This window comes from Paraburkholderia sp. CI2, assembly GCF_014201055.1.
Taxonomy (GTDB): domain Bacteria; phylum Pseudomonadota; class Gammaproteobacteria; order Burkholderiales; family Burkholderiaceae; genus Paraburkholderia; species Paraburkholderia tuberum.
The window spans coordinates 1-45,020 of record NZ_JACHDL010000042.1 but is presented as its reverse complement, the minus strand read 5'-3'; the positions used below and the strand labels follow the sequence as shown (position 1 = coordinate 45,020).

The following is a 45,020-nucleotide window of genomic DNA, read 5'->3' as shown; positions in this document are numbered from 1 at the left end:
GTGGATAACCTCTCGCGCTCTCGAATGGGAGATAACTGACGGGAAAATGGATCGCGAAAGGGCTTGACTTCCAATGCCCCATAGAAGCCTCCGTTAAGCGTTGAGTCGCGGGTTGCCCACGGGCGGGCGGCGGGTCGCCTCTCACGACCATGACGCTGCCCGCCGGTGGGCAACCCGCAAGGCGACACGGTTTGCCCTTTAACGTTGATGTTCTCGAATTCAAGCGGCGAACGATAGCCAATGCTGCTGTGCAGGCGGCGTACGTTGTACCAGCCCTCCAGGAACCAGAAGATGCGCTGCCGGGCCTGTTCATGGGTAGCAAAGGGTTCGCGCGAAAGCAGTTCCGCTTCGAGCGTGCCGAAGAACGACTCGCACATCGCGTTGTCGTACGCGTCGCCGGCCGTCCCCATCGACGGTTGTACGCCGGCTTCGCGGCAGCGCCGCCCGAATGCAATGGATGTGTATTGACATCCTTGGTCCGAATGTAGAATGACGCCCTCGTGGCGTCGCTGAAGCAACGCCATATCCAGTGCGCGCAGCATCAGTTCGGCATACAGATGAATTGACATCGCCCAGCCCACAATGCGGCGACTGAACACGTCGAGGACAACGGCCAGGTAGAGAAACCCCTCGCCGGTCGGGATGTAGGTGGCGTCCGCCACCCACAGCACGTTCGCCTCCTCGGCACGGAAGTGCCGACGCACCAGATCCGGAGCGCGGCGTGCTCCCACGCGTTGCCGCGTAGTGTGCGGCCAGCGCCGCCGGCTCGCACCACGCAAACCGGCCATGCGCATCAGACGTGCGACCCGCTTGCGTCCGACGTGTACGCCTTCACGCGCGAGCTGCGCATGGATACGTGGTGCCCCATACGTACCGCGCGAACTCGCATGCAGCGTGCGGATGCGCGCGAGCAGTTGCGCATCGCCACACGAGCGTTTCGATGGCTCACGCACCAGCCATGCGTAGTAGCCGCTCGTGGAGACCCTGAGCAGCCGCGTCATCCTCGCAATGGGCCAGCGGGCCCGGTTCGCTCTCACGAATCCGTACCGCCCTTCGGTGGAACGGCTCCCGTCTCCCTCGCGAACCAGGCCGCCGCCTGCGAGAGAATGTCTCGCTCCATCTTCAGTTGCCGGTTCTCACGACGTAGCCGCGTGAGTTCCTGCCGCTCGGCCGTCGTCAGTCCGTCATGACGCACACCCGCATCACGATCGGCCTGCGCGACCCAGTTGTTGATGGTCTGTTCGGTCGGCTCGAACTCGCGCGCCAGCTCCTCAGGCGTTCTTCCGGCCTTCACCAACTCGACCATGTGGGCCCGGAATTCCACAGGGTATGGGGTACGATGCCTGCCCATTTCGACACCTCCTGATCAAAAGGATAGGTGTCCGTTTTTGCGGGTCAATCTCATGCACCGACCGAAAGCCTGTGGGGTTCGTTGAAAGTTGCACGCCTGCATGGCCGGCACTTTGCGACCCGGCGTGCGGCAATGGATGAAATCGTCGACTGGCTTGGCTTTTATAATTCGCGCCGGCTACACTCGACGCTCGACTACGTCAGCCCCATGACGTTCGAGAAAAACTGGTTCGCCGCTCAACACGGGCGAGCCGCATAAATCTCTCAGCTATGGGATTCGCGAAACAGGGGCAAGGTCATACGTGCAACGTCGCAGCCATGAGGGTATGTCGAAGAAGGAAATTCACCGCTGCCTGAAGCGGTACTTAGTGCGAGAACTTTACCCTCTCATTCTCGCCGATCTAGCGGACTCTACAGCCTTCGCTTGACATAGGAGCGTCAGGAAATTGTGCTTACCTTGTTCGCCCCCCGGTAACGGGCGCCGGATGAGGTGCGAACTCACATCCGGTTCTGCGAGAGCCCCGGAGCGAAATTCTCCGGGGCTACTCACCACTAGGTAGACCCCGATATGGGGAAGTCACCACAACTTTCCCATCACCCGGCGGGAAAGGCAGACACTCAGGCTCCGAGGCCACAATGCGACAGCCGTGCCAGATGGTTACTCGTTGAAGTCCTTGGTGATCGTCGCCGGATTTCGAACCCAAGCTTCGCCCGTGATGTTCATCAGCGATTGCCAGTCGACGATGCCGATGGAGCCCCAAGTGAACATCGCATAGCATAATCCCGTAGGCATGTCCGGTGGCAAAGTGACATCGACCCCGTGCCGCTCGAAGAGCTCGACCAACGTCACCAAGGCCCCGTAGCCGCAAAGGCTCGCACAGTGATCTTCAGGCTCGCCCGTCGGGAGACCATAGATTGCCCAACCGCTCTTCCCAGGTGTGACTCGGCCGTGCGGGCCGGAGGCGAGATTCGCCGAGGCTACGCCGATTTTCACCGGCCCGACATTGGCGATGGCGCCATTTAAAGCCGGCGCGTTCGTCCACTCGACTGAATTGAACCGCCCATCCAAATAGCTTTTACGTTCGATTTGAAACCCGTGCATTTGCATGAACGCGGCGAAATTCGACGAACCGCATTCCCGCGAAGTGAACAGCACCACGTCGTCCGGGATGAACACCTTGGGTTCGGCGCAGGCCTTGGCAAAAGCTTCCTCTGCCCAACTCGAATTCCCTACCTTATCGTTCCCCCAAAAGCCGATTCCGATTGGCCAAGCGATGAAGCTTTCGGGCGCGGCGCCGCCCGCTCTATAGGGTTGGGCAGCAGCAAGTTCATGATTGGGCGTCGGAAACTCGCCGCTTGGAACGAAGATTTCCCCGCCGGACTCAGGCCGATAGGGCTCTGACGCGGCGAGTTCACTTCGGGGTGTCGGTAACGCCCCGCGCGGCATTTTGGTAGTCATCTCCGTCTCCCTCAAAAACGTGAATACAAACGGTTGGGTACCTTAATCACGTTTCCGTTCATGCCGACTAGGATGATCTCGATTTTGCTGAAGCGCCAGCACTGATAACAGGAAATCTCTTAGGGTCAAGCTATTTCGTGACCCCACGTGCAAGCATGACCGAGCCGAGCCTGGGTGGCTTACTTGATGATCGTCACTGGCTTACGAATCCACGCCTCGTAGGTCATGTTCAGCATCGACTGGTGATCGACGATCCCGATGGAATTCCAGGTGAACATCGCATAGCTGAGGCCCACGGGCATTCCCGTCGGCGCTTGGACGGTGACATTATGCTGCCGGAATAAACCGACCAATTCCGCCAAGGTCCCGTAACCGCAAAGGCTCACGCAGTGATCCTCCGGTTGGTGCTTCGGGTAGTTGTACATGGTCCAGCCGCTTGTTCCCGGCGTAACCTTGCCATCGGCATTCGTTTGGAAGTCCTCAGCCCCGACGCCGATTTTCACAGGTCCGTGGCTGTATATGGCGCTCTGCAGAATCGCGGCGTTGTTCCAGTTAACCGAGTTGTAAGGGCCGTCGTCGTATGTCTTGCCGTTGAGTTCGAACCCATTCGTTTGCATCGTCGTCATGACGGCCGTTAGAGTAGCGCCGTTTAAATAGCCATGTCCCTCTGCCCAATTAACCACCGTCGCCTCGGGAATGAATGTCCCCGATACGGCGGTGGCCTTGGCGAAGGCTTCCTCGGCGGAAACGCAGTCACCATAGACGTAGTTATTCCAGGACGACATTTGAACCGGCCACATCAGAAAGCTAGGGGGGACCAATATTTTCGAATCCGGAACATGCGGCATAGCTGCGGCGAGTTCGTGCCGAGGCGAAGGCAGCGCGCCGCGCGGTAGTCGTTTTGTCAAATCTACTGTGGTTGGCATTTGCGTCTCCTGATCATCGTGGGTTGTCGACGTTACGCAAATCGTAGAAGCCTGCCGGGATTCAGCAGAACAAGGCTTAAGGAAATGCCGTCGCGAAAGGCGGGCCGTCGCGAGGATTTCCGACGGATTTCTGCCACCGTCCGGTCGCAGCAAGCGGTGCGAGATTCGCTCACGCGAACTCCGTCCAGCCGCCGCGCGACCGCCGCCCACCTCTCGGCCGAAAGGCGGGCGACTCCCCGCGCAGGCCTATGCGGACCCGGCCGTTATGGTTCCGGCGGACACGTCTTGCGAGCCCGCCCTGCTCGCCGCAGTTGCGTCCGGTGTCGCACTCGCGATCGCGACGCCCGCCGTTGGAGCGGCGCCCGCAGTTGGTAAGTCAGCGACCAAAGCCCGCACGGAGGCCTCCTCCGACAAGCGCAAGAGCAAGTCGCTCGCATTGAGATCTGCCAACTCCGGCGAAACTTCGATCTCCGCGATCGACTGCCCGCGATCGGCAGCCTGCCCCGCCGTCACCTCTGGCTGCTCCCCTTTCGCGGGACGATAGTCTTTCGGTTTGGACGCTCCTACGATTCGTCCGCTCGAATCCAGTACGATCGACATTTTGATCGTCTTTGACGTGGTGGAATCTGGCATCAGATGAACCCTCCTCCTTGAAAAGCAAAATTCGTCGCGACGCCGCTGATGTTTTGAAGCGTCACAAAATAGGTGATTGTGCCATCCGTGTTCCGGCATTTTGCCTGATTACTTGCCTGGATACAGGCACCGGGATTTTCAACTTGCGCGGCGATGCTTTGGGCTCCATGGTCGCCGCCGCCGAATGAGACCCAATAACGACCGCTCGCTCCAGGGGCCAGGAAGGCGGAACCGACATTGTTGAAACCGTTCGTATAGCCGCCTCCCTGAAGAGCGAAGTTGGTCCCAACGTTCCCAATGTTCTGGATCGTCGCCCAATACGTGATCGTGCCGTTCGCGTTCATGCATTTGGTTTGATTTGTGGCCTGCAAACTGCCCCCAGGATTTTCGACTTGACCGCCGATCGCCTGGGCGCCGTGATCGGAGCCACCGTAGGAGATATTGTATCGACCCGTCGCGCCAGCCGGCAGGTAAAAGGAACCCACGCCGTTATATCCCCCAGCGTAGCCTCCTCCTTGGAGGCTAAAGTTCGTCCCAACGTTCCCGATGTTCTGGATTGTCACCCAGTACGTAATCGTGCCGCCGGTATTCATCGTCTTGGTCTGATAGTTCGTCTGGAGGCAGCCTCCCGGATTCGCCGGATCGCCTCCGATGAATTGTGCCCCATGATCGGCGCCCCCAAACGATATCGAATATCGGCCATTCGCGCCCGCGGCGAGATAAAAGGAACCCACATTGTTAAACGCCATTTGCAGTTCTCCACTGGTTCTGCCCGAAGCCTCAGCTCCTATGGGCGCTCAAAAATTGTCGGCAAACACCTCCAAAACAGTCTGTTTTTTGGGCGCTGCGCTCGAAAACCAAATTTAGTGAGCGAAATTGTTTGACTTCTCCTTAAAAAAAGACGCAGCAAAACAGCGACGAAACGCGCCAACATTAAGCTAGCGCGATTATTAAATAAACGTCCAAACCATCACTTGCTAAGCATAACTAAGCAAGAAAATACAATTTGACGTCGATGTCAACTACAAGTCTGACAACAAATCGGTCTTCCAACCACTCATGACCTAATAGTACTGTCGCAGCACTTGCTATTTAGACGCGTCGGCTGAATTCGCAAAATATGAAGATCGTTCGTTACATATGATATGGCTGCCGGAAAAGCGCCCCGCTCTTAGCAAGGAAGAATCGAAATGGACGCATTACGGTGGTATGAAAGAAAAATAGACGATGAATTGTTTTTTGCAAGGCCACGCCAACATGAAATTGGTGCGAAGCCAGGAAATCGTGAGCGATCGTCGCGGTTAGGTGAGCCGGGTAACCTGCCCTGGTTTTAATCCGCAACTTGCCAACGAACTCCGGGCCGGTGTCGACGGCAAGGTATTTGGAATCGGAGCAATCGATGCATTTCGCATAGCCGCAGAAACCTTTTCGAATAGCTCTATATTAAGGATGCTTTCCGCGAATATTTTTTGGGCGTTTCAATTCTACGAATTGGCGTAATTTTTCTCAAATTTCACTCGTTCGACAGTGCGATGAAGACAGCCTTGATTTGGACTTGTCACTGATCTATACCCAATCAACTAGATACGTCTTCTCACGACTATCCAGACGACGAATCGAGTCCGACGAGGCAGCGACATCGAGGATGGACAGAAGCCCTCATTCCGACGTACAACCTGAAGCAAATTGCACGAGGTGACTTATGCCAGACATTTCGGTTATCAACGAATCTACAACTTATCCCAGCGCAGACGTCCAAAGCATGTTGGCGGCGTTTACCCAACAATGGAACCAGGATCTCAGGCCGGTATGGGGCGTGGACACTGCAACGTTCACCATGGTTCCGACGGGCAATGCGCCGCCCACTGGAACTTGGTGGCTAGTGTTTCTCGACGACAGCGATCAAGCGGGTGCACTTGCTTATCACGATTTGACCGACGACGGATTGCCGATCTCGAAAGTGTTTGTCAAAACTATACTGGCCGCTAGATCGAGTGTTAGCGTGGGCGCTACACACGAGCTTTGTGAAATGGCGGTCGACCCGTGGCTGAACAGTGCGTATCAAGACCCGAATGGTACATTCTGGGCGGGCGAAGTCTGCGACCCCGTAGAAGACGACGAGTATGGCTATTCGATCGGCACCATCCTGGTGACTGATTTCGTCACCCCGAACTGGTTTGCGCACCAACATGCGCAGACCGCCATGGACCTGAAAGGTCACGCGCGAAGCGCCTTCGAAGTACTGAGCGGTGGTTACGCGCAAAAATTCGATCCTTCCCACGGTTGGCAACAGGTCACCGGATCAAAGGCGGCTAAAAGCGAGTACAGCAAGGCTGAACCCGGTTCACGCCGTGAAAGACGTAGTCGCAAAACTCAGAGATGGGAGCGCAGCGTCGTAAAATGGAACAGAACAAGCTAGGCAGGAAGCCTGGCAAAAGCGATTGCAACTTGGAAAAGAAACGTTAGCCCGCCAAACACTGGGAATGTAACTGAGCGGTTTGGCACACGATGTGGAGATCAAGGACTCCTGACGGGCGGTGGGCGCTACCGGTAGCAGTTGGGCTAGAGTCGGTTGACCAAGATGGCCGACTGGATACAGTTCCTGATGGCTGCGGCCCTCTCGCGGCTACCGTCTCACGGAGTCCGATTCGGTATCGCTGAACAGGTCCAATTCACCATTTTCGTGCGCGCCTGGCGTTTTAGGCGGGTTGATATCTTTTCGACCATCAATGCAGGGGCTCAGAGAAACAAACCGCATTTTCAAAAACGTTCGGCCCAGGTCGTTTTCGAAGGCAGGTTGTGAATTGCACCCATCAGGCCTCCTGCGGAGTTGCTGCCGACACGGCAGCGCGGTCGATTCGCGCCTTGCGGCGACGCGTATATCGACCAAGTTTCGCCTCGGAACGCCGCATTGTCGATCTTTGCAATAGCGTCTTAGGTCAATTCAATTGGAGATGCAGGCCATGTCATCACCGAAGTTACCAGCAGGCAACGCGCGCGTGTCCTTGGGACAAAAGACAAAAGAGGCCGAAGGTGTTCTGCTTCACAAGTCGGGAACTGAAAGCGTCGCTGAATACGACGCGCTCCAGGCGGCGCCAAGCAAGAAGCAGGCGTACAAACCTGTCGTACGCGACCATTCGAAGGGAGGCTCCCATGCTTAGTTTCGTCAATGCGACGACTCAGGATCTCTGGGTGTCATACATGTTTTATTCACCGGACGTGTGCTCCGGGGAAGGTGGCAATTGGCAAGCTATCGGCTGGTACCACATGGCGCCTGGCGGCAGCACTGTCCCATACGCGAATGATCTCGATGACGTGAACAATCGATACTGGTGCTACTACGCGGAGAATGCGGATCGAAGCGTTGTCTGGGCTGGACCCTACCCGGTGTACGCGCCGGAAAATGCGGCTCCCTTCAACCGCTGCTATCAGATTGGAGACACGGCATCGCGCATCATCGGCATGCGAATGTTCGATGTTGGAGATAGCGACAATTTCACCATGACACTCACAAGTTGAATCGGATTTCAAGCAGTTTGACGGATCACCCGATGCTGCGGCGTGAACACAGCCGCAGCGAACAGAATGGGAAAAAGCACTGTCAGGGGTTGTGTCGCGATAAAGGCGGAAGGATAAGCAAGTCCGATATGGTCAGGACTTCTTACATGACGAGCGAATGGAATTGCTCGGCAGCGGTCCGCTCTGCGCCAGCATCTTTCATCTGGCCCTTCCGGATCATATGCATCAGTTCGATGCCCGACAGGATGATGCGGGCGCAACGAAAATCCTTGAAACCCATCATGGGTTTGACGATACGTTTGATCGCGCGATGGTCCTGTTCGACAACGTTGTTCAGATATTTGACCTGGCGCACCTTGATGGGCGTTTTCCGTTCGGCGTTGATGGCTTGCAGTGCGGCCAGATTGGCACCGCTTTTGTCTACGGTGATGGTCTCCGGTTCGCCGTTCTGATCGATGGATTTCTCGAAGTAGCGACGCGCGGCAGCCCTGTCACGATGGGCTCGCAGCAGGAAATCGACGGTCTTTCCGGCCTTATCCACCGCACGATACAAGTACTTCCACTGGCCGCGCACCTTGATGTACGTTTTGTCCATCCTCCAGCTCTTGCCGACCGGCCGCTTATGTTGGCGAAACGCTTTTTCGAACAAGGGCACGAGTTTGATCACCCAGCGGTGTACCGTCGAATGGTCGTATGCGGTCCACGAACGACGCCACTCACGGGTGCTCTGAGGCGTAAATTGTGTGGTAGGGAGAAGGGTCAGCGGAGATTGGCGGGCATCTTCCACGGCAACAGCGCGTCGTAGTCGTCGACGGTCTTCGCCAGTGGCAGACGTTGGAACAGCCAGGTGAGGTAGCAGTACGGGTCGATGCCGTTGGCTTTTGCTGACTCGACCAGCGAATAAAGATTCGCACTCGCATGTGCGCCAGCAACTGTATCGGCAAACAGGAAGCTTTTGCGTGCGACGACAAACGGGCGAATGGAATTTTCGCAGGGATTGTTCGATATGGGCCAGTTGCCGTTCTCGACGTAACGGATCAGCTTGGGCCACTGCCCATGCAGATAGGTCAGCGCCTTGCCGAGTAAACTTTGCGGCACGACGCCGGGCGACTGTTCGAGCATCAGTTTTTCGATGGCATCGAGTACGTGCGCACTGTATCGTCGTCGCAATCGCTGTCGTCGTTCAGCCGGCCACGTTTCACTGCGCGCCTCCGCCGCGAACAGCTTGCCGATCAGTTTGATGAAGCGTGTGGCGAGCAGATCGGGGGAGCGGGCCGCCTTGGGCACGTTATCTTCGGCCTTGACCAGATACCGTCTCGCATGAGCCCAGCATCCGAGATGCACGAGCTGATACTGTTGCGCGCTGCCGTTGTAGGGCTCGTATCCGTCGGTCATCAGAACCGCGCCCTTGCGAATGCCGGCGAACAGTTTGTCGGCCAGCTTCGCGCCGCGACCAGCCGTATAGGCGAAACAGCGGATGGGCGTTCCCGATCCGGTCATTTGCGCCCAGAGATAGCTTTTCGTTTGCGGCTTGCGCCCTTCTTCCTTCAGGACCTGGAACGTCGTCTCGTCGCAGTAGATCACGTCAGCATCGAGCAACGCGTCGCGCATCAGGTTAATAACGGGCTGCGTCGCGAGACCGACGCGGACCATGCTCGCGGCGAGCGTGTTCGACGAGATGTCGCCACCGAAGCGTCGCAGCAGGCCAGCCTGTCGATAGATCGGCATGCCGAACTGATACTTGCCGGTGGCGACCCACGCGAGTGCCGATTCCGTCAGCAGCCCACGCGGGATGATGCGCGCCGGCGCCGGCGTAACCTTGATGCCGAGGTCGCAGCACGGACAGGCATATTTGACGCGCTGGTGCTGGATGACGCGAATCTGCTCGGGGATCACGTCGAGCTGCTCGCTGATTTCGACGCCGATCTCGACGAGCGCGTGTCCGTCGTGGTTGCAGAAGCGTTCGGCCTCGGGAAGTTCGTGCCGAACGACCTCGCGTGGCAGATTGGGATCGAGCGGTTTGCGATGACCGCGCTTCTTGCGCGTGTGCGCTGCGATCGTGGTTTCGGGAGTATCTTCCTGCGCGGGTGTTGCGTTCGTGCCGAGCACTTCGGCTTCATTGAACAGACCGGGCTGGTCCGATGCGCGAGCTTCGCTCTTCGCGCCGAACAGCTCGCGCCGGTAAGCGCGCAGTCGTTCCTCGGCCAGGTCGCGCTCCGCAGTCACGAGACGCAGTGCGCTGCGTAACCCGTCACACTCTGACTGAAGGGCGTCATGTTCCTCACGTATCGCGAGAAGCGCCCTGAGTTCGTCAGCGTCGATGGTCACGTTGATCGGCATGCCACTTAGACCGGCATGCCGATGCCGTGTTCAACTCACGCGAGCATAATGGCGTTTCGGATGCCGCTGAAGAGCAGCAATGTCGGCACCTTCGAGAAGCCAGTGCAGCAGATCGACGGTCAACGTCACGACTTCGGTTTTGCTGTCAGGCCAGACGAAGCGATCATTGGCCTCAAGTCTCTTGAGCATCAGCCAGAAACCATTGTGCTGCCAGCCCAGGATCTTGACGCGATCGCATCGCCGATTGGTAAAAACGTAGAGCGAGGAATCCATCGGATTCAGGCGCATCGCCTGTTCGACGAGAATCGACAGACTGTTCATTCCGTACCGGAAGTCGACGGGATCGCGGTGCAGGTATACCGTCAGCTTTTCGTCGAACCGGAACACGGCATCCTCCCGAACATCTGGACCACAGTGCTCAGTTCGTCGATGCTCGCTGCACTGAGATCGAGCTCCACGCCGTTCGACAGACATACATGCAGTGAGAGTGTCATCGGCGGTGCCGGAGATACGGATGGTGGCGACAGTGCCGGTGGTAGTGACACGACAGGAACAAATGCAGAGGAGGATTCTGCCGGCGCGGGCCGCTTACGTGAATCCGGCATATCGATGGCGTTGCCATCCATCAATTCGACTGCGGGTGGTGATGGGGCGCGTTCGTCGGCGTCGTCCTTCAGCGTTGCCAATGAGATGCCTTTCTCACGCTCCATCAGGTACTTCGTGGTCCATTTGCGCAGCAGGTTGGCGTTGATCCCATGCTCCTGTGCCAGACGGGCTACCGACACGCCCGGGCGCAATGCAGCCTCGACCAGCGCGCGCTTACCGTCTTCGTCATAGCGACGGCGCCCGTCGCGACTTAGACGAACTACTCTTAACTCTGAGTCATTGCCAGCCATAGGTGTCCACCTCCACGTAGGTGGACACCTATGCTCCTCGCTCATGCCGCCAGCCGATAGACGTCGAAGATGGACCGCTTACGAATGGTCTACCTCGAAACCGCGTTCCGCCATCATCTCTTCCAGATTGCGCAGACTCAGCGAGTACGCCACGTACCACCGCACGCACAGCAAAATTACCTCCAGTGGGTAGTGCAGTCGCTTCAGCACCTTGGCGATCCCAGGCGGCAATGTCTCACGCGGTGTCTTTGTCGTCCTGGTCATCTTGAGCGTCTGCAATTTCCGTTCGCTGAATTTTACCCCAGCGCATTAGCGCGACAGAACCCCGCTAGAACCATCGTTGCGCGTACAGGCCTTCCCTCACAGACCATAAGCTGAGTATCTCGTGTCCAACTAGCGTAAAGCCGGGGCTGCCACGTAGTTGACAGATGGCAGGACGAATCGCTGGATTTACTGGCTCGCTCGGCCGCGACGCTTACATGATCGGAACATTGAGGGTTATCTTGACGCGCTCCATCGCAACGAAGGTACGAAAGCTCTTGACGTTTCCTTCAGCGAAGAACAACGAGCGAGTCAAAGCCGTGTACTCAGCCATATCTCGACAGCAAAGAATCAAGATGAAGTCGACGTCGCCGGTGACGTAGTAGCACTGTTGGACCTGTTCGCACGCTTCGAATCGGGCTCGCATCTCATCTAACAACTCGATGGCTTCATTCTCGGCGGACACGTGCGCAATGACCGTGATCCGTGTGCCCAAAGCGTCGGGGTTTAAGACACTGCGATCCGACGCAATCACCCCCGTACCCCGCAAGCGTTGCAGGCGCCGCGCGACGGACGGCACTGAAAGATTGATCTGCTGGCCTATTTCTCGGTGCGGAGTCTGGTTGTTGCGCTGCACGATCTCCAGGATCTTCAGATCGAAGTCGTCCAGTTCCAAGCTAGGTCGGCGAGTAGGCATGAGAAATTTTCTCGTTTTACGGGCAAAAATAGATAACTTTTAAATTGGCTGGCGAAATAAACTTTCTTCATCAGGCGTTATATCACACCGGTTGGCTGAAGACGAATCCTCGCTCCAGTTCAACGTGTACGGCAGCGCTTGCTCTTCCACGGGACACACATGGAGTTCAGCATGAAGAATCGTTCGTCCGCAGGCTTTCTGAAACTGGCTGCCTTTGCCGCAGCGTCTGCCCTGGCATGCGGCGCCGCGAACGCCGCGCCTACGCTGACTCCCGGCGTGCTGTCGGTCGGCAGCGACATGACGCTACCGCCTCACACCTATCTCGATCACGGCAAACCGGCCGGCTTTGATCCGGAGTTTGTTGGCAAGGTCGCCTCTTACATGAACGACACGACGAAGTTTGTCGACACGCGATTTGCGAATCTGATTTTGGGCGTCACGGGCGGGCGTTACGACATCGTTGCATCGGCCTTGTACGTCACGCCGGAGCGCACCAAGGTCGTCGACTTCGTGCCGTACTTCATGACCGGCGGTTCCCTCATGGTTAGCTCAACGGGTGGGTTGAACCCCAAGACCGTTGGCGATCTGTGCGGAAAGCGAATCGGCTCGATCAAGGGCGCAGCATGGATCAAATACATCAATGCCGCGTCGGATAAGGCTTGCGTTGCTCAAGGCAAACCGGCCGTTCAGGTGCGCGAGTACGATACATCCGCTGAGACGGCTCAAGCCATCCTCTCGCAAGGCATCGACGCACAGTACGAAGACGTGTCGATCGCGGGCCTCATCGTCGACAAGTCCGGCGGCCGTTTGAAGCTCACGTCGAACAGTCCGCTCGATCCCGTCGTATGTGGGCTCGCGATGAAGAAAGGCAACAAAGAACTCAAGTCTCAAATCGAGTCTGCAATCGCTCAGATGAAGGCAAAGGGCGAATATCAGGCGCTTCTGAAGAAATACAACGTTGTTGCACCGACCGAGGCCGAAATCGCCAAGGCGATGGGAACCGCACAGTAACAAGGTTCCTCAACAGCAATCGGCTGACATTGTTGGAGACACCCCATGATTTTCGACTGGCACTACGCTCTCTCGCTGCTAACTTTCGCGGACTTTTGGAGTGCCGTGTGGTTAGTCATCAAACTGAGTCTGGCCTCATGGCTCATCAGCATCGTCGCAGGCTTTCTGCTCGCTCTCGGGAAGCAGTCCACGTGGCGACCAGTCTCATGGGCGTGTCGCAGCTACGTCTGGTTTTTCCGCAGCCTGCCTTTGCTCGTGCTGCTGATTTTTGTCTACAACCTTCCGCAGATTTTTCCGTGGACCGGCTCCTTCCTTTCTAATGCGTTTTGGGCTGGGCTGATAGCCATGTCACTCAGCGAAACCGCATACGTAGCGGAGATCCACCGGGGCGGCCTTGCGGGCGTTCATAAGGGTCAGCTTGAGGCCGGAAAAGCACTTGGCATTGGCTATCTCGGTCTCCAGCGGCTCGTCGTTCTGCCGCAGGCGTTCCGTGTAGCCCTTCCGGCCCTCATCAACGAGTACATCAGCATGGTCAAGCTGACGTCGTTGGTGTCTGTTATCTCGCTTGAGGAAATCTTGCTCGTCGGCGAGCGCTTGTATACCCAGAACTTCAAAGTTCTGGAAACGATGCTCGCTGTGGCGGTCTATTACGTACTCATCGTAACGGTCTTCGGGTATCTCCTCAGTTATGTCGAGAAACACCTCGATTTCACGCGCCGAAGCGGAGACGTTCGTACCAGCGATGCAGCCGTGGCCGAAAAGGTCGTTCCAATTGTCGTGCCCGACCGCAAGCCAACGCCCGCTATCGAGGCAGTGAATATCCATAAACACTACGGCAGCCACCATGTACTGAAAGGCATCAATCTGAAGGTGATGACGGGCGAAGTGATCTCTGTCATCGGGCCGTCCGGATCGGGCAAAACGTCGCTGATTCGAACGCTCAACGGACTCGAATTGATCGACGACGGTGACGTAAGACTCAACACCAAGCCTTTCCTCTCAAATCACCAAATCTCCCATCAGTCGCGTGCCGCTTATCACAAAGGCATTCTGCACATCGGCATGGTGTTCCAGAGCTTTAATCTCTTTCCTCACCGCACCGCCCTGGAGAACGTCACCCTGGCCCCGCAATATCATTCCCGACTCAAGGGTGAGATGCTGGAGCGCCACGGTCTGAAGTTGCTCAACAAGGTGGGCATGGGGGCGCATGCGTACAAGTATCCGCACCAACTCTCCGGAGGCCAACAGCAACGAGTTGCCATTGCGCGGGCGTTGGCGATGGAGCCGTCGATCGTGCTGTTCGACGAGCCGACGTCGGCGCTTGATCCTGAATTGGTTGGTGAAGTCTTGCGTGTCATCGAAGACCTTGCTCGAGAAGGCATGACAATGATCGTCGTCACGCACGAAATCGACTTCGCAATGAAAGTGTCCGATCGCATTCTCTTCATGGAGGGTGGCGTCGTCGCCCACGACATGACGCCCGCGCAGTACCAAGCCATGCCGCGTGATTCCCGCGTGGCCCGCTTCTTGAAGGGATGCCGGGAAGAGCACGAGCACGTCACGGCAACGGCTTGATAACGGACCCCTCAGCTTCGATAGGAACAAAAATGATGACCTCTTTGCCGTTCCCGGTAAGCGAGTTCGATGCTCGCCTGGAACGAACGCAGACGTCTATGCGTAAAGCGGAACTGGATGCGCTGGTGCTAACGACGCCTGCGAATTTTCGTTACTTCACAGGTCTGGACAGTCAGTTCTGGGAAAGCCCCACCCGTCCCTGGTTTCTCGTTATTCCAGCCAGCGGCCCGACCATCGCGATTGTCCCGTCCATTGCTGAAGTTGTCGTGAAGCAGTGCGTAGCGGGTAGCGTGGAGACGTGGCCCTCGCCTCGGCCCGAAGACGAGGGCGTGTCGCTTCTCGCGTCCGTCGTGAACGATCTGCCCCGCCGCTTCGGAACGGTTGGATTCGAGCTGGGTCGTGAGTTCGCCTTGCGTATGCCGGTACTCGACTTTCTGCGGCTGCGCGACTTGTTGACGTCTGAGGCGGTTGACGGGTCGCCTTGCATTTGGGAAGTGCGCAACATTAAGTCACCTGCCGAAATCGAGAAAATCCGTCAAGCCTGTCAGATCGTCAGCCGCTCCTTCGCATCAGTCCCGGAAATCGCGAAGCTGGGGGTGACTGAGGCGCAGGTATCTCGGGATCTGACGGTGGACATTCTCCTGGAAGGCGCTCACACAGTTCCGTACGTAGCGTGTGCATCGGGGCCCGGGGGATACGATCAGATCATCGCACGCGGAAGCCGGCGTGAGTTGAGGGACGGCGATGTGCTGATTATCGACGTCGGCGCGACCATCGATGGATATTTTTGCGATTTCGATCGCAACTACGCCGTCGGAAAAATCTCGGACGATGCTCGTCGAGTTCACGATGCAGTCTGGGTCGCAACTGAAGTTGGGATCAACACCGCGAGAGCCGGCACAAAGGTCCGGGATCTTTGGAAGGCGATGATGGAAGTCCTCGAAGGGGCTGGTATGCGCGGCAACAACGTCGGACGGCTCGGTCACGGACTTGGCCTTCAGGTCACCGAGCCTCCGTCAAACAGTGCGGCGGACGAGGCAGTGTTGGAGCCTGGCATGGTCATCACCATCGAGCCTGGTATGGAGTACGAGCCAGGCAAGATGATCGTCCACGAGGAGAACATCACCATTACAGAGGACGGTTTTGCCGACGTCCTGACCGTTCGGGCCCCGCGAGAGATGTGGGCCATCAATTAAGCATTTAGACGTAGGACGAACCATGACGGACCTTGCTTTCACTATCGACGAATACCGCAACCGACTTGAATTAGTTCAACGAGAACTTAGCGCGCGGCAGATCGACGTCGCAATTCTGGACGAGCCGGAGATGATGGGCTGGCTTTCCGGCTACTGGACGACCGAAAACCTTTGGCGCGCGTGTGCAGTTCCGGCTGTCGGCGAGCCGGTTTTGCTCGTGAGAAAATTGGACATGGCACCCGCGAAGGAGCGGAGCTGGTTCAAACACATTGTTGGCTTTCTTGATTGGGAAGATCCACTGCCGCTTTTGGTTGGAACTGCCCGAACGCTGAATTTCGCACTTGAGCGTGTGGCGGTTGATTTTCAATCGCACTCATTTACCGTTGCGCGGATGAGGGATCTGCGCGAGCTTCTTCCGCGCGCAGATATCTGCGATCTGAACCGCTCACTGTGGGATCTGCGCCGTTGCAAGTCCGAAGAAGAAATCGCACTGATGCGGCGAGCTTCCGCGCTTGTCGACGAGGCGCTGAAACACACGGTTTCTTCGATCGGTGAGGGTGTACTTCCTCGCATTGTTGCTGCCGAAACGGCAGCGCAAGTCTATAAGCTCGGTTTCGACGACGGATTCATTGGCCCGATCACGGTCGCTACAGGTTGGGATTCGTTGCATGGATTCATGCCCGAACGGCCTTTGAAAGCCGGAGACCTGGTTCATATCGAGCTTTTGCCGCGCCTGCGGGGTTACTCCGCTCGCATCATGCGTTGTGTCGCTGTGGGCGGTGCCAGCTCTGAACAGAAGCGCGTAACGGCGTTGCTTGCCGAGATTCAGGATCGGCAGATCGCGGCAATGCGACCGGGAGCGATTGCATCCGAGATAGACAGCATTGTTCGACGGGGAGTAATCGAAGCCGGCCTGCGTGAAACCTACGAGAACATCACTGGATACACGCTCGGCTTGACCCCGATCACCACCCAGCGGACCAGCGATCTTCACCGCTGCTTTACTCCGATAGCTGACTGGAAACTCGAGGAGGGCATGGTGTTTCACGTCTACACCTCGGCGGCGGGGATCGCGCTGAGCGAGACGGTAGTCGTCAGGCAGGAAGGCGGAGAACGATTGACGCGTTCGCCTCGCGTTCTTTTCGAACGATGAAAACCAATCGGCGCCAGCCTCGAAGCCTGGCGCGGCCGTTCTTTGCGCACTGAGCGGATCAGCCGATTGTAAAGCTAGGCAAGCACGTCACGGCCCCGAGTTTGCTGACATGTTGACTCTCATTTGAACCTTCGGTAAATAGAGCCCAACCTCTATCTGTGAACGCGCGCTTCGTGGGATCGAGCAAATTGGTCCGCTCGCTTGCTTTTCGGCCTACGAATTTCGAGCAAAGGGCGATAAAAATTTGCATTTTCTCCCCGGTAATAGAGACGTAATTGCTGTGGTGATGAAATATTATTGTGACTGACTCACTTTCGCCATTCAGGCTGTTTTAGTTGTCACGGAAGAATCGCGTGCCTGTTCGGGCACCTCACATGGAGTAAAGGTCGTTATGCTGATCAAAAATCCCCACGCGTCCCGCAGCGGCTATCCGGAAGACCTGCGCGTAGTGATGAATATCAAGTCAGCGCAGGAAAGCGGTATCTGGCTCTCACACTGGGATCAGATTAACCGATCGGTCACGCCGTTGTGGGATCTTCCCGACGCAGCAGAAGCTTTGGGCGTTGCACAACTGTGTCTCAAAGACGAGTCGGTACGTTCGCCTCTTGGCAGTTTCAAGGCGTTAGGCGCTCCCGTGGCGTTGATGCGCCTTATCGCTCGGCTGTGGAGTTCGGAAGCGACGTTCGATCCACGACTGTTGATCAATGGCGGATACTCCGGCCTGCTTGAAGGTCTCACTGTGATCAGTGCAACCGATGGTAACCACGGAAAGTCCCTTGCGGCGGCGGCGCAAGCCATCGGGTGCCGCTGCGTGATCGTGCTGCACGCCAATGTAAGCGTTGAGCGTGAAAAGTCGATCGCCGTATACAACGCTGAGATCATCCGGATCACCGGCAACTACGACGAATCAGTGGAACATGCAGCGCATCTCGCCCAGACGAACGGCTGGCATGTCGTGTCGGACACTTCTTATGAAGGCTACGAAGTCATCCCGCGCGATGTCATGCAAGGCTATGGCGTCATTCCTGACGAGGTTATCGCGCAGCTCGAAAGCTCGCCGTCGAAGGCCCCTCTTACACATGTGTTTCTTCAGGGCGGCGTTGGGGGCCTCGCTGCTGGCATTGCGACCTATCTCTGGGAGCACTACGGTGTTCAGCGTCCAACCTTCATCGTGGTTGAGCCTCAACAGGCGGATTGCCTCTATCAGAGCGCAATCGAAGGGTACGCGACGACTGCAACCGGCTCGGTCGACTCCGTGATGGCGGGTTTGGCTTGTGGTGAAGCATCCCCGCTCGCGTGGAAGTTTCTTCAACCATGCGTCGACCACTTCATGACGATTTCAGACGATGACGCGGTGAAGGCGATGCAAACGCTGGCACGAGGCACTGAAAGGGATGCGCCGCTGGTTGTCGGCGAATCTGGCGCTGCGGGATTCGCCGGTGTGACGGTGTTGGCGCAAAACCCGGAGCAAGCTCGTGCGGTGGGCCTGACGTCTGAATCGCGGGTGCTGGTGATCAGTACGGAAGGTGCCACGGCACCCAATACCTACGCCGAACTCGTTGGAGAGACCGCTCAATCCGTGCTGGCGCGGCAGCAGGAGTGGCTGCACGGCTGCGCGGTACGGTGACAATGATGAATACGACTGTTGGACTGGATCACGCGCTGGACCGTCCATTGCAGGAAAGCTTGCGCAGCTGGCGACATCACCTCCATCAGAACCCGGAGACGGGTTTCGAGGAAGTCCGGACGTCCGACTATGTTGCACGGGTTCTTTCGGCGCTCGGCCTCGAAGTGCATCGCAATATCGGCGGGACGGGGTTGGTTGCGAACCTGAAGGTCGGCAACAGTCGTCGAGCCATTGGGGTGCGTGCCGACATGGACGCACTGGAGATCGCCGAGAAAGCTCCCGGTCGCGCGTACGCTTCCTGCTCCCCGGGCAAAATGCATGCGTGCGGCCACGACGGGCACATGGCTTTGGTTCTCGGGGCCGCGCGGCTGCTTGCGGAAAGGAAGGACTTCGATGGCACCGTCCGGTTCATCTTTCAACCCGGCGAAGAACACGGTCGCGGTGCGAAAGCAATGATGGCGGACGGACTGTTCGAGCGTTTCCCGGTCGAAGCGATCTTCGGCGCGCACAACATGCCGGGCATGCCTGCAGGCAGGTTTGCGACCCGCCGAGGCGGGATCATGGCGAGCGAGGACAATTTCGTGATCGTCGTTCGCGGACGCGGCACACACGCGGCGCGCCCCCATATGGGCGTTGATCCGATCGTGGTCGCCTCTCAGATCGTCCTGGCTTTTCAAACGGTCGTCTCGCGAAATCTCGACCCGAGTCTTTCTGCCGTTATCTCTTGCACCGAGTTCATAACGGATGGACTTCGCAATGTGGTTCCATCGACAGTGACGATCAAGGGCGACACGCGCAGCTATCTTCCAGAGGTTCAGCACCTGCTTGAATCTCGGATGCGTGAGATCAGCGATGGTATCTGTCGCACGAACGGTATCGAGTGTGATTTTAGCTATACGCATGAGTTCTCCCCGACCGTGAACAGCGCGGAGTGCGTGGACACAGCGGTTACCGCGGCTGCGAACGTTGTCGGTTCAGAAAAGGTCGACGCTAACGTACAACCGATGATGATTTCCGAGGACTTTGGCGCGTTCCTTCAGGTCGTGCCGGGCAACTTCATCTTCATCGGTAACGGGGATGCTTCGCAGCGCGGCAATGTTCCATTGCACAACGCTGCTTACGATTTCAACGACGACATTCTCGACACGGGTGCTCGCTACTTCGCAGAGGTCGCTCGGGTGGCGCTTGCTGGCCAGTGAGCTCGCGCGGTCCGCACAACTGTAACCAGGTGAGAAGGCAAGATGAACGAGACAGGCGATCGGCAAGCCGCTATCAGTCTGGCGGAGCAGATTTTCGACTCCGGCGACTTCCTGCGCGACCTCGAACGACGTGTAGGTTATCGGACAGAAAGCCAAAATCCCGCCCGAGCACCTGCGCTGCTGTCGTATCTGGCGGAAGAGATCGCCCCCGTACTTCAGCGGCTCGGATTCGAGACGAGATGCGTGCGCAATCCTTCCGATGTCGATGCACCCATGCTTCTTGCCTCGCGATGGGAAAGCGACGCTCTGCCTACCGTAGTCACTTACGCGCACGGAGACGTTGTCCGAGGCTACGACGCGCAATGGCGCTCTGGGCTGGAGCCGTGGCGCATTGTTGTCGAAGGCGATCGCTGGTATGGACGTGGGATCGCGGACAACAAGGGCCAGCATTCAGTCAACCTTGCCGCACTTGCCGCAGTTATCGAAGCCCGGAAAGGCAAGCTCCGCTACAACGTGAAGATGATCTTCGAGACAGGTGAAGAAATCGATTCGCCAGGGCTCGACGCGCTGTGCTCGGCCGAACGCCACTCCCTCGCCGGCGACTTGTTCATTGCGTCTGATGGCCCACGTGTGTCCGCCGAGCGACCGACCGTCTTCCTTGGGTCGCGGGGCGAACTGAACTTTGAGCTGACTGTGGCCTTGCGCGAAGGTGGCCACCATTCTGGAAACTGGGGTGGCGTCCTTCGAAATCCCGCCACTGTGCTGGCGAGCGCGATATCGTCGATCGTCGACAACAACGGACGACTTCTGGTGACTGAGTTATTACCTCCACCGATACCGGACGCCGTGCGCAATGCGATCGCCGATATTCAGATTGGCAAAGACAGTAGTGCGCCTTCCATCGACCCCACTTGGGGGCAGCCGGACCTAACGATCGCGGAGCGGGTTCTCGCGTGGAATACGATTGAAGTTCTAGCATTCACGGCCGGAAATCCTGAGGCACCCGTTGGTGCTATTCCCCCGACCGCCAAGGCTTATTGCCAGATGCGTTTCGTGATTGGAACGGATTGGGAAAACGCTGAGCAACACCTTTCGAATCGCCTCGCAAAGTGCGGAATTATGGACGTGCAGGTGAAGGTAACGTCGGTAACGAAAGCAACAAGACTTGACGTTACGCATCCTTGGGTGAGCTGGGCGATGACGTCGATCGAGCGCACCTGTGGCAAGCGTCCAGCCCTCATACCTAATCTCGGTGGAACCGTGCCTAACGCTGTATTCGCTGAAACGCTTGGCTTGCCGACCATATGGATTCCCCATTCCTACCCCGCCTGTTCGCAGCATGCGCCGAACGAACACTTGCTCGCATCTGTCGCTCGCGAAGCGCTCGCCGTAATGGCAGGCGTATGGTGGGACCTTGGAGAAGGCGCGGCAGCGTCAATAGCATCGACCATCAAGCGCTGAGCCGATCGACAGTCACACGAGTCGCCCGACGAACAGCCGCTCTCCAATCGCTCAGTTGCCGCACGGGCGTCGATCGACCAACGACCTAAAAAGGCCGATATGCCTGCGCCGGGCACCGGGCAGGTTTCGGAGTGGACCAGCCGTCCGAGTGGCCGGTCTGCGCGGCGGGCGAGCGGCAGAAATTGGCCGACAACGGGCAGAGCGCTGGCCGACAACGATCCGCCCGCGCAGACGCCTGGCTACAAGACGGATGTTGGAAAAGTGGACAAGCATATGAAACCGCGCAGACCTGCGCCAATTGCAGGCGCTGCAAGGGGCAAGGCCGCTGCTCGACCGATCCGTGTCCGACCTGCGGCGCCACACTGATCGATCACGCAGTCGGGGTAGCATGTCCGCCGTCGCCCATCGCTCGCGGGTCGTCGTGTTCCCGCGAAATGTCCTTGTTCGTTTAATCGCCCAGTCGCGAAGCGGCGATCAAGCTGTGCACCGCGCACGCGAGGACATAGCGCGCGATTGCGTAGCCCGAATGGTAGTAAGCGGAGAGCGCGGTGGCAATCAGCGGTGCAGGGCCGCCGGCAATGACGGAAGCCAACTGGTAGCCGAGCGATGCGTCGCTGTAACGCAGGCCGCCCCGTGAACGATTCAGCGATCAAGGCGGCTTGGGGACCATACATCAACACGGAAGAGGCACTGCTGCGTTCGCAGTTCGCCGGCGAATGCGACGCGTACTGTGCCCGTACATCGCGACTGACTCCCGCTACTGAAACGGATCCGTCACTGTGCGTTCGACGTGTCCCCGGCGATGCTTGCCGGCTCACATCTGCCGGAACAGGTGCGCGTATTGTTTGCTCACGGCAACCTCGCCACTGTGGCCGCGCAGCTTGAGCGACATTTTCCCTAACGTGCTGACGGATGCGCTTTCCACCTGGTCGACATTCACCACCGTGCTTCGGTGCACCTGGCAGAAGCGCGCCGGGTCCAGTTGCGCACACAGTTCCTTGAGGCTCGTGCGAATCAGCAGTTCGCCTGTGCGCGTCGTGACGACAACATATTTGTCGGCAGCCTCAAAGTACAACACCTCGTCCACCGGCACAATCCTGATGTCGCTTCCGCTGGATGCGCGCAGATAGCGTAGCGGCGCACTGCGTGCACTGTCCTGCGAGCGCAGTTGAACGTTGCGCGTGATCTGCTCCAGCTGACCGAGGAGCCGTTGCAGGTCCGCCTGCACATGCGCACCGGGCGCCGCATCCGATGGCGCGCGCGCAAGCAGCGTGCGTAACCTGTCGACTGTGCGCGCGAGCCGCGTGGCATCGACAGGCTTCAGAAGATAGTCGATGGCGGCGGCATCGAAGGCGTCCAACGCATACTGGTCGTACGCGGTTACGAACACGATCTGCGGCGGCGTCGCGAGATTCGCGCACGCGCGCGCAACATCGAGACCGGTCGCGCCCGGCATAGAGATGTCGAGGAACGCGACGTCCGGTTGCAATGCTCCGATACGCTCGATGGCATCGCGGCCGTTGCCGACGGTCGCGACTATCTGCAATGCTGGCCATGCCCGCCCCAACTCCCGCTGAAGCGCGGCCGCAATCGGCGGCTCGTCCTCGGCGATCAGCGCAGTCGGCGCGCGAGACATCTCCGGCGAAGGGGTCTTGCCGTCGTCATTCTGTGCCGCTGTGCCCGACTGGCGGATCTTCATGGCTTCTGATCTCCCTCCCGTCGATCAGCAACTTCCACCGGAAGCAGAACTCTCGCGACGGTACCGTGCGGCACGCTCTCGATGAGCGTCAGCGAAGCGCGTCCGCCATAGAGCGCTGCAAGACGTTCCCGCACGTTCGCAAGTCCGATGCCCGTGCCCTGCGTAGCCGGCGTCGCACCGAAACCGGGACCGGTGTCCGTGACCGTGAGTTCGACGTGCTGTTCGCCGCGCTTTGCCCTTAGCTCGACCCGACCACCTGCCACCGCTGCCTGAATACCGTGTTTCAGTGCGTTTTCGACAAGCGGTTGCAGCAGCATCGGTGGCACCGCGAGGTCCGCGCAATCGACAGGCAGATCGAGCGAATACGTGAGTCTCGGGCCGAGGCGCATCGCGTGCACGGCAAGCATCGAATCCAGCACCGCGAACTGATCCGCAAGCGTCTCGCTTTCGGCTCTCGACGCTTCCAGCGTTGCCCGCAAAAACCGGTTGAGGCTCCAGAGCAGTTCACGTGCACGTGGAGGATCGGACACGATGAGGCTGTCCAGAGTCGCGAGCGTATTGAACAGAAAGTGCGGTTCGATCTGCGCCTGCAATGCCTGCAAGCGGGCACGCAGCGCGGTTTTTTCGGCAGCTTCCTGTAGCCACGCAGTCCGGGCCACCTGCTCGCTCAGACCGGCGATCCGGGCTCGCGACCAACCATACCAGGTGACCAGCAGCGTTGCGACAAGTGCGATCCAGCCGGTCGTGGCGATGTCTTTGGCAGCGAACGTCTTGTCGATGTCGAGGCCCAGCAGCACGCTTGCGATGACGCGCCCGAGCGCGGCGCCAGCGATGATCGCGCCAACCATCACCACGGCCAGCCTTGGCGCAGTGAGCATGTTCTTCCGCTGAAGACGAAAGCGGCCGACGTGGAGCAGCAGCATGATCGATAGCCCGATCGCCTCGCTGAAGACGATGTTTTCCCCGAGGCTCTTCCCGATGCCGACCACGGTGAGGCCAGCCGCGATCACTGCGTTGCCGATGACGACGAGCACCGCTTCGCGGGCATACTCGGCCAGCAGTTGTTTCGTCGGGGTTGGCAACCCGGCGGACGCGTCGGGGAATTTGACGTTACTGCCAGGAATCATGCGATCCACCCCGTCACGATGATATTCAGCAGGCGGTGCGGCGTCGCCACTGCAGCGATACCGGCCACGACGAGACCAATAAACGACCCGCGCATGGCAAGCTGGTGACCGCGGACGTTGCCTTGCCGGATCGCCCATATCGCTCGTCCGACACTGACAAACGTCAGCAACGACAGCCCGTGCACCCACGAGAAATGTCCCGGGTTCAGTTCGCGGATGTCGAACGAGCTGAGCGCCGTGGCGAATATCGCCGCCGCCCAGAGACGGCCGAGCCACTTGTGGCGCGCCGTCCCCTTTTCGGCGAGAAGCACGGTGCTTCCGAGTATGACAGAAAGGGTTGCAGCGGCGATATGCACAGCGATGATGGCAGGCATGCTGGCTCTCCATGGCAGGATGAGCGGGACTCGATGCCTGCAGTCTGTGCGGCGGTCGGATTGTTTTCGAGGAGCATGCGACGAACGGACCTTATTCCGTCGCGAATGGTGTTGAAAGCGGCGCGAGGAGATGAGCGTTTGGGGGCTTCTGCGGGATATTCGTGTTCGCCGGCGACTCGCGCCGGGAGTTCATGCGGCGGGCATTAGACCTTGACCTTCAGTAGGTAAATGCTTACGCCGTTAGATTGATCACCCGACTTCCGAAGACGACCCGTTGCCATCATTCGTGTCGCTGCAACGAAAGCGACCGTTCTCAAATGCTTAACGGCCATTCACTTGCGCATGATGACTAAACACGTGGGTCACTTCGCACAGACAACGCACAACATGTGCTTGCTGATAGAACACAAACAAACGGTTGTGTCGCAGTGAGGGACGGGCGGTAGAATCCGGCTGATACAAAGTCGCTGGTGAGTGAATCGATGAAGATGCCGAACCCGGGGTTGGCCAAGGTGCTGAAGCGCCTGCATTATCCACTGGAGGTGATTCTGACGTGTGTGCGCTGGTACGTCGCGTATCCACTGAGTCTGCGTCATCTGGAGGAGATGATGGCCGAACGCGGAATCGAGGTCGACCATTCAACGGTACACCGCTGGGCCATCAAGATATTGCCGGTGCTCGAGAAGGCGTTTCGTCGCCACAAGCGCCCGGTCGGCAGGAGCTGGAGGATGGACGAAACCTACGTGAAAATCAGGGGTGAATGGCGGTATCTCTACCGGGCCGTGGACAAGGAAGGCAACACGGTTGATTTTCTGCTGCGTGCCAGACGGGACAAGATTGCAGCGCAACGCTATTTCGAGAAATCGATCAACCAGCATGGATTGCCGCAGACGGTGACGATCGACGGAAGCAGCGCTAATCTGGCTGCGCTCGAGGCGATCAACGCCGGACTCGAGACACCCATCAAGGTTCGCCAGACGAAGTACTTGAATAACATCGTCAAGCAGGACCACCGTGCCATCAAACGCATCGTCAAACCAATGATGGGTTTCAAGGATTTCCGTTGCGCACGCATCATCCTGTCGGGCATCGAAATCATGCACATGATCAGGAAGGGACAGATGAAAGATGCTGGAATCAAGCGCACTGCAGCCGAGCAGTTCTATTCTCTGATGGCATAAGCAGTCCTGATCGTCTATTCGTTTTTTCGCCCGGCTATCCTTATCGCGACACAACCACCGAGCGTCCGGTAAAAGTTGGGGACATGGTGAGTATCAGCGGTGTGGAGGGAGACATCCGGCGTATCAACGTGCGCGCGACAGAAATACAACTGGCAGACCGCTCGACAGTCATCGTCCCCAACTCTCATCTGATCTCGCAGAACCTGCGGAACGTAACGATGGGAGACCGTACCCAGGGTGTCACTACGCTCACCCTCACCTTTCCACTGGACATCGATCCCGAACAGGTCCGCGACCTTCTGCTGGGTGCCTATCAGGCGCATCCGACGATTCTCGACCATCCGGCGCCGTCAGTCATGTTCAGTCAACTGACGCCCGACGGCATTACGCTGAGCGTAACCGGCTATGTCGGCAGCCCCCGGATCACGGGGGATATCAAGAGCGATCTGCTGTTCGAGATCCTCAAGCGGTTACGTGCGGCCAGCATCCCGCTGTCGACGCCGCAGACGGTCATGGTCCGGAATCTGCCGGCGCACCACGCCGATACACGCCCCCGTCTCGAACGGGAACGATTTGTCGCCGGATAACGCAGATACATGATCTGCAAAACGAGACCCAGCTCGCCAAACGCCCAAGGAACGAGCTTCCGTCATGTGAGATGCACCAACCCAGTTGAAAGCGACCCGCCAGGCGAGTTGCTGACACCACGTACTCGCCACGTCGGGCGTGTCGGCCACTGCGGCCGCGACGTCCGATGTCGCTTCTCCGATACCCGCATATGGCAGACCTCCAGAAAGCCGTCCTGATCCGCTACTCCGCCGAACGCATGTTCGACCTCGTGACCGATGTAGCCGACTACCCTAACTTCCTGCCGTGGTGCGGTGGCGTCGAAATCCGGCACCAGGACGGAACGAGCGCGGAAGCACGGATCGATATTCGCTTTAAGGGTATTCACCTGCATTTCGCCACGCACAACAAGCAGCAGCGGCCGACTCGCATCGATATGGAGTTCACCGAAGGCCCTTTCAAGAAGTTCACGGGCTACTGGAACTTCATTCCTCTGCGCGAGGACGCCTGCAAGATCGAATTCGCGCTGCACTATGAATTCTCCAACATCATCCTGGAGAAGCTGATCGGGCCGGTGTTGAGCCACATCGCGAACACGTTCGTCGAATCATTCGTCAAGCGCGCGAGCGAACGCTATAGCAAGGGCTAGAATGGAAAAGACCTCTCGCCTGGACGGATTCATCGACGTCGAGGTCTGCTACCCACGGCCTCGACAGCAGAGCCTCATTGGTCCCGCCCGATCCGGAGGACTGGAGTTTTTTTGCGCCGCCGGGCGCTCAGCAACGAGAAAGCCATAAGCTGCCATGCGCAGCGTCGCGTGGTGATGAAAGCCGCGCCAGCTGCGCCCCTCGAAACGGCCCAGGCCGAGCTCCTGCTTGAGCTGCTGATAATCGCGCTCGATACGCCAGCGCAGTTTTGCGAGTCACACGAGTTCGTTGATTGGCGTGTCAGCCGGCAACGTACTCAGGAAGTACCTGGTCGGTTCACGTTCCCGCTTTTCGCCCTGCGTCGGAATGCGCACCTGCTTCTCGGTCGACAGGTCATAGAACAGCGCAGCGATGAAGGTTGCCAGCTTGATGCGGTGCTTTTCGATCGCGAGCGACTTCGAGACCGTCACGCGCTTCTCGTCTTCCAGCGCCTGCTGAAGCCGGCGCAGCATCATCGTCTTGCCGCTGCCGATGACGCCGCACACCGCGATCAGCCGCCCTTCGAAGATCGCACCCTTGATGTCCTTTATCAGTTGCTGGTGGTGCGTGGTCTCGAAGTAGCCGGCCTGATTCAGCGGTACCGTCGGCCGTAATGCTGCATCACTTCAACTCGCATGCTCTTCTCCTGACTTCCTGTGCCGGAAATAGTCTCGAACGCGCGCCAGTACGATCCGTCGGACCAGCGTGTCGGCCAGCACCTGGTCGATGAAGGCCCGATCCGGTGGCGGCAGTTTCGCGAGCGGTCGCCACATAGCCAACTAAAAAAAGTGCCATCCGGCCGGGGAGCTTCGATCGGCTCCATGGCAATGCCCTCTCGCCGCATAGTGGCTTGGGACGGCCCGGCCTCCGCCAAGTAAACTGGCCCCGAAAAAAGTGGAAACGACAAGTCAGCGCGTGAACTAGACTCAACTGGCCACAACGTCAAGAAGCCGCGTGGCCAATTGAGGTTAGACGAAAACGGTCATCTGCCTATCTGGTCCTCAATGGAGGGTTAACCATGAAGGTGGCTCTATTCATCCCGTCCTTCATCGACGCAATCTTTCACGAAGTTCGCGTAGCGACGCTCGAACGGCTCGGCTGCGAGGTTGCGTATCTACTCGACCAGACCTGTTGCGGACAACCGATGGGTAATAGCGGCTGCGAGCGGGACGCCGCGGCAACCGAAGCACTGTTCGTCAAGAACTTAGCGGACGTCGACTACATCGTCGCGCCCAGCGGCAGTTGCGTGCATCATGTGCGCCACCATCTGACCGCGATCGACCAGACGGCCGAGGTCAAGAAAGTGCGTAGCAATACGTTCGAGCTGGTCGAATTCCTGCACGACGTGTTGAAGGTCGACGCCTTCCCGTGGGCCGAATTTCCGCACAAGGTCGGCCTGCACAACCGCTCCGGCAGACATTCAGGGCGTACTGATACGCGGTGCGCAAGGTATACGCTCGCTGACCTTGTACCAATGGCCCGCAGCGTGCAAGCGGCTCGATCCAGCTAGTGATGCTTGCCCTGACGCGAAGTGAGCGGATGCGCCGGCCGTTTGACACGCTCGGGTGTTGCTCGCCGATATCGGCAGCGCCACCCCACGCGCAGAAAGTCCAGCGACCGGGATGCAGCGTCATGACGTCGCTACATCGAGCCTGAGCGCTGTAAATTGCCTGGAGCGGTTGCCATGAACCCGAGCGCATTGGATCTGTCGAGAATACAGTTCGCTTTCACCGTATCGTTCCACATTATTTTTCCGGCGCTAAGCATCGGCCTCGCGAGCTTTCTGGCCGTTCTGGAAGGCGCGTGGATCCGTACGCGCAAGCAGCACTACAAGGACCTTTGCGTCTACTGGGCCAAGATCTTCGCGGTCGGGTTCGGCATGGGCGTGGTGTCCGGTGTTGTCATGGCCTATCAGTTCGGAACGAACTGGGCCGGCTTCGCGCAGTTTGCCGGCCCTGTAACGGGCCCGCTACTGACTTACGAAGTCATGACGGCATTTTTCCTCGAAGCGGGCTTTCTCGGGATCATGCTGTTCGGCTGGGACAAGGTAGGTCGTAATGCGCATTTCGGCGCAACGCTGATGGTCGCCATCGGCACGCTGATCTCGACGTTCTGGATTCTTGCGTCCAACAGTTGGATGCAGACGCCACAGGGCATCACGGTGGAAGGCGGCCATGTTGTTCCAGTCGACTGGTTCAAGGTCATCTTCAACCCATCGTTCCCGTTCAGACTTGCCCATATGGCGATCGCGGCATTCATCGTCGGCGCCCTTGTGGTCGCCGGGACCGGCGCATGGCATCTGCTGAAGGGCCGACGCGATCCCGCCGTCAAGACCATGTTCTCGATGGCGCTGTGGCTGTTGCTGTTCCTCACGCCGATCCAGGCCTTGGTCGGTGACCAGCACGGGTTGAACACGCGCAAATATCAGCCGGCCAAGATCGCGGCCATCGAAGGGCTATGGGAAACCGAGAAGGGCGGGACCGCGTTGAACCTGGTCGGCTTTCCTGACATGAATGCAGAGGTGACTCGCTACGCTGTTCAGATCCCCCACCTTGGCAGTCTGATCCTGACTCACAGCTGGAGCGGCGAAATTCGCGGTCTCAAGGAATTCCCCAAGGAAGACAGGCCCGATTCGTCGATCATCTTCTGGACTTTCCGCCTGATGGCGGGACTCGGCATGTTGATGATCCTGCTGGCGCTCGTCGGCGCGCTGCTGCGGCGCGGGGGGCGGCTATTCGAGAGCAGGTGGTATCAGCGCTTCGTGCTGGTGATGGGGCCGACAGGCTTCATATCGCTGGTTGCGGGATGGATCACGACCGAAGTCGGGCGCCAGCCGTGGGTCGTGTACGGCGTGCTTCGAACTGCCGACGCCGTTTCGCCGGTTACGTCGCAGGGGGTCGGAGTCTCGCTGATGGCATTTGTCATCGTCTACAGCGTGGTGTTCGGAACCGGCATCTACTATATCCTGCGGCTCCTTCGGATGGGGCCTGAGGAGCCCGAGGAGGTGGACGCGCCGCGCAAGGCGGTGGTGCGGCCCGATGCCGACCACACGGGACGCAGGCCCTTGGCCGCGGCCGAGTAGCCGCGCGATCTTTCACGGGACGACAGGAGCCGAAAATGGGCGTCACACTTGCTTGGGCTGCGATCATCGCATTCGGGCTGTTCATGTATGTCGTGCTCGACGGGTTCGATCTCGGGATCGGTCTGATCTTCCCGTTCTTTCCCGATGACGCAGAGCGCGACATGATGATGCACGCGATCGCGCCTGTCTGGGACGGTAACGAAACCTGGCTCGTGCTGGGCGGGGCGGCGCTGTATGCGGCCTTTCCGGTCGTCTATTCGATCGCACTGTCCGCACTTTACTTGCCGATCGTCACCATGCTGGTATGCCTGATCTTTCGGGGCGTATCCTTCGAAATTCGCGGCAAGGCGACTCGCACGAAGAATCTCTGGAGCCTGGCGTTCTTTGCCGGGTCCGCGGGCGCATCGTTTTTTCAGGGCGTCATTCTCGGTACGTATTTGCGCGGCATACCGATCGCCAACCATACCTTTTCCGGCGACGCGTTTTTCTGGTTTCAGCCCTTCAACCTGATGTGCGGCCTGGGCCTGATGTCGATGTACGCCTTGCTGGGCGCATGCTGGCTCGTCATCAAGACGGAGGGGGATTTGCAAAAGCGGATGCATGAGCTCGCCTGGCCGCTGACGCTCGTGCTGCTGGTCTTTATGATCGCCGTATCCGTCTGGACGCCGCTGGCGGACGCGCAGATCGCGAAACGCTGGTTCGACCCGGGGCTGTTCCCCCAGTTGGTGCCGGTGCCGTTTCTGGTTGCGATCGTCGCATTGTTCATGTTTCGCGCAGTCAGGCGCCGCATGCATATTGCGCCGTTCATCCTCGCGCTGGCTCTCATTCTGCTGGGCTACATAGGTTTGCTGGTGAGCATTTGGCCTTACGCGATTCCCTACTCGCTCACCCTCGCTGATGCGGCGGCGCCCCGGTCGAGTCAGGTGTTCACGCTGGTAGGCGCCCTTGTGATCCTGCCGATCATCATTGCGTATACGACCGCGGGCTATTGGGTCTTCAGGGGAAAGCTCGCCCGCGGCGCCGAGTACCACTAGGAGCGCGCGATGCGGAACGAGAGCGTGGGCCATGCACCGGGAGCATCTCCGGAGCACGGCGGCGATACGAAACTTAGGCGCGTCTTCTGGTTCATCGTGCTGTGGTGTCTCGGTGTGGCGGGTGCCGGGCTACTCGCCCTTCCTTTCGAAATATTGATGCGTGTCGGCATGCACTGAGTCGCACGGCCGGCGACAAGTCCGCGAGCCGCACGACCGGAATGAATTTTACCCCCGACGAGCCGCTGACCGGCTTCTCGCAGGTCCGGTCTGGCCGCATCCTGACTCAGCGATCGTCTGCTTGGCCATGTTGCGCTCTTCTGCCCTTCGCGCCGTCGAAGCGGAGTTTCGCTGAGACTCCGCACAAGATTGAGTTTGCAAGTCTTCCCGTTCAAGACGCACTGAAGCAGGTGAAAGGGAATGGCGCACGCAAGATAGCAGTATTTGCCGATCCTGATTGCGGATATTGTAAGCAGCTTGAGACCACGCTGGAAGATGTGGGCAACATCACGGTCTACACATTTCTGTTTCCGGTGCTAACGCCGGACTCCGGACTCGGCGCTCAAGGCGCAAGCGATCTGGTGTTCTGCGGACCGTGCGACAGCATGGCGCTCCTGGACGCGGGATAACCGGGTACCAACCATGACAAGCGCGTGCGATACATCGGCTTTAAAGAGAAATGTCGCGCTCGGCAGGCAACTTAGTGTCACCGGGACACCCACGATTTTTCTCGAGAACGGCCGTCGCTTGTTCGGTGTATTGCTCGAAAGGGCTCTTATGTCGTTACCTTGACTCCTCAACAGCACTAAACCGGTAAGTTTTGAACCGGTGAGGGCCGTGTTTTTGTGGCATTACGACAAAGGTGGTCAAACAACTTTGAATCCATAGTTCGTCTAACTTCAAGCTAACGGCAGCGCGATCCCCATCGCATGAACACACTCATGCCGAGCGCTGTCATTTCAGCGGTGCTGCGCTCTGCTTTCCACCGATAGAAGGAGCTCCTTTTGTCCACGGAAACACAGCAGCAGGGCATACCTTGTTTCCCCCAATGAGTAGCCCGCAACCTCGAGCGCCACAGCAACTGACCGGCAACTCTTTCCGCAGAAGCATTGGCCATGCGCCGCCAGATACAAGCGCGGCGCCGGCGCTGACGGCGGCGGCCACGTGAAAATTCCCGCGCGCTTCGCAGCGCGTGTTGACGACGGGAAGAACTTCCGCGTATCGTCGTGCAAGCCACTCGCCACAGCGAACCGGAGGCCGCCCGGAATGCCCATCAATGTCGCCAACTGTCGTACCCTCCCGACCACGGTATCGACCGGCAACTTCAATGGCGGGGCGTTCGTGCCGCTGGTCAACGGCTTGCACCGCCACTACACGGCGGCGAACTGCCGGGTCAACCTTAATCCGGCGATGAATGTCGGCGTCGGCATTGCCGGCCTCACGAGCCTGAATCCGCAGGCCGCGCCCGCCGGTGACACCTATTTCCTACCGTTCGCGACCGACGAAATCACTTCGATGGTGCTCCCGCCGCCCGGCGGCGCAGGCGCGCCGCAGTCGTTTCTGACGACCAACCTGTCTGGCTGCATGGTCTACGTCGACAGCGTGCACGGCGTACCGGGGTCCATCGTCGTCTACCACGCGAACAACCAGTCCAATGCGCCCGGCGGTCACCTGGGCGGCTTGCAGCCGACGCTGGAACTGCCGGCTTGCACCGCTTACCTGAATAACCTGTACAACACCGCGCGCGGCCACCTTGCGGCGGCTCCTCTCGGGCTGAACCTGCTGCCGCTCGGCAACGTGGCCAAGCCGGCTTACAACGCAGGCGCGATGGTCGAGATCAACCGCAAGCTCGGACAGTCGCGTACGAACGTCGAGTTCACCGGCGGCACCATCGTGTTCGGCCACGCGAACGGCGCACACTGGGAACTCTTCTGGGCGAGCTACGGCAGTTGTGAATACGACCGCCCCGCCTATGCGCCCAAAGCCTGGTTCGGGCACGGCCACCGCAATCCGACGGGCAGTACCAATCCTAACTACCGGGTGCTCGGGTCGGCGCAATTCGTCTAGCCGGGGCCCGGGCGGAAAAGCACGCGAAGTGCAATTCACGCTCGTTGAGCGAATCGCTGCATTTCACACCGCACGCAGCTGCCTCAGCAGTATTGGTCACAGTGGGAAACCCGGGGCGGTTCAATCGGCCGTTCCCGACGCACATTGACGGTGCGCCTTTCATCGTTCGGCGGTAGTGCCGACGTTTCGAACGGCGGCTTTGTCGAAGTCCTGCAGTCCCATCGAAGTTTTGCTATCGCTCATCGGTCGCTCGGTTTTCTGTCTGTCAGCCCACCGCGACTGCTGAGATTTCTCAGTGCTACGCGAGGAGGCTCCGAAATGGCAGCAAAAATCAGCAAGAGCAACGTCATATCCCGATGTCACGCAGACCCTGCAGAAATTCGATCTGCTTGAACTGCAGCAATACACGCGCGAGAAAAGCTACTCAAACACGGCGAGCAAGGACTTTCACCTGTTCTACGTAGGACGTGACGACGTTCACGACATCCTGAAGTACGTCCTTTCCCGTGCAAGTGTCTCCCTGTACATGAACATGTTTGGATTTGACGACGACGAACTCAACGATATTCTCATGCAGCAAGCCCGTGACCCGAGCATCACCATGATGATCACCCTTGACAAGAGCCAGGCTGGCGGTGTTCATGAAAAGAAGCTTCTCGATTCCGATATCGCACAGGACCCTGCCAAATTCAACACGTACTTTGTGATCGGACAATCGGCTACCCATCAGATCAGTCACACGAAGGGATTCGTGGCCGATGGCAAGGTCGGCGGGGAGGGATCAACGAATTGGTCGGCGTCCGGCGAGGGGACGTTCGTTGTCAAGGGCAAGCCGGGCGGCCCAGGTTACAAGGCGCAAAACAACACGCAGACCATATTTACGGATCCCGACACTATCAATCGATTTCAGACAGAACTGATTGCTGAGCACATGATAGCGAAGGCGCAAGGAGCCGCAGCCACCACGGCGACCTCCACGGCCAGAGCGGGGGCTGCGGGCGCCAAGAAAGGTGCCGCGGCAGCCAAGGGCAAGTAATCAGGAAATTGTTCGATGTGTCGATGGCCGTCCCGGCGTGACCGAAGTCCGCGCGTGCCAGCGCTGGTCGCGGCGTTCGTCGCCGGGCAGGTGGTACCTGCAACGCTCCAAGGCGTCTCGTCGATCGGCGACATCGTGGATGCTCGTATGGCGCCTCACACTCTATAATCCATGCATTTCATATCGCGACTGCACGTGCGAGCCTGTGCCGGTGCCTAGTGGCGTCCGCCATGACCGCCGCTTTGGCCCCCGCCCTGCTCGAAGTGAGTGCTGCCACCGTGGAACCCATGGTGAAAGCCGTCGTCATGGTCAAAGTCGTGGAAGCGGTGGAAACCGCCGCCAAGGAATACGCATGGCTGGCCGCGAGACGGACACCCGGCATAGAACTCGCACGGATAACTCGGATACGCCGCGCACGTGTTGTAATAACCTGGCTCCGCAGCGCAATCTATCGCGCCAAGCAGCAGCATGGCAAACAGAACCTTTGCCTTCATGATGCAAACCTGCCATACCCCGTTCTCTCAATACTCACCACCATTATTCACAGCCAGTGGCATGGTGGTGGCGCCGTCATCGGATGGCATGTTGTGCGGGACAGGTGGCACGTTTTGCGTGTCCAGTGCCGCTGTCACGGTCCCTGATCGCCTATCCGCTGCCGCTGCATCGACAGAATGACTCAAGTTTACACCGTTCGATCCAGTTGATAACCAGACTTGTGGGTAAAGCTCAGTGTGGAAGGACGGGAATTGCCGTACCACGAGTCATTCTGGCCTTCAGGCACCACGGAACAATGAACAGCCGGTCACGTCTGGCGAGTTCCGCGACCGGCTGAGGTGAGGTCCTTCGTCTCGAACTTGAATCGATATCGTCAATGGGTCAGCGACATCGCGCTTCTGGAGTTGCCCAGGGGCGCGCTGCCGGCTATTGTCCGTGCTGCCCGGACGCTCGTTCCCTGGAGCCGCTTACTGGAGCGATGATCCCGAAGAGTCCATTTGTCTCCTTGTTAAGGACCTGCCGAGAAATACAGCGTGTCTGGACTCGAATTGCGCCCGCCACCGAGTGTCAGAGTCCACAGACCGTCGATAGCCAGTGGATTGCCGAACTCATTCTCCAACTGATCGACGAACGAGCCGTCATTGTCGAAGACATTGATTCGACCATCGCCGAAGTTGCCAACGAGAATCTTGCCGCTGAAGCGGCCGAACGCAAACGATGCGCGCGTGATACCCCACGGCGAGTCGAGCGTCCCTCAGCTTGCAAAGCGACGCAGCAGGCGGCCGTCGGTATCGAATACGTCGACGAATCCACGACCGCGGCTGCATCGTCGTCGTGCTTCTGTTTGTCCTGCTTCGCGTAGGTGACGAAAAGATCCCCATCGATGTTCGCGATACCAAAACGGGTCATAGCCGGCTGGGATGTTCGGGTCGGCGAAGCCACCGTCGGTCGTCGCGGGCGTGAACAGGCCGTCTGAACCGTTCGGCCCGAATACATCGATCCGACCCGAACGGAAGTTCGTCGCAAACAGGAATCCGCCTTGCGCATTCACTCCGAACACCAGCCCCTTGTAGACAGCCCCGTTGGCGGCGGAGGGATTGGACGAGTTATCGACCGCGATCACGGCGTTGTTCGCCGGATTCACCCACCTGCCCAAGCGGAAATCGTGCCATCTTCAGTTGCGAAGAGGAATACGGTCGGGGTATTGGTACCGGCTTTTCTCCGAAATGGAATTCACCATGCATCTATTACGATAAGTATTCTTCTCTCAATAGCAGCATTTCGTGGCGTAACCTGGGCGATGCGATCTACGCTAGAGAGCTGCTGACGCGGCCGCGCCGATACCGATCAGTCATTCCTGCAGCGCGCCGCAGCCACGCAACGCCATTAATATGCACTCTATATCTATCGACGCTTAATGCCCGGCGATGGTCTGCTCTTCACCCTGCGGGATTCCCTGTCTCCGTTCTTCTTTGGTCACTAGTCCATTGAACCAATGAAACTGCACTGATCTAATCGTGCAGGACAAAATGAATCTGAGTGAAACCGAGCGCGAAGAACTGATGTCGATGCAGCGCAGCCGCACGATGGCCGTTGGCCAGGTGAGGCGTGCGCGGTTGATCTTGCTGCCCGACGAAGGGGACTCGCGTGCGGCGATCATGGCGGAATTGCGTTGCGATTCGCGTTTCATTACAACGTGGCAAATGCGTTTCACCAGTGAGCGTTTGGCTGGCCTGTATGGCAGACATCCAGCCCGCGCGCCGCGACCTGACCTCGCCGGATGCGGCAACCCGCAAAGCGTGGCTCCGCCGAACTCAGGAGAAGCCGCCCGAAATCTGCCGATGCGCCGTCGTGGCCTGTGGCACAGCATCGTGGAATTGCTGGTGATGCACGAAGCCGAATACCTCGAACATTGCCGGCGTTACGCGCTGGAGAGGCCGTTGCGTACCTAGACCTGTATCCGCTGATCGTACGTCGTCGTACCCCGGTGTGCTACGAGGGGTAGCCGATCCAACCGAACAGCATGGCGAGCACGCGCGGATGCAGGCCACTCTGCGATGATCGGCGTGGCAGCCTTCGTGGTCTACTATTGCGCCCGATATGCGGCAAGACTGCGCTCCGCCTTCTTAACCGCCTTATCGATCGCCGTGCCAGGCTCCATGTTCCGCACTTCAGGTCGGGCGCACAGTGTCTCTTCGAGCCGCTCGCCTTATCCAGCAAGAACGGTCGCGCGCACAAGCTCGGTGACGGCCGTGCGATCACCGCGACGGACTTTTTGCGGCGTTCATGGCGAACCTTGTTCAACCCGTATCCGAACGGACCTGCGCTCACGACACCGTCGAAGGTAGTTGTAGGGAAAGAAAACTATAATGGCGCGGCCCGTTCACTTTCGGATCGGCCGCGTGATGTGTCCCTCTCATGCTGCGAAAGAGCATTGGGTGTCCGGCCTTCTGGCTTTGGACCCCTTCTCCGCTCGAGCCGATCCCCCTATACAGCCATGCATACCCAGCTCCGCTTTTCCTCCGCGGCTTTCGTGCTTGCGCTTGCGAGCGCACTGTCTGCGTGCTCGACACCGAAGCCGCTTTATCAGCAAGAACAGTTCGACGCAGGCGATAGCCCCTATATGCACAAGTTCGCCGCGAAGACGGAACCCGCCTGCGAAGCGGCCCGCCGTGCGTTGCTCAGCCAGGGGTATATCGCCAGTTCAACGAGGCCCGATTCGGTCGACGGCTCGAAAAATTTCCAGCCCACCGGCGATACGCACGCGGTGATCGAAATCCATGTGGTCTGTACCGCCGACGACACCAGAGGCAACAGCAGTACCGCGTACGTGAACGCGGTGCAGGATCGCTATGCGCTGAAGAAGAGCAACACGTCGGCGAGCGTCGGACTGAGCGTGTTCGGATCGCTGTCGCTGCCGATCGGCTCAAGCGATGACTCGATGGTGAAGGTTGCGAGCGAGACGATTCCTGCCGGCGTTTTCTATCAGCGTTTCTTTGCGCTCGTCGACCACTACCTGAAGGCCGACTCTGCTCAGGCTGGCGACATTGCCGCCGCGGCAGCGCCGAAGGAAGCGCTGCCGTCGATGAACGACGCCGTGCCACCTATCGGGGCAGCCCAGACGGGTAATGATTCGGAGAAAGCGACGAGCGCCAGGTAAGCGTCCACGGTATCGCGTGCCCGAACGTGTGCTCGAGCCGCGTTTTGTCCGCCCACTTTCCCCGCTAGCATCCAGCGACGAGGAGTCGAACCGCCTGACGTGCCATGTTGCCATGTACGGACCCGCCTGGCAGCACACGCGAGCCGCCGCGGTCGTCAGCCCGGTCGTAAAATTCGGCGCATAAACGGCGTCATGCTCGCGCTGTCCCAGTGCAGATCGGGCGGCCCTCGAAGTTGGGCCGCGACAAGTGTCCGGAACAACGCTCAAGCCTGCATCATATTGGCTTGCGGGCTCATAGGGTGCGACATCTCAGTGACAGCGTGCGAAGGCCCGAAGGAGGGAATCTCCGTCCTGCGTAATGCGAGGCCGCACCGTACCGCCGGCAAGTTGCTCCATGGCGACAAGCTGGCGTTCGAGCAATGTGTCAAGTTCCTGCCGCTGGGCAAGATGGTCGGCCGAGTCCCTGACGAGCATCAATGTCGCAAATTCATGGGCGCTGAGCATTCCTGTCTCCTGGTCGTTCGAGTGGGTGCCGTAGGGGATTGCGGCGGCTACTGACCTGTGGGTCGTGCCTGCCCGGCCAAGGTCGCTGTCGGCGACGCATTACCGATGGCGCGTCTGGCTGCGATTGGCAGCGGGGAGTTGAAGATAGAAGGAGGCTCGGGAGCGGAGCAATCCGGGTGGTCCCGCATATTGGACAGATTGAAGGGTCTTCCGCACGCGAAATAGCGTCACCCAGCTTCAACGCCGGTTGCCCCGCGTACAGTCGCGAGAGCACCAAACTGGCCTCACCTGATCAACCCGCCGCTCCGCCGGTCACGGTCGCTCCAGAACGGACACCGGGGACAGGTTTCGCCGTCCGGATAGTCGATGCCTTCCTCATGCGGGCACCCCATGATGCGATCGACGCCGACGACCGAACGCGCACCATGCTGTTCAATGAACCGGACGACTGCTTCGGTGATTTCCGGATCGGTTCTCGCATCTGACGTTTCACAGAACCACCGCTCAACAGGATCAGCATCCGCGCCTTCGTACGCGACGAGGCTGGGGGCACAGGCCGGGGCTTTGTGCCGTTTCCGCGGGCGGCTGTTCCTGTCTTCCATCGCGCCTACCCCCGCTTGCGACGTGCCACAGGTTTGTTTGCCGTCGCCGGTGACGCGGGTGTCGCAGATGGCTTGCCCGACGCGCCCGGCGTGCCCGGCGTGGCCGGCGGCCGCATGGGGCGCGTCAGTGCAGGGCGCGCCGCGGTTGGACGGGCAGACGCGGCCTTCGCTCGGGCCGGCCGGGCGTCGCGTGTATCCGCCTGCCGCAGTGCCGCCAGCTGTTGCTGCAGCGCGACGTTCGTGGCCAGCACGGCATCGAGCCGTCCCTGCAGCATGCCCGCCTGGTGACGCGCGTCCCCGATCTGCGCCCGCAGCACCTCGACCGCCCTGTGATGGTCCGCCTCGCGACTGTCGGCCCGCTTCACCGCGGCATCGAGGTCCTTCTGCAGCTTCGCGGCCGTACCCCGCTCGCGGTCGATCTCCAGCAGCGCGCGTTTTTCCGACGCCCGCAGGCGCTCTTCGGCGCGTTCCGCGCTCTCGCGCAGCTTCTCGAGATCCCGCGAGAAACCTTCGCGCACCTTGTCCAGTTCACGGTCGCGCACGAGCGCCTCGGCCTTGAGCCGGACGACCTCGGCCTCGCACGCCTGCCGCGCCGCGTGGCCCTCGGCCTGCGCCTTTTCCAGTTCGCGCACCTCGACCTGCGCGGCAAGGAGCGCCGCCGTGCGCTGTTCGAGCGCGGTCTCGACGCGACCCAGTTCGTCGCGGGCAGCAACGACCGACCGTTGCGCCTCAACGCGTTGCGCCTCGACCTCGTCGCGCAGCGCGTCGAGCGCGGCTTCGGCAGAGGCGGTTGCGCGGGTCCAGAGCGCCGCGACCAGTTCGCCGGCAGCCGGCCCCAGATCGGCGGGCAGGTCGGGGTGTTCGATGCGCACCCGGCTCTTTTCGCGCAGTTCGGCCCAGAATTCACCGAGTACCTGGGTCGGCGTGCTCATGCTGCCCCGCTTCACCAGCTGGTAGAGGCGGTTCGCGGTCGGCGTGATCCCGAAGCGGAAGAACAGTAGCGCGCAGACCTCGCGGTACAGCTCGCGCGTCTTCGGGATTTCGGCCTTCAGACGGTCGATTTCAGCGGCGAGACGGGTTTCGACAGGGAGGGCGTCGGCCATGGAAGCATGCTGGTGTGGAATCTGATAAATGATACAACGTAATACAACGTAAACCGCCCCATATCTAACGCATCAACGACCATATTTTGACATTACGGCTATAATGTTGGAAATTACCACGCAGGACCGTCTACCATTGCGCGCCTCGACGCGCCCCCCGGAAAAGCTCACCTTCATGTCGACTTCGGCCGCCCGCAGCGGCGTCGCGCTGCAACCCGCTCCGCTCGAAACGCTCGCTATCCCTGCGGCGCTTGACGGTCGCACGGGATCGAACCGCGCGATCGGCGGCCATGCGCAGATTGCCGCGGCAAATGACCTGGAGGCAATACAGGCATGGCTCGCGCGCTTTGCCGACAAGCCGGCGACCTTCGACAGCTACCGCAAGGAAGCCGAGCGGCTGCTGCTCTGGTCGCTCGTGCAGCCAGGCAAACCGCTGTCGTCACTCACCCACGAGGACCTTGTCCGCTATCAGCGCTTTCTCGCAGACCCGCAGCCCGCCGCAACATGGGTCTCGGGCAGGGGTCGCAAGCATCCGCGCGGCGACGCGCGCTGGAGACCTTTCTACGGCCCACTGTCCCCTGCCAGCACCCGGCAGGCGATGGTCATTCTGAACGTGCTGTTTTCATGGCTGGTGCAGGCGGGGTATCTGGCCGGCAACCCGCTCGCGCTCTCGCGCCAGCGTGTGCGGCATGCCGCGCCGCGCATTGCCCGCTATCTGGAACCGGGCCTCTGGCAGGAGGTAAAGGACTACATCACGTCGATGCCACAGGATACGGCCCGCACCCGCGCGCACCATCACCGCGTGCGCTGGCTCTTTACGCTGCTGTATCTGGGCGGCCTGCGCATCGCCGAGGTCGGTGGCAACACGATGGGTCAGTTTTTCGTGCGGCGCGATGCGGATGGCATGATGCGCTGGTGGCTGACCGTACACGGCAAGGGCGACAGGGAACGGCTGGTACCGGCGACGCGCGAACTGATGACCGAGCTCAGGCGCTACCGGCAATCGTTCGGGATGACGGCCCTGCCCTCACCCGGTGAGGCAACGCCACTTGTGCTCCCAATCGGAAGTACGGCGGGACAAACCGCAGGAAGCAGGACGGAACTCGCCCGCAGCAACGCTGACGGTCGATCAAACGCACCGCTCACGCGGGCCGCGCTGCACGCGATCGTGAAAAACGTGTTTGCAGGCGCCGCCGACCGGCTGCGTGAACGCGGCGGAGAATTCCTGTCACGCGCGGACCTGCTCCAGGCGGCGTCTGCTCACTGGCTGCGACATACTGCCGGTTCGCACATGGCCGACCAGAAAGTAGATCTGCGCCTCGTGCGCGACAACCTCGGGCATGCATCGCTTACTACCACCAGCGTGTATCTTCATGCTGACGACGATCGCCGGCATGATGAAACCGATGCGAAACACCGCATCGGCTGGTGAGGCCGGTGACTTTTCGTATTGCGGATGTCAGCGCCCCGGCGCAGTACAGCACAGCCGTCCCATATTCAGATTGCATCGCCTGTGCAAAAATGCTCTTAACGCTTCTTGAAGCGTCGTCCCTGACCGGTTATGGAACTCCTCGACCTTGAACCGCAAGTGCTCGCGGATCGCCGCGGAGTGGCCTTCGGCCTCCCCCATCAGAGCACGGTTGGATGCGTCATTACCATCCGGGCGCTGGAAGCCTGCTTCTGGCTTGAACCGCAGGCCAGCGACGCGCGGATCCTGAAGACATTTCGTGACGGTTACAGCCGCATCCGGGCCATCACCGAACGGAAGCTGCTCGCCCATCCGACCACAACGCTTGAACTGACACCGACCGACTTCGTGCATCGCCAGGCGCAAGACGGCAGGCGAATGCGCACGCGACGCGGCGCTTAGGTGGCGCCCAGATTCGCGCTTTGTGCGCGGGCGGGAGAAGAACGAGCGGCGCAGCCTCGCTGCGGCGCCCGACGCCCGACGCCCCGCCATGTTGCCGGCTGCACAGGGAAATCGCGCAAATCGGCGAGACCGCATCGCTGCGCACGTCCTCTCTACTGGTGCACGGTGCACGGCCTTGGCCGCCCATTCGACCTGGCGCAGTGCTTCAGCTGCGGCGGGCGGCCGAAGTAAAGTTCATCGCTGCGCGACGCGCTATACGTCGCGAGCTCTGATCCTGCGGACGGGCAATCAGCGCGGCCTTGCCTGCACCCGGAGCGCCGAAGAAACCTGGCATTACGCCATCACCGGCCACCGGGAATTTCATCAATCGCATCATTCGGTCAACGGCGACGGGTCTTTATTCGGGCAGGCGTCAAACGCGTCTCTCACCGGTTACGTCTTCATCCGCGCTGTAGACGGTCAATCCTTCTACTGGGTCCATCGGTGCGTCCCACGGGCGCGCGGCAATGGCCCGCATTGCTGCTTCATAGCCCGCGCGCTGTCGGGAAGCAATGCCGGCTGGGGTGAAATCGATATCCTTCAACTGGTCGTCCCCGTCCAGGCGGGGCGCAGCAAGTTTGATCATACGCATGGTGGTCTGGCACCCCCAGGCGGCAAGCTCCTGGACTTCGGACGAGGCGCGCTCGGCTTCCGGCAAGCGCTTAACCAGTTCGCGGATCACATGGCGGAGACGGTGTATCTGCTGCTGACGCGCGATGTGACTGTCGGTGCGACTGGCGTACTGGATGTCCTTTTGCCGCTCCGAGATCTGCCATATGCTTTCCGGCTCAGGGCCGATCGGGTTCCACACTTGTACCGAGAAGATGACCGAACTCTTGCGGGGCTTGTCATCCAGCACCACCTCGACCGGGGTGTTGGAATAAACGCCGCCGTCCCAATACGGCTCTCCGTCAATCCGCACGGCCGGGAACGCGGGTGGCAGCGCGCCCGAGCTCATGATGTGCGAGGCATTCAGCCGTTGGTCGCGCGAGTCGAAGTAGCGCATCGCGCCCGTGCAGGCGTGAACTGCGCCCACGGTCAGTCGCGGATGCCCGGCGTTCAGCAGATCGAAGTCGACCAGCGAACAAAGCGTATCGCGCAACGGCGCAATCAGGTAATACGACGCTCGATCCACGCCGAGCCGGGCGAGCGGTCCGAGCCAGGATGCCGGATTGGGCTGGAAGAATCCCTCGATGCCGCCGCCGATGATCATCCATTTTGCAAAGATCTTGTCCCAGCCAGGCCAGGCAGCAGGCACGTCCAGGCGGGTGCGGTCGGTCACCTGGTTCCAGAATTCCTCCAGCCGTCGACAACGGTGCTCCGGTGGATTCCCGGCGATCAAGGCTGCGTTGATCGCGCCAATGGAGGTGCCGATCACCCAATCCGGCTGTATGCCCGCTTCGTCCATCGCCTGATAGACACCAAGCTGATACGCGCCCAACGCGCCACCACCCTGAAAGACGAGTACGACTTGCCCGGGCAACTCTGTGCGCGCTGGCTGGTTCACTCTCATCGATTGCCTCGCTGATCTTTTCCGTAGCGCGACCTGAGTAAGGCGCCCCACGCGCAGTTTCACCGTTGGGGGTAGCGGTGCGCGGGGCGAGCGCGAATCGATCGCCAGGATGGGATCCTGTTTCCTTGGCGTTGCGTGACGACGTGCGACGATGGGACCCGAATGCCATTAGCAAGTGTAGGCGATCGACGCACGCTGACCTCCATTTCATCTGGCGACCAAGCGCGCTCAACCTCCGGTACCGGCGACATCCGACCCGCTTGATACTGTCGCGAAACGAGGTCTTACAATCGAAACCTGTCCCGCGCGGGGCGATGCTTCGCCAGGCCTGCCCCGGCCAGAGCGGAACAGGAGACATGCGCATCGCGGTTACTCGCCATCGCGATGGGAGGAACGCTGACCGACGAGGCGGCACAGGACTGCAAGGAGGCTACGCGATGCTCGCACTCTTTACCGATTTCGGGGCCGACGACTTCTATGTCGGACAGGTAAGGGTCGCCTTGCTGCGACATGCGGCAGCCGGTACCCCCATTATCGATATGCTGCATACTGCCCCGAACTACGACTCGCAGGCAGGCGCGCATCTGCTCGCGGCGCTTGCGCAGTGGTATCCGCCGGATTGTGTCTTCCTGGCCGTGGTCGATCCCGGCGTGGGCGGCGAGCGGGATGCCGTCGTGCTGCAAGCCGACGGGCAGTGGTTCGTCGGGCCGGACAACGGGCTGCTCTCGGTCGTGGCGGCGCGCGCGGCGCGTACCCTGACCTGGCAGATTACATGGCGTCCCGCCGCGCTATCCGCCTCATTTCATGGTCGTGACCTGTTCGCCCCGATGGCAGCATGGATCAGCCGCGGCGAGTTGCCTCCCGACAAGCTCGTTGAGAGGACAGGCTTGCGCGTGCACCTGGATGCAGACGATTTCGCCGAGGTCGTTTACGTCGATCACTACGGCAATGCAATGACGGGGCTGCGGGCCGGAACCGTGCCGAGAACTGCACGGCTAAGCATCGCAGATACCGGTGTCGAATATGCCCGGGTCTTTTCCGATGCAATGGCCGGTCAAGCCTTCTGGTACGAGAACTCAATCGGGCTCGTCGAGATCGCCGTGAATCGCGGCAGCGCCGCGACGCAGCTTGGCGTACGTGTCGGAGATCCCGTCCGAGTGAACGGGGGCGGTGAATCGCCGACATAGCGCCAGGAAAATACGCTGGTGTCCCGAAGGCTGAAATGCTGTTTGTCCTCGAGGCGGTTCCTGAGGAGCAGCGGGGAACCCGGAGGCGGCACATCTCGGGATGACAATCGAGAAGCGCCGTCAGCAAACATGCGGCAGTCTACGCGAAAGGCATAAACCGACCCAGGTCGTGTGGAAACCCGATGGAATTTCAATGCGGCGCGTGACCCTGATCCAGCGACGCGTTTGACTGCCTTTACGGCTATCACGGCGTCGACGAGAAGGTGAATAGAGAACGACAATTACCTTGGTCGGTCCTTTGACAATTACCTTGGCCGGTGGTGAGGAGTCGGAGGCGGCGTAGCCGCCGGAGACGACGAACCGCCGGCGGCGCCGGAAGAGCGGGGTTTTACGA

General features: G+C 59.6%; 35 protein-coding genes and 12 pseudogenes. 25 read left to right on the top strand and 22 right to left on the bottom strand.

What is annotated here, in order from left to right; translation table 11 throughout:
* Nucleotides 1-212 precede the first annotated feature (212 nt).
* Nucleotides 213-1,351 (bottom strand): annotated as a pseudogene (locus tag HDG32_RS34530) (IS3 family transposase); the annotation flags it as partial.
* Nucleotides 1,352-1,402: 51 nt separating this feature from the next.
* Between HDG32_RS34530 and HDG32_RS34525 the strand changes: the two are divergent.
* A pseudogene (locus HDG32_RS34525) lies at nt 1,403-1,609 on the top strand (IS3 family transposase); the annotation flags it as partial.
* A 399-nt stretch (nt 1,610-2,008) separates the two neighbouring features.
* On the opposite strand, the gene HDG32_RS34520 reads toward HDG32_RS34525, so the two are convergent.
* The 3 genes from HDG32_RS34520 to HDG32_RS34510 all read right to left on the bottom strand — a co-directional run bounded on the left by HDG32_RS34520 (nt 2,009) and on the right by HDG32_RS34510 (nt 5,117).
* On the bottom strand, nt 2,009-2,809 hold the full coding sequence (locus HDG32_RS34520) for a hypothetical protein (RefSeq protein WP_184074143.1): 801 nt from the start codon (nt 2,807-2,809) through the stop codon (nt 2,009-2,011).
* 179 nt (nt 2,810-2,988) lie between these two features.
* Nucleotides 2,989-3,735: a hypothetical protein gene (locus HDG32_RS34515; RefSeq protein WP_184074141.1), complete on the bottom strand. Its 747-nt coding sequence runs from the start codon at nt 3,733-3,735 to the stop codon at nt 2,989-2,991.
* Nucleotides 3,736-4,367: 632 nt separating this feature from the next.
* Nucleotides 4,368-5,117 carry a hypothetical protein gene (locus HDG32_RS34510; RefSeq protein WP_184074139.1) on the bottom strand — a complete coding sequence of 250 codons (750 nt, stop codon included), beginning with the start codon at nt 5,115-5,117 and terminating at the stop codon, nt 4,368-4,370.
* Nucleotides 5,118-6,070: 953 nt separating this feature from the next.
* Between HDG32_RS34510 and HDG32_RS34505 the strand changes: the two genes are divergently transcribed.
* Together HDG32_RS34505 and HDG32_RS34500 are read left to right on the top strand one after the other, a co-directional pair.
* Nucleotides 6,071-6,787, top strand: coding sequence for a hypothetical protein (locus HDG32_RS34505; RefSeq protein ID WP_260336703.1), 717 nt, complete (start codon nt 6,071-6,073; stop codon nt 6,785-6,787).
* A 734-nt stretch (nt 6,788-7,521) separates the two neighbouring features.
* Entirely contained in the window at nt 7,522-7,887 is a 366-nt protein-coding gene (locus HDG32_RS34500) for a DUF1036 domain-containing protein (protein WP_184074137.1), read from the top strand.
* 142 nt (nt 7,888-8,029) lie between these two features.
* Here HDG32_RS34500 and HDG32_RS34495 read toward each other — a convergent pair.
* The 6 genes and pseudogenes from HDG32_RS34495 to HDG32_RS34470 form a co-directional block, all read right to left on the bottom strand.
* Nucleotides 8,030-8,578: pseudogene (locus HDG32_RS34495) on the bottom strand (IS6 family transposase); the annotation flags it as partial.
* 68 nt (nt 8,579-8,646) lie between these two features.
* The gene (tnpC, locus tag HDG32_RS34490) at nt 8,647-10,227 is read right to left on the bottom strand and encodes an IS66 family transposase (protein WP_184074135.1); all 1,581 of its coding nucleotides are present in this window, start codon (nt 10,225-10,227) and stop codon (nt 8,647-8,649) included.
* Between the two features lie 30 nt (nt 10,228-10,257).
* Entirely contained in the window at nt 10,258-10,614 is a 357-nt protein-coding gene (gene tnpB, locus HDG32_RS34485) for an IS66 family insertion sequence element accessory protein TnpB (RefSeq protein ID WP_167368694.1), read from the bottom strand.
* Entirely contained in the window at nt 10,590-11,123 is a 534-nt protein-coding gene (locus HDG32_RS34480) for a transposase (protein WP_184074133.1), read from the bottom strand. The genes tnpB and HDG32_RS34480 overlap by 25 nt, the downstream gene beginning before the upstream one ends.
* An 81-nt stretch (nt 11,124-11,204) precedes the next feature.
* Nucleotides 11,205-11,387, bottom strand: a pseudogene (locus HDG32_RS34475) (IS6 family transposase); the annotation flags it as partial.
* Between the two features lie 211 nt (nt 11,388-11,598).
* Nucleotides 11,599-12,060 (bottom strand): Lrp/AsnC family transcriptional regulator, encoded by a 462-nt coding sequence (locus tag HDG32_RS34470; RefSeq protein ID WP_311540552.1) that lies wholly within the window; start codon nt 12,058-12,060, stop codon nt 11,599-11,601.
* A gap of 192 nt (nt 12,061-12,252) precedes the next feature.
* On the opposite strand from HDG32_RS34470, the gene HDG32_RS34465 reads away from it, so the two are divergent.
* The 7 genes from HDG32_RS34465 (at nt 12,253) to HDG32_RS34435 (ending at nt 21,303) form a co-directional block, all read left to right on the top strand.
* Complete coding sequence (locus tag HDG32_RS34465; protein ID WP_184074129.1) at nt 12,253-13,092, top strand: transporter substrate-binding domain-containing protein; 840 nt, start codon at nt 12,253-12,255, stop codon at nt 13,090-13,092.
* Nucleotides 13,093-13,137: 45 nt separating this feature from the next.
* Nucleotides 13,138-14,667 (top strand): amino acid ABC transporter permease/ATP-binding protein, encoded by a 1,530-nt coding sequence (locus HDG32_RS34460; protein ID WP_184074127.1) that lies wholly within the window; start codon nt 13,138-13,140, stop codon nt 14,665-14,667.
* Nucleotides 14,668-14,699: 32 nt separating this feature from the next.
* Complete coding sequence (locus tag HDG32_RS34455) at nt 14,700-15,863, top strand: Xaa-Pro peptidase family protein (RefSeq protein ID WP_184074125.1); 1,164 nt, start codon at nt 14,700-14,702, stop codon at nt 15,861-15,863.
* 22 nt (nt 15,864-15,885) lie between these two features.
* A complete protein-coding gene (locus HDG32_RS34450) occupies nt 15,886-17,016 on the top strand; it encodes a Xaa-Pro peptidase family protein (RefSeq protein ID WP_184074123.1) in 1,131 nt (376 codons plus the stop codon).
* A gap of 391 nt (nt 17,017-17,407) precedes the next feature.
* A complete protein-coding gene (locus tag HDG32_RS34445; RefSeq protein ID WP_184074121.1) occupies nt 17,408-18,643 on the top strand; it encodes a diaminopropionate ammonia-lyase in 1,236 nt (411 codons plus the stop codon).
* A gap of 5 nt (nt 18,644-18,648) precedes the next feature.
* Nucleotides 18,649-19,842, top strand: a complete 1,194-nt coding sequence (locus HDG32_RS34440) for a M20 aminoacylase family protein (RefSeq protein ID WP_184074119.1) — start codon at nt 18,649-18,651, stop codon at nt 19,840-19,842.
* Nucleotides 19,843-19,884: 42 nt separating this feature from the next.
* Nucleotides 19,885-21,303, top strand: a complete 1,419-nt coding sequence (locus HDG32_RS34435; RefSeq protein ID WP_184074118.1) for a M20 family metallopeptidase — start codon at nt 19,885-19,887, stop codon at nt 21,301-21,303.
* Nucleotides 21,304-21,673: 370 nt separating this feature from the next.
* Here HDG32_RS34435 and HDG32_RS36890 read toward each other — a convergent pair.
* The 4 genes and pseudogenes from HDG32_RS36890 to HDG32_RS34420 all read right to left on the bottom strand — a co-directional run.
* A pseudogene (locus HDG32_RS36890) lies at nt 21,674-21,980 on the bottom strand (MFS transporter); the annotation flags it as partial.
* A 137-nt stretch (nt 21,981-22,117) separates the two neighbouring features.
* Nucleotides 22,118-22,939 (bottom strand): LytTR family DNA-binding domain-containing protein, encoded by an 822-nt coding sequence (locus tag HDG32_RS34430; RefSeq protein ID WP_260336706.1) that lies wholly within the window; start codon nt 22,937-22,939, stop codon nt 22,118-22,120.
* Nucleotides 22,940-22,998: 59 nt separating this feature from the next.
* Nucleotides 22,999-24,129 (bottom strand): sensor histidine kinase, encoded by a 1,131-nt coding sequence (locus HDG32_RS34425; RefSeq protein WP_260336705.1) that lies wholly within the window; start codon nt 24,127-24,129, stop codon nt 22,999-23,001.
* Nucleotides 24,126-24,503: a DUF2306 domain-containing protein gene (locus HDG32_RS34420; RefSeq protein ID WP_184074112.1), complete on the bottom strand. Its 378-nt coding sequence runs from the start codon at nt 24,501-24,503 to the stop codon at nt 24,126-24,128. The genes HDG32_RS34425 and HDG32_RS34420 overlap by 4 nt, the downstream gene beginning before the upstream one ends.
* Before the next feature lie 482 nt (nt 24,504-24,985).
* Here HDG32_RS34420 and HDG32_RS34415 point away from each other — a divergent pair, with 482 nt between their 5' ends.
* From HDG32_RS34415 to HDG32_RS34405, 3 genes and pseudogenes are all read left to right on the top strand, one after another.
* Nucleotides 24,986-25,684, top strand: a complete 699-nt coding sequence (locus tag HDG32_RS34415; protein WP_184074110.1) for an IS6 family transposase — start codon at nt 24,986-24,988, stop codon at nt 25,682-25,684.
* A 56-nt stretch (nt 25,685-25,740) separates the two neighbouring features.
* Nucleotides 25,741-26,271: pseudogene (locus tag HDG32_RS34410) on the top strand (mechanosensitive ion channel family protein); the annotation flags it as partial.
* A gap of 191 nt (nt 26,272-26,462) precedes the next feature.
* On the top strand, nt 26,463-26,900 hold the full coding sequence (locus HDG32_RS34405) for a type II toxin-antitoxin system RatA family toxin (protein WP_184074109.1): 438 nt from the start codon (nt 26,463-26,465) through the stop codon (nt 26,898-26,900).
* 48 nt (nt 26,901-26,948) lie between these two features.
* Here the strand turns inward: HDG32_RS34405 and HDG32_RS34400 are convergent.
* Nucleotides 26,949-27,242, bottom strand: a pseudogene (locus tag HDG32_RS34400) (transposase); the annotation flags it as partial.
* Between the two features lie 713 nt (nt 27,243-27,955).
* Here HDG32_RS34400 and HDG32_RS34390 point away from each other — a divergent pair.
* From HDG32_RS34390 to HDG32_RS34360, 7 genes and pseudogenes are all read left to right on the top strand, one after another.
* A pseudogene (locus HDG32_RS34390) lies at nt 27,956-28,342 on the top strand (heterodisulfide reductase-related iron-sulfur binding cluster); the annotation flags it as partial.
* 279 nt (nt 28,343-28,621) lie between these two features.
* Nucleotides 28,622-30,019 (top strand): cytochrome ubiquinol oxidase subunit I, encoded by a 1,398-nt coding sequence (locus tag HDG32_RS34385; protein ID WP_184074107.1) that lies wholly within the window; start codon nt 28,622-28,624, stop codon nt 30,017-30,019.
* A gap of 35 nt (nt 30,020-30,054) precedes the next feature.
* Nucleotides 30,055-31,053, top strand: a complete 999-nt coding sequence (cydB, locus tag HDG32_RS34380) for a cytochrome d ubiquinol oxidase subunit II (RefSeq protein ID WP_184074106.1) — start codon at nt 30,055-30,057, stop codon at nt 31,051-31,053.
* Between the two features lie 359 nt (nt 31,054-31,412).
* Nucleotides 31,413-31,842: pseudogene (locus tag HDG32_RS34375) on the top strand (DsbC family protein); the annotation flags it as partial.
* Between the two features lie 474 nt (nt 31,843-32,316).
* A complete protein-coding gene (locus HDG32_RS34370; RefSeq protein ID WP_184074105.1) occupies nt 32,317-33,117 on the top strand; it encodes a hypothetical protein in 801 nt (266 codons plus the stop codon).
* Nucleotides 33,118-33,412: 295 nt separating this feature from the next.
* On the top strand, nt 33,413-34,153 hold the full coding sequence (locus HDG32_RS36885; RefSeq protein WP_311540551.1) for a hypothetical protein: 741 nt from the start codon (nt 33,413-33,415) through the stop codon (nt 34,151-34,153).
* Between the two features lie 230 nt (nt 34,154-34,383).
* Entirely contained in the window at nt 34,384-34,794 is a 411-nt protein-coding gene (locus tag HDG32_RS34360; protein ID WP_184074104.1) for a hypothetical protein, read from the top strand.
* A gap of 280 nt (nt 34,795-35,074) precedes the next feature.
* On the opposite strand, the pseudogene HDG32_RS34355 reads toward HDG32_RS34360, so the two are convergent.
* A pseudogene (locus tag HDG32_RS34355) lies at nt 35,075-35,842 on the bottom strand (TIGR03118 family protein); the annotation flags it as partial.
* Between the two features lie 335 nt (nt 35,843-36,177).
* Here HDG32_RS34355 and HDG32_RS34350 point away from each other — a divergent pair.
* Together HDG32_RS34350 and HDG32_RS34345 are read left to right on the top strand one after the other, a co-directional pair.
* Nucleotides 36,178-36,426: pseudogene (locus tag HDG32_RS34350) on the top strand (helix-turn-helix domain-containing protein); the annotation flags it as partial.
* A gap of 719 nt (nt 36,427-37,145) precedes the next feature.
* Nucleotides 37,146-37,751 (top strand): annotated as a pseudogene (locus HDG32_RS34345) (DUF2242 domain-containing protein); the annotation flags it as partial.
* A 366-nt stretch (nt 37,752-38,117) separates the two neighbouring features.
* On the opposite strand, the gene HDG32_RS34340 reads toward HDG32_RS34345, so the two are convergent.
* The 3 genes from HDG32_RS34340 to HDG32_RS34330 form a co-directional block, all read right to left on the bottom strand.
* Nucleotides 38,118-38,312 carry a hypothetical protein gene (locus HDG32_RS34340; protein WP_184074102.1) on the bottom strand — a complete coding sequence of 65 codons (195 nt, stop codon included), beginning with the start codon at nt 38,310-38,312 and terminating at the stop codon, nt 38,118-38,120.
* 284 nt (nt 38,313-38,596) lie between these two features.
* On the bottom strand, nt 38,597-38,914 hold the full coding sequence (locus HDG32_RS34335) for a hypothetical protein (protein ID WP_260336701.1): 318 nt from the start codon (nt 38,912-38,914) through the stop codon (nt 38,597-38,599).
* A 5-nt stretch (nt 38,915-38,919) separates the two neighbouring features.
* Entirely contained in the window at nt 38,920-40,017 is a 1,098-nt protein-coding gene (locus HDG32_RS34330) for a DNA-binding protein (RefSeq protein WP_184074100.1), read from the bottom strand.
* A 175-nt stretch (nt 40,018-40,192) separates the two neighbouring features.
* Between HDG32_RS34330 and HDG32_RS34325 the strand changes: the two genes are divergently transcribed.
* Nucleotides 40,193-41,449: a tyrosine-type recombinase/integrase gene (locus tag HDG32_RS34325; RefSeq protein ID WP_184074145.1), complete on the top strand. Its 1,257-nt coding sequence runs from the start codon at nt 40,193-40,195 to the stop codon at nt 41,447-41,449.
* A gap of 129 nt (nt 41,450-41,578) precedes the next feature.
* A complete protein-coding gene (locus tag HDG32_RS34320; RefSeq protein ID WP_184074098.1) occupies nt 41,579-41,887 on the top strand; it encodes a DUF1488 family protein in 309 nt (102 codons plus the stop codon).
* Nucleotides 41,888-42,092: 205 nt separating this feature from the next.
* Here HDG32_RS34320 and HDG32_RS34315 read toward each other — a convergent pair whose 3' ends face one another.
* Nucleotides 42,093-42,251 (bottom strand): hypothetical protein, encoded by a 159-nt coding sequence (locus HDG32_RS34315; protein WP_184074096.1) that lies wholly within the window; start codon nt 42,249-42,251, stop codon nt 42,093-42,095.
* Nucleotides 42,252-42,299: 48 nt separating this feature from the next.
* Nucleotides 42,300-43,439, bottom strand: a complete 1,140-nt coding sequence (locus HDG32_RS34310; RefSeq protein WP_184074094.1) for a patatin-like phospholipase family protein — start codon at nt 43,437-43,439, stop codon at nt 42,300-42,302.
* A gap of 437 nt (nt 43,440-43,876) precedes the next feature.
* Here HDG32_RS34310 and HDG32_RS34305 point away from each other — a divergent pair, with 437 nt between their 5' ends.
* On the top strand, nt 43,877-44,626 hold the full coding sequence (locus HDG32_RS34305; RefSeq protein ID WP_184074091.1) for an S-adenosyl-l-methionine hydroxide adenosyltransferase family protein: 750 nt from the start codon (nt 43,877-43,879) through the stop codon (nt 44,624-44,626).
* A gap of 120 nt (nt 44,627-44,746) precedes the next feature.
* Here HDG32_RS34305 and HDG32_RS36045 read toward each other — a convergent pair.
* Nucleotides 44,747-45,020 (bottom strand): hypothetical protein (locus HDG32_RS36045; protein WP_221307959.1); only part of this gene is annotated, 274 nt, incomplete at its 5' end.

What these genes read in the sequence shown, in the direction of transcription:
- HDG32_RS34455 (WP_184074125.1), top strand. Translation starts at nt 14,700, where the DNA reads ATGATGACCTCTTTGCCGTTCCCGGTAAGCGAGTTCGATGCTCGCCTG.
- HDG32_RS34320 (WP_184074098.1), top strand. Translation starts at nt 41,579, where the DNA reads ATGGAACTCCTCGACCTTGAACCGCAAGTGCTCGCGGATCGCCGCGGA.
- HDG32_RS34340 (WP_184074102.1), bottom strand. Translation starts at nt 38,312, where the DNA reads ATGCTCAGCGCCCATGAATTTGCGACATTGATGCTCGTCAGGGACTCG.
- HDG32_RS34520 (WP_184074143.1), bottom strand. Translation starts at nt 2,809, where the DNA reads ATGACTACCAAAATGCCGCGCGGGGCGTTACCGACACCCCGAAGTGAA.
- HDG32_RS34515 (WP_184074141.1), bottom strand. Translation starts at nt 3,735, where the DNA reads ATGCCAACCACAGTAGATTTGACAAAACGACTACCGCGCGGCGCGCTG.
- HDG32_RS34305 (WP_184074091.1), top strand. Translation starts at nt 43,877, where the DNA reads ATGCTCGCACTCTTTACCGATTTCGGGGCCGACGACTTCTATGTCGGA.
- HDG32_RS34465 (WP_184074129.1), top strand. Translation starts at nt 12,253, where the DNA reads ATGAAGAATCGTTCGTCCGCAGGCTTTCTGAAACTGGCTGCCTTTGCC.
- HDG32_RS34420 (WP_184074112.1), bottom strand. Translation starts at nt 24,503, where the DNA reads ATGCCTGCCATCATCGCTGTGCATATCGCCGCTGCAACCCTTTCTGTC.
- HDG32_RS34480 (WP_184074133.1), bottom strand. Translation starts at nt 11,123, where the DNA reads ATGGCTGGCAATGACTCAGAGTTAAGAGTAGTTCGTCTAAGTCGCGAC.
- HDG32_RS34330 (WP_184074100.1), bottom strand. Translation starts at nt 40,017, where the DNA reads ATGGCCGACGCCCTCCCTGTCGAAACCCGTCTCGCCGCTGAAATCGAC.
- HDG32_RS34450 (WP_184074123.1), top strand. Translation starts at nt 15,886, where the DNA reads ATGACGGACCTTGCTTTCACTATCGACGAATACCGCAACCGACTTGAA.
- HDG32_RS34415 (WP_184074110.1), top strand. Translation starts at nt 24,986, where the DNA reads ATGAAGATGCCGAACCCGGGGTTGGCCAAGGTGCTGAAGCGCCTGCAT.
- HDG32_RS34335 (WP_260336701.1), bottom strand. Translation starts at nt 38,914, where the DNA reads ATGGAAGACAGGAACAGCCGCCCGCGGAAACGGCACAAAGCCCCGGCC.
- HDG32_RS34505 (WP_260336703.1), top strand. Translation starts at nt 6,071, where the DNA reads ATGCCAGACATTTCGGTTATCAACGAATCTACAACTTATCCCAGCGCA.
- tnpC (WP_184074135.1), bottom strand. Translation starts at nt 10,227, where the DNA reads ATGCCGATCAACGTGACCATCGACGCTGACGAACTCAGGGCGCTTCTC.
- HDG32_RS34310 (WP_184074094.1), bottom strand. Translation starts at nt 43,439, where the DNA reads ATGAGAGTGAACCAGCCAGCGCGCACAGAGTTGCCCGGGCAAGTCGTA.
- HDG32_RS34425 (WP_260336705.1), bottom strand. Translation starts at nt 24,129, where the DNA reads ATGATTCCTGGCAGTAACGTCAAATTCCCCGACGCGTCCGCCGGGTTG.
- HDG32_RS34385 (WP_184074107.1), top strand. Translation starts at nt 28,622, where the DNA reads ATGAACCCGAGCGCATTGGATCTGTCGAGAATACAGTTCGCTTTCACC.
- HDG32_RS34405 (WP_184074109.1), top strand. Translation starts at nt 26,463, where the DNA reads ATGGCAGACCTCCAGAAAGCCGTCCTGATCCGCTACTCCGCCGAACGC.
- HDG32_RS34445 (WP_184074121.1), top strand. Translation starts at nt 17,408, where the DNA reads ATGCTGATCAAAAATCCCCACGCGTCCCGCAGCGGCTATCCGGAAGAC.
- HDG32_RS34435 (WP_184074118.1), top strand. Translation starts at nt 19,885, where the DNA reads ATGAACGAGACAGGCGATCGGCAAGCCGCTATCAGTCTGGCGGAGCAG.
- HDG32_RS34370 (WP_184074105.1), top strand. Translation starts at nt 32,317, where the DNA reads ATGCCCATCAATGTCGCCAACTGTCGTACCCTCCCGACCACGGTATCG.
- HDG32_RS34315 (WP_184074096.1), bottom strand. Translation starts at nt 42,251, where the DNA reads ATGAAATTCCCGGTGGCCGGTGATGGCGTAATGCCAGGTTTCTTCGGC.
- HDG32_RS34440 (WP_184074119.1), top strand. Translation starts at nt 18,649, where the DNA reads ATGAATACGACTGTTGGACTGGATCACGCGCTGGACCGTCCATTGCAG.
- HDG32_RS34510 (WP_184074139.1), bottom strand. Translation starts at nt 5,117, where the DNA reads ATGGCGTTTAACAATGTGGGTTCCTTTTATCTCGCCGCGGGCGCGAAT.
- HDG32_RS34430 (WP_260336706.1), bottom strand. Translation starts at nt 22,939, where the DNA reads ATGTCTCGCGCGCCGACTGCGCTGATCGCCGAGGACGAGCCGCCGATT.
- HDG32_RS34360 (WP_184074104.1), top strand. Translation starts at nt 34,384, where the DNA reads ATGACCGCCGCTTTGGCCCCCGCCCTGCTCGAAGTGAGTGCTGCCACC.
- cydB (WP_184074106.1), top strand. Translation starts at nt 30,055, where the DNA reads ATGGGCGTCACACTTGCTTGGGCTGCGATCATCGCATTCGGGCTGTTC.
- HDG32_RS34460 (WP_184074127.1), top strand. Translation starts at nt 13,138, where the DNA reads ATGATTTTCGACTGGCACTACGCTCTCTCGCTGCTAACTTTCGCGGAC.
- HDG32_RS34500 (WP_184074137.1), top strand. Translation starts at nt 7,522, where the DNA reads ATGCTTAGTTTCGTCAATGCGACGACTCAGGATCTCTGGGTGTCATAC.
- HDG32_RS34325 (WP_184074145.1), top strand. Translation starts at nt 40,193, where the DNA reads ATGTCGACTTCGGCCGCCCGCAGCGGCGTCGCGCTGCAACCCGCTCCG.